The sequence below is a fragment of the Candidatus Harpocratesius sp. genome (assembly GCF_054039255.1).
In genome coordinates this window covers 57,672-115,342 of sequence record NZ_JBPLBG010000007.1, presented here as the reverse complement: position 1 = coordinate 115,342, position 57,671 = coordinate 57,672, and the positions used below count along the sequence as shown (strand labels likewise).

The following is a 57,671-nucleotide window of genomic DNA, read 5'->3' as shown; positions in this document are numbered from 1 at the left end:
ACTACCGTTGCTAAAGAACAAATTCGAGCAGGTGTGGCTAGAGCCGCCCGCTTGGAAATCGTACCTGAAAAAATTGTTCCTGTGAGCGATGCAGTTCTTGTCATTGGTGGTGGTGTTGCTGGATTACAATCTGCTCTTGATTTAGCCAATCAAGGACATAGAGTGTATCTGGTTGAACAAAATCCGACAATTGGTGGCAAAATGAGCATGCTGGATCGTACTTTCCCCACAGATGATTGTAGTATTTGAATATTGGGGCCCGTTATGCTTGAAACGCAACGAAATCCGAATATTGAATTATTTACCCTTTCTGAAGTCGTAGATGTGCAAGGCTATGTTGGAAATTTCGAAATCGAGATTCTTCAACATGCTCGGTATACTAATAACGATTGTAATGGGTGTGGTTCATGTTTCGAAGTTTGTCCTGCGAGTAATCCTTGTGGTTTTGATCAAGGAATGAAGCCTCAGCAGGCGATCTATCTTGCTTTCTCACAAGCGGTGCCCATGCGAGCTCAAATCGATATGGATGCGTGTATTAAGTGTGGTAATTGTCAAAACGTGTGTGAATTGCATGCTGTAAACTTTGACCAAAAAGATACACGATTTAAGGTAAAAGTCGGAGGGATTATCATGGCAACTGGTTGGGATGAATACGAGCCCGAGTATGGCTATTTAGGTTATGGTAAATTTGAAAATGTCATAACCCAGCTCTCATTAGAAAGGATGCTTGCTCCAAATGGACCCGTGGTTGGTCATCTTCATCGACCATCTGATGGGAAGCCTCCTGAAAGTGTGTTATTTGTTCAGTGCGTCGGTTCACGTGATATAAACCGAAATGTTTACTGTTCAAGTGGAGTATGCTGTATGGTGAGCATTAAAAATGCCAAACTCGTGAAAAGTCATGATCCATCAATTGACGTGGTGGTGGCCTACATCGATATACGAGCAGCTGGTAAGGGTTATGAAGAATATTATGCAGCAGCTCGAAAAGAGGGTGTGAAATTTATCCGATCGAAAGTAGGTCGTATTCGGGAAGATTCTCGAACAGGGAATCTTAAGGTAGTTTTAGAAGATACTCTTAGTCCGGATAAAACCATTCGTGAATATGAATTTGATATGGTTGTGTTGTCGGCAGCAATGATGCCTTCACGCACCTTTGATAAGTTAAATGAGGTCATGAATCTTTCAAAGCATCCCAGTGGTTTCTTAAAGGAGTTCCATCAACGTCTTAATACGGTAGATACCGATGTACCAGGAATTGTTCTTGCTGGAGCATGTCATGGACCAAAAGCTATTTCAGAATCCATTATGCAGGCAAAAGGGGCATCATCATCTATAGGAAAATTGCTCTCTAATGGCGAATATCGAATAAGTCTCATTCGTGCGATATCGGATGAAACTAAGTGCGCTCGATGTGGGATGTGCGCTGATGCGTGTACCTACCATGCAATAACGATTAGCCAAGAAAAAGGAGCAATTGTAGATAATATTCTATGTCGAGGTTGTGGTTTATGTGTCTCGGTTTGTCCCAGCGAAGCAATTACAGTTCGGTATTATCGTGGTGAGCAATACGAAAGCCAAATTGATGCAATTTTAATGGATGCCTTAAAAGAAGGAGGCAGTTCATAAGATGTCCGAATTTAATCCCCGTATAGTGGCGTTTTTGTGCTGGAAATGAGGATACGGTGCAGCAGATATGGCTGGTACAATTCGTGCCCAATATCCTGCCAGTATTCGACCAGTTCGGGTATTATGCACAGCTCGCGTTAGTGCGGATATGGTTATGCGCGCCTTCAATAAGGGTGCCGACGGAATCATTATTGGTGGATGACATATCCATGAATGCGATTTTAACAAAGGTAATGAATATGCTCAGAAATTGGTTGCATATTTGCAAGATATATTAGAAACCATTGGATTAGAGCGTGAACGCATTCGAATGATATTCGTCAGTGCTGCTGAGGGGGAGAGGTTCAGACAATTTGCAGTAGAGATGGATAACACAATACGAAAATTGGGACCCTCCAAATTGCATCAATTTCAAATCGAGGCTACCGCTAAAGCCGCCGCAAAAGCACGGAAAAAAGCCAGTAAAACAAAATAAACGCTATTGATTACATATCGCTCTGTCTCGATGGTGCAGATGAATGTTTGCCGTAAACTTTGTGGCAAACAGGATGGATCCTGCAAGGATGACAACCCATCGAGTTCGACCAGAAAAAAGTTAAAATTCATGAATTATCCGCGATATACTTTGTAAACATATCGCAATATTATTTTTTCTTTCTATTCGTATAATTTTAATGTTTCAAATCAAATCAATTCTATTTTTGTTGCTTATTTTTATTGCTTATTTTATTGCATAATATTTGATTTTTCAATTTATCTTATATAATTAGAATATTGATTAAAATTACTTCTAAAATGTTTTTTTGAGCGAGTTTTTTTACCATAACGTCTATTCTGCTTTCCTTTGAAAATATTGCGTTCATCTATATCATTATTTACGAGATGAATGTGATTTCTATGATTTCTATGATTTTTGTGATTTTTCTGATTTTTCTGATTTTTGTAATTTTTGTGATTTTTCTGATTTTTATGGATTTTATTGATTGGTTTTTTTGAATTTTGGTTTACTTCACTTTTTTTCAACAGCGCAATTTTTCTGGATTTTTGAACACGGTCAAATTCTTCGAGTACACATACAGGAATTATTAGTTGAATTTTCTCATTTAGAAAGATTTCTTTGATAAATTGAGCATATTTTTTGTTATTATCTAGAATGTGGAACAAAACATTTGTATCTATGATAAAAGTGCCCGATAAATGAAGTCGATTAATCTCAAAAGCATGATCAACTTCGATACTAAGTTCATTTTGAAGGCTCAAAAGTAAATCATTATCGTAAGAAATGACTTTCCAACCATAAATTTTTGCATATAATCCTATTAAGCAATCCACTCTTGATGCTTGTTTTTTGTGGTTTTTTTCGAATTTTTTGATCATTTTGATTAATGGATATAAATCTTTGTTTAGTTCAGAAGGGGCTTTAAAAATTGCAAATTTATTATAATATCTAAAAGGGATATTAAATTTTCCTGCAAATCTGAAAAATGCATTATAATTTGTTGCAGGTTTTAAACACTTATAGGCGGGATATTCAGAGCAATAATTTTTAATGTGCTTTAACACTTTTTCTCCATTTTCAATTGCATCAAAAATATTACCAAAAAAGGTTAAATCATCAAAGTGGAAGAAGGGAAGGTGCGACATTTTCTACATAAATTAACCGACAAAAAAAAAATGAATCTATATATGTTAGCATTTTTATAGAACTATTGAATTATAAGTTAAAAATAAAATACCATCAAATTTTTGCTCATTAATCAGTATACTAAATAAAAAATTATGATTTTGGTATGTGAAAAGAGGATATCACTCTAAAATTAAATGCTTTCAAAGGAACTCAATTATTTTTTTTATATAAAAAATATGAATCTATTTATAATAATTAATAGTATAAAATTTTATAGTGGGAGTTCTCCTCTTTATTCTTTAGTGATGAAAATCTTATGAGTGCTATAAAACATGATATCTTTGTAAAAAAGTTATCAATTGCAAAAAAATTCAGTGAAGATCATGATCATATTCTTGAGACTTTATTAAAATACATAAATAACAATTCTTCTCGAGAAGAAAATCCCCGATTTCTAAAAGAATTCATCTGGATGGTTGAGCGGCATTTTTACTTAGAAGAAAAAGCAATTTTACACTTTTTTCAAATAGATGCAGATATTGAAAAGCAATTTTTGATTCGTTTATATCATGAACATTCATCAATTTTAAAAATTTTAAATCGAATTCGTAAGAATATTTCATATGATCCATATTTAACAATTGAGGCTGCAATGTCTGAATTAAAAGTACTTGTGGCAAATCATAAGAAATTTGAGATGGAAAACTTTTATATACAAATGGATAAACGTTTAGCAGAACATCAACGGGCCTATCTTTTGAAAATTTTGGATCATTCTGTGCATTCTGGTTTTTTTCCTCTTTCAAAACTGCGTGAAGAAGCATTAAGTTTTTTTCAAGATTTTCCTGAAATTGTGGATGAATTAAATAATTCATAAATTTGTGTGTAAATTAGTGCGATTAAGTTTATAGACTGCGAATAAGTTTGGGATTAAAAATTCATCATTAACAGTGCGAATAAGTTCTTTATGATAATCTTTTTAAGTCATTCTAAGTGCGAATAAGTCTAGAATTAGTGAAGAAGAATTTATAAAATGAAAGTTTTTTATTAATAAATTAACTTTCTCAAACAGTGGAGAAGAATATGAGTAATTTAGCAAAAATCTCTAAAAAAAATGATGAAAGCACTCTAACAATTGTTGAAAATATTAAAATAATTCAAGAAAAGCATCAACAAGTCGCAGAAATTATGAAGGAAGAGAATATAGAGTGTTGGATGATTGTTGTTCGTGAAACAGCTTCGAATCATGATCCCATTCAGAATTTGGTAATCAGTGGTGAATTAGTTTGGATTTCTGCCTTTATTTTTTCTAATAAAGATGATAAATTCAGAAAAACTGCTATTGTTGGTAATTTTGATGCTCCTGCTCAGCAAAAAAAAAATATTTGGGATGAAGTAATTGGATATAAAGAAGGAATTTCAGTAATATTACGGTCTTTTTTAAATCAACTAAATCCAAAATCTATTGCCTTAAATTATTCTGAGACTGATGTTGTAGCTGATGGATTATCTCATGGCCTTTTTGAAGTTTTAAGGAAAATGCTGCCTGAATTTGTCGATCGCTTTCAATCTGCAGAAAGAATTATCCAAAAATTGCGAGGAAGAAAAACATCTACTGAAATCGCTTTTATAAATGAAGCATGTCAAATTACAGATAAAATCAATCATTCCATTTCGTCTCAAATCTCAATTGGAATGACAGAAACTGAAATTTACGATTTGTTTCAGCAAGAGATGCAAAAATATGGTGTATCTCATGCATGGCTGGCAGAGCATTGTCCCATGATTGATGCAGGGCCAGATAAAGTTGTCGGTCATACAGGACCTCTTTCAACACAAGTAACAAAACTTCATAATATACTTCATAATGATTTTGGAGTGAAATATCATGGATACTGTTCTGATATTCAACGAATGTGGTTTTTTGGAACTAAAGATGAAATTCCTGAAGAATTAATTCATGCTTTTGAAACTGTCAAAACTGCAATCAAAAAAGCGGCAGAATTTATCCATCCTGGATTGCGAGGGTATGAAGTTGATGAAATTGCCAGAAAATATGTAATTTCCCAAGGTTACGAAGAATTTGATCATGCTTTAGGTCATCAAGTTGGTACTGCTGCTCATGATGGTGGTACACTTTTAGGACCTCTTTGGGAACGCTATGGAGATACACCAAACGGAATTATTGAAAAGGATAATGTATTTACTTTAGAATTAGAAGTAAAAACTGCACATTACGGTGTTGTCTCTTTGGAAGAAATGGTTCGAATTACTCAGAATGGATGCAAATTTTTTCTTGCACCACAGCAAGAATGGTGGTATATCGCTTAAAATTAAAGGAGAAAATATCATCGCTAATTACATGTGCGAATAAGTTTTAGATTTTAAGAAGAATAATGATTTCACTTTCCAAAAAGTTACCTTCTTCAAAAAAGGATAACTTTTTACTTTTTTATTAAAAACTTTCTAATAAATCACTCTTTTTTAGCGATTCTTACTCTATTTAGTTATTGATGTCCCTTGAAAATATCAAAAAAGAATTAGTATCCATATTAAAAAAAATATCAGAAAATGAGCAAATTTTATTCTGGCTTGATATTTTCCGTGTGCTAGAAGGAGAAAACTTATTCGTCCTTCCATTTTTAGCCCAATTGTTTCAAGATAAAGAGATTTTCTCTTCAAATCAAGAACGTTTTCAAAAAATTGTTGAGTTTTTTCCTTTACCAATAGTAATTTCAGATAATCAAAAGAGACTTATATATGTAAATACTGCTTTTACTTCAATATTTGGATATGATCTGATAGATTTACCGAATAATAAAACATGGTTCAATAAAGCTTATCCAGATATTGAGTATCGGAAAAAAATTTTGCAAACTGCTAAATTACATGGATATGATCCATTAGCACCTAGAGAACGGAAAATTGTGTGTAAAAATGGTGAGATTAAAGAAGTAATTATGCAAGATATTAAAATTCAAGAAGAAAACTTGACTTTTTTTAGGGATATTACAGCTCAAAGAGAAAGTGAGCGTGATGTTCTTGAAAAGGAACAAGAATATAGGGAAATTGTTGAAAATTTGCGAGATATGATTTTTCTTCTTGATAGTAATTTAATAATTAAAAAAATCAATCCTGCAGTTTCAGAAATCATGGGATATTCAAAGCAGGAAATGATTGATTATTCTGCTCTTGATTTTATACCAAACGAATTTCATACTTTAATCCAAAAAATGGTATTTTTGAAGAAAATGCAAAAAACAGATAAAACTCTTTATGAAATTGCATTGAAATTAAAAAATGGAGAAATTATTCCTGTTGAAATCATTTCTCGCATTATTTTCAGAGAAAATAAATATGTTAGTATTTTAGTAATAGCTCGAGATATTACACAAAGAAAGAAGCAAACTGAAGAAAAATACCGTGAACAGAATATTAAATCAATTGGACTACTGGCTGGGGGAATAGCTCATGATTTCAACAATATTTTAGTCTCTATCTTAGGAAATATTGATTTACTTAAATTAGATACTTCAAATTTTTCAGAAGAACAAAATGACATATTGAACGATCTAGAAGCAGCTTCATTTCAGGCAAGAGATTTGGCTAAACAACTTTTAACTTTTTCAAAAGGGGGTTTACCTATTCGAAAAGTAACGAATATAAACAGTTTAATTCGAGAGAGCGCCCGATTTGTCTTAAGAGGTTCTAATTGTAAACCCAAATTTCGAATTCAACCTGCCTTACCCCACGTCAAAATCGATTCTAGCCAAATTAGTCAAGTTCTAAATAATGTCATAATTAATGCGAGACAATCGATGCCAAAAGGAGGTATAATCACAATATATGCTTCTTCTATTTCTCTTCATGATGATTCGCTAATTCCTTTAAATAACGGACGTTACATCAAAATTGCAATTCAAGATACAGGGATGGGAATCCCCAAAAAAAATTGGTCTAAAATCTTTGATCCTTATTTTTCCACTAAAATTGGGGGGAATGGCTTAGGGTTAACTATGGCTTATTCGATAGTCAGAAACCACGGAGGACATATAACATTTACTTCAGAAATTAACAAAGGTACTCGATTTGAAATTTATCTTCCTATTTCAGAGAATCAAGATGTTTCTCCTTTAGAAAAAAAAGGAATCTCTATACTTCAAAAAGAAGGAAAAATTTTAGTGATGGATGATGATCAGAAAATCCATTCTTTCTTGCAAAAGATATTTCATAAATGGGGTTATCATATGGATTCGTGTTTTGATGGAAATGAAATTTTACAGCATCTTCAAAAAAGTATACTTCAAAATGATCCATACAATCTGATTTTTATGGATCTTACCATTCCAGGAGGAATGGGAGGAAAAGATGCAATAAAAATTGTGAAAAACTCGTATCCTAAGCAAAACGTGATTGTATTTAGTGGATATTCTGATGATCCAGTTCTTGCAAATCACAAGGATTTTGGATTTTGTGATTATTTAATCAAGCCTTTTACAATCGAGGAATTAAAAAAAGTTTGCGAGAAATGGATTTGATGTGTTAAAGCTTTCATCTTTAAAGATAATCTTTAATGATGATTGTTGAATTTCTTTTCTCCTGCTTCAATTGGAATATCCAGCCAATTTTCTATCGGTACAAAGGGACAAACGTAATTATTGCTGTAAGCACAAAAAGGATTATAAGCGCGATTAAAATCGACAATCCATCTTCCATCTTCTGTTTGATCCCTTCCTTCCTCTAAGTCCAGATAACGACCCGCGCCATAACTTGTATCCCCATTTGTTTTGTCGCGAAATGGCAGAAAAAGATTTGGATCAGATGGTTGACTTTTATATACTTGAAGTGTAGCAGGATTTCCTTCTATAGTAAAATCAAATTTGCCCCAACGTAAATAATGGCGCAAGTTATTACCTGTATCTTGAATTTCTATTGTTTCTTTCTCTGAATATTCATGTAAATTCAATATTAAGCAATAGGAGAAGTTCAGAGGAAAATAATTCAATCCATTAAAATGGGTTCTATCTTTTATAGAAAGAGGCGATTGAGGGTGCGATTTAAAGAAATCATCCTTAGCTGAGCGGGAATGGTGCATGAATTCCTTCCATTCAGATTCTTTTATCATATTAAAAAAAAATAATTATTCATGCCTAAAAAGGATGTCTTTTTAAATTTATATCAACTTGATTATAAAGTGTTAATAAATCCATAATAAATTGGTTGATTTTTTTTGATTTTGAAATTATAAGAAACATTTTAGATATAGTCCGCATTCATTTTTCTTAATATGGTTAATGAAGATAAACTGCGAAAGAAGGCAAAAGTTGCGCTGAATAAAGCAGAAATTTTGTTAGATAACAAAGAATACAAGAAGTCTGCTTCTCAATTTAAAAAGGCTGGTGAAATTTTCGCTTTACTTCAAGAATGGAAGGTAGCAGAACAATGTTTCTTCTATGCTTCTAAAAATTTAACTCGATTAGGGAAATATTATCAAGCAGCTTTAGCTGAAAGGGAAGCTGCCAATAATGCTCTTCGGCTGTTGGATTATCAAAAAGCACGAGATTATTTCAGCGTAGCTGCAAAATCTGTTCTAAAAGCAGCAAAATCAAAGTTGGAAGAATTTGCAGCAGAAAATATTGGATTTGCATTTCTCTGTTATTTCGTTCAAGGTAAATATCAAGAGGGAATTACTTACGTTAAACGATTTAAGGCACAAATAGGTCCAGATTTATTTAATTCCAATTTAGTGTTAAAAATTGTTCATCACGTAACAAATGCCGTAATCAATAAAAATGAAAAACATATTGATGATTTGCTTGATAATTATTCCCTATTCCAATATAGTGAAATGGAAAATTTACTAATTAAAGAGTCTTTAGTGGTTGCCCTTGCATCATTAATGGTACATCTTGAAATTCCATTGGACGAGACTGAATATGAGCGCGAGTCTTTGATAGAAATCAATGCAATAGTGGATACCTCCAGATTATGCGAATTTGCAAATTATAGGGTTGTTCCGCATGAATTCACTCTTTTAAATATATCTGATTTGCATATTAGTATTGGAGACAATCTAAGCATTAAAGAACGTCCTGAGTTACCCATAAAGTTAAACTTTAAGGAGTTTGGGAAAGAAAAACTCAGATATATCCTTCGTTCAAACATTCCAGGCACCTCTTTTATTGGACCGATTAAATTAATTATGGATGTTGATGGGAAATTTAATTTTTCTTTAGAATCTGAAAGAAAAAATATAAAAATTACTTCTCCAGATGCAGTATTGGGTATTACTTTGACACCTCAGAAAACTCCTGTAATAAATCAATCTTTTCCTGTTGAAGTCCATATATCAAATAACAGTGATGGCAATGCTATGGAAATTGAGATTGAATTTGAATTTCCAGAAGATTTAAAGATGATGCGTGGGACACTTAAGAAGAACATCTATTCGCTAAGTCCTAATGAAGATATGCATTGGCAGATTTTAGTAAAAGCATTTGATGTCGGAGAAATTCCAATTCGAACTGTTGTTAGTTTTAAAGATGAAGATGGAAACAGAAAGGGACCATTTTCAGCAGATATCCCCATTACAATTAATCTTTAACCTTTTTCCTTTTTTTTGCTCTTTATACAACATGCACAACTTATATAAAAGTAATTATTCAAGCTAATTATATGGAAAACAAGTTGCATTCTCAAAACAAAATGATTTCATCAGATCAAATCCAGAAAATCTCGCAACGTTCCCTTGCAATTGATGTCTTTCGAGGAATTTCAATTGCGACAATGATGTTCGTAAATACAGGTGCTCTTTTTGATCAAACTCCATCATGGAGCAAGCATCCAACTGATTATGGATTTACTTATGTCGATTTGGTCGCTCCTTTTTTCATTATTGCTATTTCGTTAACATATCATATCTCTTTTACCAAGAGAAAAGAAAAATATGGATTACTGCAATCATATTTACAATTCATACGGCGTTATGGTGCATTTTTAGGATTTGGTTTCCTAGGTTCACCAGCGATTTCAACAAATGGAATTTTTTTTACATGGGGGGTCTTGCAAGCAATTGGATTTGCAGGCTTAGTTACCCTTTTTTTTATAAATATTAAAAAATGGCTAAGATTAGATATTGCATGCTTATTTCTTGTCATATATTATTTTATAGGAAATTTTTCGTTACTTATTGATGGAAGTAGTGTTCTAATTTCCGATTTAATTTTTATAGATTCTCATGGTGGAATAATTGGTGGAATTGGTTGGGCGATAATGATGATTATTGCAACAGTTATTGGCGAATTATTTAAAGAGAAGAGAATTTTAAGTATTGGCATATTTGGTGCTTCCTTTTCAATTATTGGCATTATTTCTTCAATTTTTTTAGGAATAAGTAAACATAGGGTTAATTTTTCATATATATCTCTTTCAATTGGAATAGGTGCTTTATTTTTAATTTTGTTATGGTATATTCTCGAATATAAAGAATTGAGCTGCTGTAATAATTCGATTTTTCGCCCACAAGGAAAAAATTCCTTTGTTCTCTATATAATTCATGTTATTATTCTTGCGATAACTGTAATAATTATACCTGAAACAATTTCATGGGGAATTATAATTGTAATTAGCTTGGCAAATGTAGTATTATTATGGTTTTGTGCATACATTTTAGATAAGAAGAAGATATATCTAACTATTTAAGTAATGAAGTAAAATGGTAATTAATTGAAAATGCGATTTGAAACTAAATTCTTTGGCTTATCCACTGGAGGCGTTAAAATAGTTGTAATGCATCCTGATGACGCCTTCAATCTAGGCGTTAAGCAAGGTGATCGTGTTAGAGTATTTCCCATTAGTGAAGTGGGTAGAATTAAAGAGCCAGGAATAATTGCAATAGTTGATTTTGCCACTAATGAAGAATTACTCTCAAAGGGTTGTGTTGGGCTTTATGATGAAATTGGAGAAAAGATCAAGACTGATCATCCACATTCTGGCGTAGAAATAATTAAAGCAAATCGACCTAAATCATTTAGTGCCATTAAAAGAAAGATAGAAGGAAAAACTCTTTCTACACAGGATATTGTGGAGATTGTCAAAGATTGTGCTGAAGAAAAATTGTTAAATGTAGAATTAGCTGCTTTTATTATAGGAGTTCATATAAATGGTTTGATCGATGATGAAATTGTGGATTTAGTTTACAATCTGGCAAATTCTGGAGATATTCTCGATTTTGGGGAAAATTGTTATGATAAGCATTCTACAGGTGGAGTACCTGGGAATAAAATTTCTCTGATAATCGTACCTATAATTTCTGCTTCAGGTTTATTTATCCCAAAGACAAGCACAAGAGCGATTACAAGTCCATCAGGAACTGCAGATAGTATGGAAGTTTTGACTAATGTGGCATATTCAAAGGAAGAAATGCTTCAAATTCTTGAAAAGGAGCATGCGGGTATATTTTGGGCTGGTTCTATGAATTCAAGCCCTGCAACTGATGTATTATTGAACATTCAAAAAATTTTAAGTATCGATCCGCTTGATCTAATGATATCTTCTATTCTTTCTAAAAAAATGGCTATGGGTGTAAAAAAGCTTGTTTTAGATATTCCTGTCGGTCATGAAACTAAATTTCCAACAATTGGTAAGGGAAAGAAATTTGCCATAAGATTTAAAGAGATTGCCAGACGAATCGGAATTGAAACAACTTGCGTATTAACTTCAGCAGAACAACCAATAGGACATGCTGTAGGTCCTGCTTTAGAAGCTAGAGAAGCATTACGACTGTTACACAACCCTCAATTAGGTCCTTCAAGTTTATTAAATAAATCAACTGATTTAGCTGGAATCCTTCTTGAAATGGCAGGTAAGGCACCAGAAGGCCATGGAAAGGAACTGGCAATGGAAATTCTATTATCAGGAAAAGCACTTCAAAAAATGAGGGCTATTATTCAAGCTCAAGGGGGTAATCCCAATATCAGACCTGAAGATATTTCTGTAGGTTCGTATTTAACTGAAATACAATCACAAATTGATGGAATTGTCGCTTCGATAGATAATCATTCAATAAATCAAATTGCGAAATTAGCGGGTTGTCCAGGTAATAAGAAGGCAGGCATTGAGTTAGAAAAAAAAATTGGCACAAAAATTAAGTGTGGAGACATTGTATTTCGCATATATGCTGAAAGCCAGGCGGAATTAGATGCAGCTTTTGAGTATTATAATTCTCATCCTCCAATTAAGATGGGAAGTATGACAATCGAAAAAATATAGAATAAAATTTCTCAAAAGATTTTGTTGATTAGTGCTAATAATTAAAAATATCAAATTTCCTTACAGTTGCACCAACTTTTTTCAGAGCTTGAATAACATCTTCGGTGTGTGATGGGCATAAAGCAATCATACTCCCTCCTCCACCAGCACCAATTTGTTTGGCTCCTAAAGCTCCTGCTTTTAGTGCTGTTTCACACATTTTATCTAATTTCGATGTCGTAGTTTTCATCAATTGCTCTTGTTCTTGCTGTAAATTCATCAATTTGCCAATTTTTTCAAAATCACCTTTTATTAAAGCAGTACGGCACTCCTTTACTCCTAAATGAATTTTTTGAAAACAGTTTAATACTAATGGATCTTCTTGCTTCAATTGTGTTTTTATTCGCTGTAGAACTACTTGAGCTTGTCGTGAATCGCCAGAGTCTGCTAAAATAATCGGCAATGTTGAAATTGGAATTTTTTCGACTGAAGGAACATCACCTGTATTGATAAATGATACACCTCCAAATGCAATTGAGTATTGATCTAATCTTCCACACATTATACCCAGATCATCATGTTCTGCGCGGTATGCAAGTTCAGCAATTTCCAAGGTTGACATTTTTAAATGAAATAGTGAATTTAGTGCTTGAATTAATCCAACTGAAATTGCTGCTGAGGAAGATACACCTCCTCCAACAGGAATATCTGAAGTTAAGATGGCTTCAAATCCATCAATTTTATTCCATAATCGATAGATGATTGCGCACCAGTATTTTAATGGGTGTTTCCAATCACCTTTCTCACCTAAATTATATTCCAAACCTCTCTGAAATGTTTTAGAAAAAATTCGTACAACCGGTTGAGATAACCTTCTTATTTTTATTGTTGCTAAGCAATCAATAGCACATCCAATTACAGGAAGGTTGGCTAAATCTATTTTATCCCCCAATAAACAAATTCGCCCTGGAACATTGATTTTTAAATATTGATGAGATGATTCTGCTGGTATACTCGATATCTCATTCATTTTATCATCAAGTAAAATAAGATCACGAAAAAATGTTCTGTTTTAGTTTTTTTAAATTATCCCATAAAGCATTTAAGATCGAGCATCTGATCCAAACTTGGTATAATAAAATGAAATTCAAAATTAAAAAACTGGGAATATCTTCTGGAAATGTTTCTATTGTTGTTATGGACGATGATGATGCTTTCATTATGGGAGCAAAACTGGGAGATCGGGTAAAAATTTATCCAATTAGTAATAAGGATAAACGAACTAAACCAATAATAGCAGTAGTTGATCATGCGACTGGAGAAGGATTGATCCACAGAGGAGAAATTGGTTTATATGATGAAGTTCATCAAAAGCTTCAAGATCTTTTACCCCAAAGTGAGATCCAAGATGTAGATATTCAGTTATCTTCTAAACCAAAATCATTTGAAGCAATTAAAGCCAAAATAAAGGGGAAGACACTATCTTCAGAAGAAATTACTGAAATTGTGAATGATGCTACACGTGGTAATCTTCTTCCCATTGAAATTGCTGCATTTATTACAGGATTGGAAGTACGTGGATTAAGCGATGAAGAAGTGGTTGATTTAACACTAGCTATGGCTCATTCTGGGGAAATCCTCGATTTTGGACCTGATGTTTATGATAAACACTCTACTGGAGGAGTTCCTGGAAATAAAGTAACTTTAATTATCGTTCCAATAGTAGCTTCAGCTGGTTTATTCATTCCAAAGACATCTACTCGAGCCATTACATCTCCTTCTGGTACAGCAGATAGTATGGAAGTATTAGCGCCCGTTTCGTTCACAAAAGAACGTGTTTTAGAGATTCTACAGACAGAACGAGCCGGAATTCTATGGGGGGGTGCTTTGGATTCTGCTCCAGCAGATAACACTTTTATTAGAATCGAAAAACCCCTTTCAATGGATCCTTTTCCAATTATGATTGCTTCAATTCTATGCAAAAAAATGAGTATGGGAGTCAAAAAGCTTGTTTTAGATATTCCTTGTGGCAAGGGAACGAAATTTCCTACTCCTGAACATGGGCGAAAATATGCCGAAAGATTTAAACTAGTTGCAAAAAAGGTGGGGATTGAGACAGTATGCTTACTAACATCCGCAAATCAACCAATTGGTCATGCGGTAGGACCTGCTTTAGAAGCTCAAGAAGCACTTAGATTATTGCGCGATTATAATGCAGGACCTGCTAGTTTGAGGAATAAATCGTGTGAATTAGCAGGAATATTGCTAGAAATGGCAGGAAAAGCCGAGTTGGGAAAAGGTAAAAAGCTAGCTAAAGAAATTTTGAAATCTGGAAAAGCATATGAGGCAATGAAGCAAATTATTAAAGCTCAAGGTGGAAATCCTGAAATAACTCCAGAAGATATTAAAATTGGCCCGCATCATGCTGAGATGTATTCTGAAGAAGAAGGATATGTAACTGAAATTGAAAATGCATATATTAACCGTATTGCAAAAATTGCTGGATGCCCTGGATCAAAGCAAGCTGGAGTAGTTATTGATAAGAAAATTGGTGCTCAAGTTTCAAAAGGAGATTTGATTTTTCAAATTTATTCTGACAGTGAGGAAAAACTTGCAGAAGCTGTTGAGTATTACAAAAATCACAAGCCTCAAATTTTAGGAGGTATGACAATCGAGCGAATATAGAGCTTTTTTCCCATTTTCTTTTTCTTAATTTCATTTTCTTATTTTATTTTCTTATTTTCACTTTCTTATTTAATTTTCTTATTATTTCTTTATAATTTCTTTATATTTTCTTGATCTCATTTTTTATTTTTCAATTCCACTTGTTATCTCATTGGGTTTGATATAATTGCACGATTTCTTGTGTAGTGGTAATATCAAATGGTGATTTATCTTCTCGAAGGCGCTGAAATACAGGAAATCGAAGACCGTATCCATTTGGATCAGTAGGAGTCGCGCCTGCATCAGCTTTATTACTTATGGTTAGTTCGTCGCCCATAATTTCTATAACTACTTCTGGCTTGAACCAAACATCTGGTTTGTCAGAGCAAATTACATCGGATGGTTGCTTCTTCAATTCAAGTGTTTTAAATCGTTCTGTAAGAGTGTTCAACATTTCATCTGAGAAACCTGAACCAATTCTGGTTAAAAATTCAAATTTACCTGTGTCTTTGTTAAAAACTGCTCCAAAAAATGGGCTTAAAAATCCCTTCCGCCTTCCTTTGCCCCATGATGCCCCGATTATTACCACATCGATGGTATCTTTCATTTTTGCTCCTTCAAGTCCTTTAAGTTTTATCCAAAGAAATCCACGATTTCCTGCACGATAGATTGCATCATTACCCATTTTTTTATTCATTATTCCTTCTGCACCCATAGAACGCGCTTCTTTAAAAAATTCAACCATTTCTTCTGTTGAATGAAGAATTTTACCTATAGATAATCGAATATGATCAGAAGGAATTATTATTTTCTGTAATATTTCTCGTCGTTCTTCAAATGGTAAAAACATAACATTTCCAAAAGATTTTTCTGATTCTTTGGCTGGATGAAGAAATAATATATCAAAGCAAAATAAACAAACTGGAACATCTTGAATTGATTTTGTAATATCATACTTTCGACGACGTGTACTTAATACTTGAAATGGAAGCATTTTTTCTAAAAATTTATCCATAGCAACGATTTCACCTTCAAAAATTGCCTTTTCTGCCTTTACTTGTTTTTTAACTGTTTCAACGACATCAGGATATTGTTCTGAAATAACCTTTAATTTTCGGGAAAAAAGTACAACAGAGTCGCCATTTTTATGAACTTGAACACGTTCTCCATCATATTTATATTCTCCAAAGAATTCTTTACCACCTAGTTTTTGTTGAATTTGATAATATTGAATCCGAGAAGCAAGCATCATCCGGATAGGAATTCCAACTTGAACTTTTATCTTCTCCATTTCAGTTATTCCTTTGGTTGCAAGAATATATGCAATTTCTCCTAAATCTGGATGAATATTGTATGCATATAGGATTTTATCTCTATTTTCTTTATTACTGGTAAATGCAATCGCTAAGGCATCTAATATCGTCATTTCAGCTAGTCCAATTCTTAAATTGGCTAAAATTATATTAATTATATATTTTGCACTAACAGGTCGCGATAAGCGAAATAATCCCATAATAATGTTGATTTTTGTATCTTGAGAACCTTCACCTGTTGTTAGAGAAAGTTTTTCAAGTTCTCGATATAAATGTTCGATTTCAAGTATATTTGTTTTTTTTATTCCTGATTTTGGTGTAGTGAATGCATCTAATGAAAAGCCTACTTTCTTCTTTTCCCTAAGTTCTAATATAGTTTGAACCGCTTCCCCAACATCGCCCTTTTTATTTATCAAATCCTTAATTGTGTTTTCAGATCGGCCAGTGAATTTAATTAATGCTTGGATGATCATTTTCTCAGCCACACCAAACTTCGGCCAATCTTCTATTTCAGATCCTAATCTTCCTTGTGTTAAATAAATTATTTTAGGTAAATCTGAAAGATTTTCAAGAGATTTGCATTTCTCAAATAATTCTGCCAAAATAGATGTAATTTGTAATCGTTTTGGAGTAGAAGCGATTCGTTCATAAAAGGTGACCAAGTAATTAAAATCCATTGCTGTACCTATTCATAAATGTGGAATTTTATAAAGTTATTTCCCACCTTTGTGCTTTTTAAGTGAAAAAAAAATATCGTTTTTATGTCGTTCTATTTCTTTTTTGGAACCTTTGTAATTAAAATCCGATTATCATTAAAAAGAATCCAACGAATTTTATCCCCATCCTTTAAATCCAACGCATCAACAATTTGCTTAGGAATTGTTGTTCGACGACGACTTTCTCTTATTGTCAGTGAAGTTTCACTAATAAAAGCAACTTCATCTATATTTATTGTGGTCATTATAATTAGAAAAGAAAGAATCTAATTTAACTTTGGTGCTGTACTAAAGTATTTTGTAGTGACGTTATTATTATTTCAGACTAAAAGTAAATATATACAAGGCATTTGGATGTAAATTTATTTTGTTTCTCTCCTTTTTTAGAATATTTTAAATTGGATTAAGACCAATATAATCCAATATATGTTGGTTTTACTTTTTTTTATAAAATAATCAAAATAGAATTTCATCACATAAAGAATACAAAGATAAATTATCAAAAATTGGTAAAAATTATGGAAGAATTGGCATTTATTTTACTTTTGGTAAATATTGGTTTTATTGTGGGAACCATTGCCACTATTGGAGGAATTGGAGGTGGACCATTGGTTATGCCTATTTTTCTTCTTATTTTCGAAATTGAACCTGAGATTGCAAAAGGTACATCAATCTTCATGATTTTTTTATCATCGGGCATTGGAGCTTATACTCATTATAAAGCAGGAAAAATTAATATAATCTCACTTTTACTTATGGCAGTAATTGGAACTGCTGGAAGCTTTACATATTTCTTAGTTTATCCTTTTCTAAACATAAACATTAAAATATTTTATTGGATTTTTGGATGTTTTGAGTTATTTATTGCATTTCGCTATGGATGGAAAGCCATTCAAATTTTCAACGAAAAATCTAAGAAAAATTTTCAACATAAAAGCAATTCTAACGTTTTAACAAAAATAAAGTATAAAAAAAAAGAAAATACCAAAAATAAGGGACAAGATCAGTCAAATATTTCTCCAGATCTTTGCATTGATCAAAATTCAATACAAGAAAATCTAAATTCAAAAAAAGAATTAAATATTTTAACTTCATCTTTATACCGACATCGATTAAAATGGGCAATTCCTTTTTTCTTTTTAGCTGGATTCGTTTCATCTTTCTTAGGAATAGGTGGTGGCCCCATAAATGTTCCTGTTCTTTATGATATTCTTAGATTTCCAATATACAATGCAACTGCTGGTTCTACTACAATAATATTTTTTAATTCGATAATTAATGTTATTCTATACGGAATTCGAGGTGAAATTAATTGGAAAATTGCTCTTAGTATGGGTTTTGGAATGATGAATGGCTCATTTTTCGGGGCAAAATTTGCTCATAAAATCCCACGCTCTTGGACTCTTTTGATTTTAACTATAATAATGGTTATTGCAGGTGGAAAAATGCTTTTTTCATAAGAAGAAGGTATTTTATAAATTACAAATTATGAATAAATAAGAATAAAAAATCTTTTGAGGCAAAAAAAGTAAATTCAATCTTCTAAAAAAGAAGAACTAAATAATTATTTAAGATAATCTTCAATTTTCTTTTCAATTGCACTTTTTTTATCTGGTGGAACTTCTGCAAAACTATCATTCAGATATGAAATTTCTCCGTTTTGAACTTTAAAGGTACAAATCTTTCCATCCATATGTTCTAAAGCTAGCGAATTGTCTGGCTTTACTGAAATCCAAAGATCTTTATATTGAGTAGTTACAGCCATAATCACTGCACCTTGTATAAGAATGTCTGATAATTGGGCTTTTTTAGAAACAGTAGGGTTTTTTTCTACGGGCTTCAAAACAGGTCTTTCTTCTATTCTCTTTACTCCATGAGGAGGTGTTGGTTTTTGGGGGGTAGAATTATTAGAAGAACTATTTGTCAATGATTTTGTTTCAACTGGCTTTTCAGAAACAGCTAAAGGTTTGGAAGAACTGCTTGAGGATGAAGTTTTATGAGAACCTTTATCTTTTTTTACATAAATTAAATTACCAATAGGTTCATATGATGCTTCTAAAATAGGTTCAAATTTCTTGAAAAGTTCAGTTGTTTCAGGTTCTCTACCAACTTTACGAGAATCAATTTCAACGATCTTATGTAAATCGCGGCCAATAATGGCATTTCCTGCTTGATATCCATGCCCTTTCAAAGATTCTGCTTGCCTTAAGGCAGTTCTACGTGCCACTAATCCCCGTTTTTGGCCATGCCATAGCCAAACTGTTTGATTTTCTTCATCCATTACAATTATGCTTTTTTCGGGGACTAGTTTATTTTTATCAAATTCGATAGGTTCAACTATCCCACCTTCAACAACATCAAACATCATTAGAAAGTTTTTTCCTTGGATTGTACTCAACTCTTTATCTTTAGTTATATCAGTTAGTTAATTATTACTTAATTAATGTATAACTATTTCTTCAAATCTATAAAAAAGATTTCTATTGAAATTATTATCTTCAAACCTTAAAATAATACGGCTTACAATTTTCAATTTGGGTTAAAGAATCAATTTGAGAATTCGATAGCATTCTCATTAATGCACCAACTGACTCGCGATGGGTTACAATCATTATAGATTCATCTGATGAATGTGAATTTTTAATGAAATCAAGAAAATCTATGAGTTTTTCAAGCATTAACCGTGTAGGTTCTCCATTTGGTGGACAAAATGATGGAACACCAGTTCTCCAAAGGATAAATTCTTGAGGGTATTTTTTTTGTATTGATTCTAAAGTTTTTCCTGAAAAAAGACCTAAATTTCGGGATCTTAATCTATTGTCAATTTTTATTGGAACTTGACTTTTACCTTGAATCAATTCTGCAGTTTCCAGCGCTCGTTTCATTGGAGAAGAATAGATAACTGAATACTGTGATAGTTCTGATGCGATTCTTTCATGAAGCTTTTGTGCCTGTTCTCTGCCTTCCTTTGATAATGGCGGATCAGCTTGTCCTTGAACCTTCTTCAATTTATTCCAGGTTGTTTGGGCATGACGAATGAGAGCAATTTTCAATTTTAAGTTACCTTTGTAAAGAAAAGTATTCTAAAAGAAAAAAAAATTTCTATTTTTCAAGTAAATGCCTATTTATCTAATATTCTAAAAAGAAGAAATATCTCGCTAATTGGGATATTTAATCCTTCCCATTAATGATATATAAGAAATTATAAGAAGAAATCGATGGATAATCGAAATATTTTTTAGAAATTTTTTTTATATCGAAATTTTAAATTCATTAATGAATATTAAGAAAATATTTATGTGTGCGAATAAGTTTAATTATTCTTGTGCGAATAAGTTTATAGAATTTAAAAAAATAGCGAAAAAAATATAAATAGTTCTGAAGTGTGTGGCTTCAGAACCAGAGAGAGGATGTGTGTGAAAAAATCAGGAGTGTGTGTGTTAATATACAAACATTCTAATTCTATTTAATATGATTCACCCAAGTGATTTTCTAATTTTTTAATAATCAAGTGAAATAACTGAATATATAAAAGGAATTTGAATTATTCATTTATCTTCTCCACAATCTTAGCGTTTTCTTAGAAGTTGTTTTATTGCTTTATCAAGACCTTCAATAGATAGTTGGAACATAGGAAAAACTGCTGAAATCATTTTACGAGATTGTGAAATCCATGGCCCTGGTACTTCTGGATTAAGCCAAACTGAATGGGGAAAATGTTTTTTAAATTTTTTCAACCAAACAATTCCTGGAGTTTCATTTTGTTGATAATAATCAATGGCTCCATATCGCATGGTTAACTCATAAGGGGCCATAGCTGCATCTCCCACAATAAAAACTCTATATTCTGAATCGAATTTCTTAAACAATAAATCTAGCGCAACTTTTTTGCCATCCCATAATTCAGCATCCTTATATACACATTCATATAAACAATTGTGAAAATAAAAATATTTGAAATTTTTGAAATGATTGGCTTTATTTGCTGCAGAAAATAGTTGATCAACAAGTTCTGTGAACGGTGTCATACTTCCACCAACATCCATTAATAGCATAAGTTTCAAATTATTCTTTTTTCGCTTTTCCCAAACAAATTCAATTTCTCCTGCATTTTTACATGTGCGTCGAATAGTTTCTTCTAGATTAAGTTCATCTGGGGCTCCAATCTTACTTAATTTACGCAATTTCATTAGTGCAATTTGAATTTGGCGAATATCTAAAATTCTGTCTGATCGATAATTTCGGTAGAAGCGTTGCTGAGCAACTTGAATTGCTGATTTTCCTCCTCTTGTTCCTTCGATTCTTATTCCTCCAGGGCGATTTCCGCCCCATCCAAAGGGTGATGAACCTCTTGTTCCAATCCAGAAGTTCCCTCCATTATGTTCTTTATTTTGCTGCATCATTCTTTGGGCAAATCTATTCTGAATTTCCTGCCAATCTTCAATTGAAATTTGTTCTAAATCCTTACGTAAAAAAGGATATGTTGAAATAAATTGATCTAATGGAAGTTTTAGCCAATCTTCCATTTCTTTTTTAATTTTAATAGGAATTTCAATTTCTTTAAAATATTTTATTACAGCAGTATCAAAAGCATCAAAAAGGCTTTCATCTTTAACCAGCAGCGAACGCCCAATAAAATAGAATTCACGGGTTGTTTTAATATAACCTTCTGAAAGGACTTTCATAAAGGTTAAAAATTCCGTTATTGAAACTGGGATGTTTAGGTCTCTTAGAAGATAATAAAAATCAATGAACATATTGAATCCCGTTTATTTAAATTTTATCCGATTGTTTTAATCAATTTTTTATCACTTTGTTGTGATTATTTTTTTTTATAATTGTGCTATCAAATTTTTTTAATCCTTTTTTTTATCTGATTAATTCTTTCTTATATTTTTGTATATATAACAGATCTGCGTCTTTTTTTATCAAGGTTCCTAAGAAAGGAATTTTTGATTGAAGAGTCTCAATTGAAAGGCCTGCTTTTAGAAGGACACCGATCCAATCAATCAATTCTGAAGTACTCGGTTTTTTTCGGAGTTGAGTAATTTTTCGGAGTGAGTAAAAATGTTTTAAGCATGTATCAATAATATTTTCTTCAATATTTGGGTAATGAACATGTACAATCTCCCGCATTAAATCTGGTGTAGGAAATTGAATAAAATGAAAGACACACCTCCGTAAAAATGTTGCGGGTAATTCTTTTTCATTATTAGATGTGATGATAACGATAGGACGATGCTTAGCTTTAATTGTTTTATCTAATTCAGGTATATAGAATTCCATAATATCTAATTCTTGAAGTAAATCGTTAGGAAATTCAAGATCTGCTTTATCTATTTCATCTATAAGTAAAACTACTTTTTCATTTGAAGTAAATGCTTTCCCTAACTTTCCCAGTCGAATGTAATCTTCTATTTTTTCCACGTTTCTTGTTTTTGAGCCGAATCTTGAATCGTTTAAGCGTTGAACAGTATCATATTGATATAAACCATCAACAGCTTTTGTTGTTGATTTAATATTCCAAGTGATCAATGGTTTATGAAGTGCACGCGCAATGGCATGTGCCAGTAATGTTTTTCCTGTTCCAGGTTCACCTTTCACCAAGAGGGGACGCTGTAAAGCGATGGTTACATTTACAATATCTTGAAGTTCTGGGCTAACGATATAGTTATCTGCACCTGAAAATTGATTAAAATTCATTCTGTATTATAAAAACGCAAGCAAAAAAAAACCATGTTAATTTTATTTCCATAATAATGATAATTATTTTATGTGAAAATTATTTAGATTTTAATTTTAAATAATCTTGTGGAGAAGGCATTTTAGATCCTGCGGTAAATGGAAGATTTTTGGTTAAATTGAGTTTTTCTGGAGAAATTCTATAGTTCAGATTTGCTTTGTTATATGGTTTGTAATATGGAAACAATTGATGAAAGTATTCTGGTACTTTTTGCAATATTGCATAAAAATTTTGAAAATGCTTAACTTCTCCTTGGAAATTTCTAAGTTGTTCGCGATATGTTTCATAGAAATCCCTAACAACAACTTTTAATACATGATGTTCTTTTTTAGCGGAAATTATCTTCCTAGAAAGACCAACGCAGAGAATCTGATTATGAGGGGGCCCATAACGTTCATAAACAATTCGCATTCCTTGAAAATTAATTTCTTGAACTGTTTCAAATTGATTAGAATAAGCCATGTTGTTAATAAATAGTTCTAATGCTTTGAACATACCAGATATTGCATTAATATCCAGATCAACTCGTGAAGGTATAAAAGAATGACTTATCAACTCAACTCCCGAATTACTATCTAGCATATATATTGCAAAAAATGGAGATTCTGCTTTTTCTGATTTTTCTAGTACTGTCTGGGTTCTCAACATTATACTAAATATTTAGAATTCTGGGTGAATTCATCAAATTCCTTATTATTTACACCAGATGTTGATGATATTTAGATAATATTAGAAATAAAAAAATGCTTGTTTTAACTTAACAGAATGTTTTTAAGAGTGATGAACTAAGTACTAACTAATTAACAGCGAGGGAATTAAAGATGGCTACTGAGGAAAAAATTGAAGAGAAAAAGCAAATTTCTTTCGGGAAATTAATCGATCAAGCCGCATATAAGAATTCCAGTTCAATTCCAGAAAGAGTTAAAGAGAAAATTGCAGAAACCCCTTTCTATCTCTTTATTTATATTCCGAGTGATGAAATCTTAAAAATTTCGGTTTTTCCGATTAAATCATCAAAAATTAAAAAAATATTAATCCGTTTAAACGAATTTTCACCCGAATTAGTTAAAGGCATTTCTGATATCATGAAGAAATTTAATTTAGGAAGTGGAACGATTCATACAACTGGTTTGTGTTTTGAAAGCATAAATTGCTATTATGAAACATATGTATCAGTAGAAGATCTTCCTATCTCCTTAGAAAATTTAAAAAATGAGTTTTTACGTGTTCCTCGCGTAGAAGAAGTTAAAATTATCGAAATTCCTCTAAGTCCCAATTTATAATTAACATTACTGTATGAAGTTTTTATTTTAACCAATTTTTATCATCTGTGGATGTTAAATTTCAAAATTCGGACTATTTTTTTTCAAATAAATCCTTAACAAAAAAGAAATAGGCATTTCATTACTTAAAATCATAGAACAAACAGAAATAAGTAATAATTTTGTCATATCTTATAGAAAAGTAAGAAAATCGTTCCCAATTAAACAAAAATTAAATTTAAAAAGAGGTATTCTTATGGCTACGAAGTTAATGGAGATCTGGATAATAGATAAATCAGGACTATCACTAGTTCATACTCGAAGTCCACAAATTATGGATAAACCTGCAATTAGTCCAGTTCTTTTTTCTGGATTTTTAACCGCTGTAGAAAGTGTGGCCGCTGAGTCAATAGATGCAATCAAAATGAAAGATTCAAAGATCATGATTTTACCTGTTCAAAAACCATCAAAGTTTTTTGTTGTTGGAAGAGCTAAAATCCGAGAAAAAGATAGTAACATTCGAAAAGTATTATTAAAAATTTCTGAATTATTTATTGATGAATTTGGAGTATTAATTTCATCATGGAATGGTGATTACCAAATTTTCGCATTTTTTAAAGATATCCTTCAGAAGTTTTTAATTTAATTTTATTCAAGTTTGCTTCAATTTTATGAAGATTTTCATAGTTGTGGTTAATTTTTTGTAGAATTAGCTTTTTTAACAGAATCTTGGTATTTTTCTTTAACACTTTTCAATTTTGCAGCTAAATCTTGATCTTCAGGATGATTCTGTTGAGCTTTCAAAAAGAAGCTATACGCTTGTCGATACAATTTTGCACCTTTTTCAAATTCTCCATCACGTACATGGTGATCTGCGGTTTCAAGCGATAGTTGTGCTCGCTTAATAAAAAATTCAATTGCTTGATCTTCTGCACTTTTACCCATTTTAATTTCTCCTTTAAAATAAACTTATTCGCACTGTTAATTTTAAAATTACAAAAACATTAATGATAAGTTATATGTTCTTATAAGAAAATCAGATTGAAATATTTTCTTGCTTTAACTGTTAATTTTTATTTTTTCTTTTGTATTTGTTTTGGTTGTGAATGTGGGTTTACCCATCAAATGATCCATGTTTTTCACAAACCACTCCATTCCAAACAAATAATCTATTTTTTTCCATAACCAAATAAAAATTATCCACGAAAGGCAATAAAATATTAAATATATCAATTGTATCCAAAAATGTTCCATTAATACATCATGTTCTGCAGGAACTGAGCTAAATATTCGAATAAACAAAATTCGCATTGAAGCACTCCAAATATTTTCCCAACAATATAATGAAAGTGTAATTACACCAATATCTCGAACAAATTTACTCTTTTTAAGAATAGGTGAATTAAACTTTTCTGAGCTTTTTTCATTCAGAGATAATTGGTTGTTAAAGTCAAATTTACCTATTAACCATTGAATCGTTAAGATCATCAAACCTAAATTGGGAATGTATAAATCTGGTGGAATCACAATAAACGAAAAGAAATAATTAAGAGATATATTAGGAACTGTCAACAGATGAAAAAGTACTAATAAGGTTCCTGTTCCTATCAAGCCCCAAGCAAATCTTTTTGATGTTCGTTTTAATTGATTGATACTAATATTTATTGCTAATGCATTACCAAATAGTATTCCAACAATTGTATATGCTCCGTATGGTAAAATTCCATGGCCGTGAGGTGCAATTAATGATAACAATAACGCAAATCCATAAAAAACTCCTCCATGTGTCAAAGATGGTAAAAAAAGATGATAATACATGAAATTCCACAATGAAGAACTTATTGCTAACCATACAGCTGTAGTTTCTATTAAAATTCTCATAGTTCTTTTAATATTTGTAATGTTTTCTTTCTGTCTCCAAATTAATCCAATTACTAAACAAGCAAAATAACCACTCATTGCAATGCTACTTAATGCGTCAGATCTAAAAATAACAAGTAAATTCAAAGGTTGAGGGCTATTTTGTAAAATTGAACCAGTTCCGATTGACAACCATGGTTCATCTCCAATTATTGCTTTAGTTCCTCGAGTAAAGAAAATTTGAAAAATAAAATGAGTTATTAAGATGCTTGTACTATGGATTAAGGGGCTTTTTAAGGCTTTTTTTAATGGAATTCCTTGTTCTAGTCGATAAACTAAATTGTAACTAATTCCAATGCCGTTTATTATTGAAAATAATCCTGCCCAAGTAGCAAAAATCATAAAAGGAGCAAATACCACTAATGGAGATTTAGGTAAATAGGTTAAAGCATTTTCATTATTCAACATTATACCATAAACGATAGCATGATTAACAACAACTCCAATAATCGCCAATCCTCTTAAAAAATCAAGAAAGTACAACCGTTTTGCCATAATATTATATCCCACTCTATAAAATATTTATACTTTATTTCTCTAGATAACTATCTATACTAAATCTAGTAAAAAACTTATTCGCACATAAGTCTAAATATAAAAATATACCTATTTTAGTAAAATAGCGGGTTATATTCTTCATATAGGGAATATATAGAGAAATAATAGGTTAACTCAATCACTAAATTTATCCGTGACAATTTTTTTTTAAGATTAGTTTTATCTACAGAAAATTAACACATGAACTATTTTATTTTCTAAACATTATAATTAAAATTAAGTGAAAAACAAAAAAAAAACCTATTCGCACGTATTCTTCTTAGATTTGCTTCTTTTTCGAAAAGATAATTATTCCTAATATCGTTGAGATCACACCGAAAGCGAATACAATCAATAGATCTTCCCAAATATGCGACCATCTTGCACCATATATTAACACCAATCTAATTGCTCGAATTGCATAATATGTCGGAACAAATTTTTGAATGATTCCATCCATTGGGAAAAATGCACCACCTAAAAATTGCAAAGGTAATATAATTATCCAGGCTAAACCTCCAGCGGCATTTGTTGATTTAGCAAAACTAGCTAAGATTAAGCCTAATCCGATGCATGTCAAACTTAAATCCATTATTATTAAAAATGCAAGAAACCAATTAGCTCCAGGTGAAGTATTCACTCCAAATAAAGGCAAACATGCTAAAAGAATTGAGATTTGAATAGCAGAAAATATAAGTTGAGCAGATCCCCCACTTAATAATATAGTGGATCTAGAAACAGGGGTTGTATCAAGACGTTTAAGCATACCAGTGGATCGTTCAAAAGCAAACATTGTTCCCACACTGGAGATTCCAACTAATACTGCTACAGCAATAATGCCAGGTGCCGACATGTCAAACCATGTAAGATTTCTATCATCCGGACCGATTGTCTGCTCAATTTTTAGTGTTGTTATGTTATTATATAAAAGAACAATGTTGTTTACAATACTTTCAAAAATATTTGTTATTACTACTCCAGTTACTGTATCTGCTACAGTATGAACTTGAAGTTGTGGTTCTCCTGCAGTATAATTCGTATTATTTACAGCAATGGCAAATTGAGCGAAATGATCATCTATGTTAGGAGGGATCATTCCATTTTTTATCAATGGGTACCACCATGTACTTCCAATAATTGATTCTGAAAAATTCTTAGGAATAATAATAACCCCATCTATTTTTTCTGAATTAACCAGTTCCAAAGCCCCAGATTCTGTCAATTCTGTTCCATTTTGATATGTTTTCTGATAATGAAAAGTTTCACTAAGTGATGTGTTTTCTTCAAAGAGTTCTATTAAATATAAAGATGCATTTCCTCCTAAATCATGTAGAGGATCATCTAATCCTTCAATGTCATGATTAATAATTGCGATTGTATATGTAGATCGGGAATTTGTGTTATTAAATGCAACAGAAAATAAGATCATAAATAGGAGTGGATAACCAAATATCCAAAACCAATTCTCTTTTTCGCGCAAGGTGATTTTAAGATATTTTGATATTAAAGCACTTGATTGTTGAAAGAAAAATAAAATACTTTTGTTCTTCTTTTTATTCTTAACTGATTTTTTCATATTTTTATTAACTAAATTCTTCATTTTTTTTATTCTCCTTTTTCAATTATGTTTTTCTTTTTTTTAATCTCGTAAATTTCGACCTGTTAGGTCTATAAATACATCTTCTAATGTATTTTGTCGAATAACTAAATCTTGCATTTTTATTTTGAACTGCTTGTCCAATATATCATAAAAATGAGAAATATTCCTTAAGCCATCATAAGCATTAAATACGATTCTTTCTTTTCCCAAGCATTTTGCCCAGAGGATCTCCGAATTCTCATTTAAGAAAGAAACAATCTTCTCTCTTTCTTCCAAACTGTTATTAAACACACGAAATTCAATTATATCTCCCTTTCCATGTTCTCCCTTTAATTGTTGTGGTGAACCTTCAGCAATAATTTTACCATGATCAATAATTGCAATGTTATCTGATAGATCATCAGCCTCTTCCATATTATGAGTCGTTAGAATTACAGTTTTGTTTTCTTTTTCAAAATCTTTAATAAAATCCCAAACTACTCGTCTACTTTGAGGATCCAATCCAGCTGTAGGTTCATCAAAAAAAATTATTTCTGGATTATGGATAACTGCCATTAAAACATTAATTCTTCGTTTCATTCCACCAGAAAAACCTTTTATAAGACTATTTGCTCTATCTAATAGTTTCATTCTGCCTAATAGCTCATCTATATGCTCTTTATATTCCGATTTTGGAATTTTATGGAGTCGTGCGATTAGTTCAATGTTTTCACGCGCTGTTAAATAATCATACATTACAATTTCCTGCGGGCAAACACCAATTAAGGACTTAATTTTTTGAGAATCATGAATTAAATCGTAACCTAGTATATTTGCAGTTCCTGAGGTAGGTTTAAGTACAGTTGAAAGCATGTTAATTGTAGTGCTTTTTCCTGCCCCATTTGGTCCTAAAAAGCCAAATAAATGACCTTTGCGGATTTTCAAATTTATATTATCAACAGCGGTTAAATCAGAAAACATTTTTGTTAAATTAATCAATTCAATTCCATTTGACATGATTTCTACCTACACTATTATTAAATTGATGTTATTTTTCTTCATTTTCTATTATTCAAAAGATTTTAGGAGTACAATTCTTAGCATTTTATAATTTTCATTTAAATTGATTTATTCAAGCTTTATCATCATATGGACTTATTGTTTTGATAACTCCATTTGTTATTCAACGCTATCTGTTGTATTGAATTTTTAGTACTAAGAATTCTTTTATAAATTATGTGAAAAAACATTTAAGACACAATGCCCTATTTTTATTAGTAAATGTTCGGTTAAGCCAAAACCCCCCGAACAAATTTGTGATGAATATGCCTTCACGACGTTCTGATAATACTCTTGTATTTAAGTTAGTATTCTGGGGCCCATCAATGGGTGGTAAGACATGTGCGTTAGCATGGATATATGAAAAAGAAGGGTTAGCTAGCGGGAAGCTCCAAAGCATTACAGACCCAACTGGACGCACATTATTCTTCGACCGAGTTGTGGCTCGGGTAAGTAATGTAGTCTTCCAAACCTATACCGTAGCAGGGCAGCGTCGCCATAAATATCAAAGGAAAACTGTTTTGAAAGGTGCAGATGCAATTATTTTTGTGTGGGATTCTTCTAGCGATCAGTGGGAAGAGAATTTGTATAGTTTGAAAGAGTTGCTTAAATTTTATGGGACTAAAGTGATGCCAGGAGCAGATGGTACAGCTGAAGTTCCTTTGGTTCTTATGGCGAATAAGCGCGATTTACCAAATCCAACTCCAATTGATAAAATTCGGGAGGTTTTAAATGCTGCTCGCTTATCAAATGTTTTAATTTATGAGACAATTGCGATTACAGGAGTAAATGTGAAACGGGCATTTGTATTTGCTGCCCGTGAAGCTGTGTTGCGTCATTATATGAGATTGCAGCAAGGAAATGTAGAATTGCCTCAAACAGAAGAATAATTAGATAATGTTAATTATTACTGATAGTTGCTAAGTAATCAAGATTTTTTATTAGTTTTCAATAACTTCTTTCTTATTTTTAAAATAAAAGTAGAAATTGATCGGATAGATCCCAAGATTACAATGAATAAATATTATTGACATTTAGACTTTTTGTTGATTTTTACTCAGAATAATCAAGATCAAATAAATAAAGTGAATGTTTTGATATGTGCGAATAAGTTTTCTTTTTTATTTTTTACATTTTACTAACAAAACATTAACATACTTCTAAATTGTAAATTGAATAGTGAAAAATGAATAATTATCGCAACACATTTAGAATTTTGCCTGATAAAAATCTTTCTCGTGAGCCTAAGATAATTGATCCTAAATTAGTTAGTGGAAAAATTGAAGATTTAATTAAATTTGTGTATCACAGATTAAATCGAGATGGGGCAATAATAGGTGTAAGTGGTGGATTGGATTCAGCGGTTACTGCTTCTTTGACTGTGCGAGCTTTAGGAAAAGAAACTGTATTGGGAATAAATTTGCCAGAATTTGATAGTAAACCTATTCATCAAAAGCATGCAAAAAGGTTTGCACAAATTTTAGGCATTCAATTTAAACGAATAAATATTACTCGAATGGTCCGTGCTGCAGGTACATATAGAATATTACCATTAAGATTTTTACCTACAAGATATTTGCGTAATCGTGCAGTGGATTATGGAAAACGTCATTTTTTGAACAATCATGGGGATCATTTACTCCAAAATAGACTAGAATCTCCAAAAAATAAATGGATTGCTAAGGGTAATGCTTATGCTATAAGTAAACATCGGTTACGAATGGTGAAATTGTATCAACTCGCAGAATTGGGTAACTTAATGGTGGTTGGAGCAGCAAATCGCACAGAGTGGCTTACTGGAACATTTTCAAAATGGGGTGTTGATCATTGTGCTGATGTAATGCCCATTATGCATTTATATCGAACGCAAGTGGAACAACTGGCAGAATATTTAGAGATTCCGGATTGGATTCGTAACAAATATGCTGATCCTGATGTAATTCCTTCAATTTTAGATAAAGAATCACTTTTAGGAGGATTTCAGAAAGTGGATGAAATATTGATGACAGTTGAGGATTATTTTACGATGAAAGATCAGAATAATCAGAGTGATCAAAACATTCGAAAAATACTAAATGAAATAAAAAGTGAGCAAAAAAACGATACCAAAAACAGAAAAAAATTGTCACATTATCAATTTAATTTCCATCCTTCATTTATTGAATTTAAAAAAGGCCTTTATGAAAAGTTCAACAGAGATTTGGTTGACAGTACTCTTGCATTGGTTGAAAAATCTGCCCACATGCGTGTTTCTCCCTTCCATTTATAAAATTATAACGGTGAAATCCAATTTGCCAAAAAAAAATCAAAGAAAAAAGAAGAAGATTACTATAAAAAATATCGCTATTGGGGGTTGGTCAAATCCATTTTTAGAAAAAATGCGAATTCATCCACTAACAGAGCAAAAGTGTTCTGAATATAGTACTTCTGATGGATTACCCCTATTTTACAGAAAATGGATTCCAATAATGAAACTCAATCAGCGAGATGATAATCTCAAAATTTCTAAGATCGTTGTATGTTTGCATGGTTTACATTCTCATGGTCAAAAATTTGTGCTTTTAGCAGATCATCTGGCTCAATTTACCGATTCGAAAAGTTGGCGTGTTGTTGCTCCCGATCTTCGAGGACATGGTCTTAGTTGGAATGAATCGAATCCTCGTGGTGATATTCTTGATTTTTCTTTATGGCTTGCTGATATTGTCGAATTTATTTCTTTTTTGCGTAAGCAATATCCGAAATCTTCAATATTTATTGTAGCAGAGAGTATGGGCGCTGCAGTATCAATTTTAACAACCATAAAAATACAAAAAATGATTAATGGTTTGATTTTGCTATCACCTGCTCTAAAACCTTTTGCTCTTGCTGAAATTACATTAATCCAAAAATCATTTACATATGGGCTAATTGGTGGGATTGAGCGCCCTAATATCAAGGATCGAGGTCAAGGCCGCTATTCAACAAATTCTCAAGCTTATATTCAATATCAAATGAACGATCCGCTGAGACTTGATAAAATTACGCCCAGATATTATTATCAAGTGATAAAAATGGTTCATCAACTTAAACCGCTTGATTTTTCAAATTTTGTTCCTTCGTGCCTATTTTATGGCGATAAAGATGTTGTGGTTGATTTACAAGGTATGAAAGAATATATAAGACGTTTAGGTGGAACTGATAAAGCTTTACATTTGATTCCAAATGCTTTTCATGAGTTGTTAACAGATGTTCAAGCCCAAAAATATCATATTCTTAATAAAATCAAGCAGTGGATTGATAGTCACTGAAAATCTTTTTATTCAAACAGTTCTTTGAGTAAATTATGAATGCGATCTGGATCGCAATAAGTGAATTTATTATTGCAGGCGGGTTGATTCTTTTCTGGATTTATTTTTTTAAAGTTGAAAATCAAAATCCTAATAAATCTTCTGAATATCTTGCATTTGAGCGCTCCTTTCCTATTCCAGATCTGGTTTGGTTAACTCCTGCTTTAATCATTTCAGGGATAACTTTGTTACAGAATTCTAAAGTGGGTATAATTCTCACAATTGGATCAGGTGGGTCTTTACTTTTTCTTGGTTTGCTTGATACTTCTTTTAACATTCAAAACGAAGGATATACAAAATCATTAACAGATATGGTTATAAATCTAAGCATTAATATAACTTGTATTGGTATGGGAATAGTATTTTTAATTGTGGGTGGTTCTTGGATAACCTTTTAAAATATAATTAAATTATAATGGAAATTTAAAATCAAAATAATAATGCAAATGAATAAAATAAAGAGGAGAAATCATGAAAATAAAACAGCTAATTCAAAAACAACCATTTAGTGGAAAAATAGTAATTATTTGTGGTGCTTCAAAAGGTATAGGTTTCGCTACTGCAAAGTATGTTGCGCAATTTGGTGGAAACCTTTGTCTTGTAGCTCGAAATCAAGAAACTCTGCAACAGGCACAAGAAGAATGCCAAAAGCTTTGTTCAAATTCCAACCAATTTGTGGAAATGTTTGCTTGTGATACTACCGATGAAATAAAATTCCGCCAATTGTTTGATGAATTTGTTGCCAAACGGGGTGTTCCTGATTATATGATTAATGTTGTTGGTTATGCCCATCCTAGTTATCTTCAAAATTTAAAGATTGAAGATTTTCGTAATAATATGAATGTTAACTATTATGGACAGCTTGTTCCTATGATGTGCATTCTTCCATATTATTTGAAACAAAAGCGTGGATATTATGCTAATGTTGCTTCTCTTTCAAGTATAGTTGGAATAATTGGATATGCAACCTATACTCCCACAAAATTTGCAATTTACGGTTTGATAGAATCTATGCGGCACGAGTTAAAACCTTATAATATTAAATTTTCAATTATTTTTCCGCCAGATACTCAAACACCTGGTTTTAATGAAGAAAATAAGATTAAACCTTATGAATGCGTCGAGATTTCCAAATCGGGGAGTTTAATGTCTGCAGATGCAGTTGCTTTGAAATTTGTGAAAGGTATTTTAAAAGAAAATTATACAATTTATCCAGGAGATTCAAGTTGGGTGCAATTTATTCAACGTCACTGGCCAAAATTGGGTCATTTCATTATTGATACGCAGTTAAAATTGATTCAAAAGAAAATGAAGAAAAAGAAAATGAAATAAGAGATAATGAAGAAGAAATAATAATCATTATGACAATCAATTGACAATTTGCATCAATTACGTATTTTTTTTATCTAAATTAATTCAATCCTTTCGATCTGTGCTTTTTTCCAATTTTCTTTTTAAAAAATCAATAATTTTACTTACTTTCACTTAATTATAGTATATTTCAACTACATTTGTATAAAGATCGATAAATTTAGAGATGGAGGTGATAATTTTTGATTGTCTTAAGAGTGATGGAAATTTTTATTTTTTTTTTTGAGCTCTTTATGCATTTCTTTCGAACTAAGAAGTAGACTAATGGCGGCTACCATTAAAATTAAGCTAAAAGAAGTGAACCACTGCAAAGGTAAAAATGTTATCAATGCTCCACCAATAAGGGGTCCAATTATTTGAGCGAAAGTATCAATGGATGATGCGATTCCTTGAACTTTTCCCCGTTCCCAAGGGTTTGCTAAGTTTGAGATAAACGATGAAATCGATCCCCGAGTGGCACTTGTAGCTAAACTGTGAAATACGAGCATAATGATAAATTGATAAATTTGAGAAATAAAAATAAAAACGGTAAATTCGATTATATATAGAAGAAATCCAACAATTGCAAGACGATATTCGCCCCATTTCTTCAATGCTGGCATATAAATTGAGAATCTAGTTGTCAATTGAATTATAGCAGTTATCATAAGCAAAATTCCGATTTCAGATGTATCTAATCCAAATTTTTTATATCCAAAATTGGCTAAATTAGAGATAATTGTCATAAATCCAAATGATGAGAGAGCTAAAATCAGTAAAGCGCGTATCAGTGAAGTATGTTTGTACCATAATAGTCGAGGTGATTGCAAAGGGGAAATTGTTGAATATGAAGTTGATGTACTTGATGATGTCGCTAATACTTTTTCCCTTGATATTTTTCCAATTGGTATTTTTTCAATTGGTATTTTTCCCATCGATGCTGTTTTGGGTGATGGTGTTCTCGTCGATGATGTCATTGTTGATAATATGGGTGATTGATTTATTGATTGTTCAAATTTTTCTGATTTGTGTTCTATTTCAATATGCATAATTGGTTTATTATCAGTCTCTCCATTCATTCTACCTTCATCAGATTGATGATTTATAATATGAAGTGTTTTCCCCGTTTTAATGGGTGCGGTTTCTGGTAATCGCAAAAGCGTAATTGTAAATGTGAAAATAGATGTAAAAGCAGCAGCTAGACCAGGACCCGCAAGTCCAAATTGCGAATACAAGAATCCTCCAAGTGCTGGGGCAAAAAGATTGGCAAAATTATGTGCAATTCCTATATTGGTCATTTCCATTGCCATATCTTGTGGTTCGACGACATCGTTAATAACTGCTTTGGATATTGGAAAATTACCACCGAAAATTCCATCTACAATCCGAGAAATCAAAATCATATAATAAGAATTGGCAAAAGCTAAAAGAATAAATCCGAAAATGGTTCCTATTTGTGATAATTGAAGCAATGGCTTGCGCCCGTATTTATCTGATAATTTTCCCCAAATTGGGGCTGATAAAAATGAAAATAAACCATTTAGGGATGCAATGATACTTACTTGGAAGAAAGAAATATTAAATAGTCGAGTGAAATCTGGAAATACAGCAGTGAGTAACGAAAATCCAATTATATCAGAAAAAACAGCGAACCATAAAGGTCGAATGCTTTTATATTTTAGATTTCGTTTTTGTTTTTTAATAGATTGTAAAGCAGATCCATTTTGTTGTATTTGATCTACTTGTGATCGTTGCATTCTATGCCAAAAAGTTCCTGATTGCATTTGAATTGATGTATTATCCTATATAACTAAAAAAAATCATAGCTTTTTCATAATCGGTTAATAATATAATGCCCAATTTTTAAAAAGATCAAAAATCTAGAATCTTTAAGAGGGTTATATCTGAAATTTTTGAAGTGTTTGCAATGTTTAAACAAATTCTTTTGGTGCAGAAAAAAAGTAACCATGTTTTTAAACATAGAAGAATGATTTTAAGTGCACAAATTGGAACTTTTGTTTTAATTATTTTAATTTCCTTGTCTATTTTATCAACACCTAATGTAATTGCATGGAAAAACGGTTCCTATGCCTACAATTCATCAGATTATGATTATTCTACTGATTATGGCACACATGATTGGATTGCGGATGCCGCACTTGATTATCTTCTGGAGATTAATTCTTCTCATTGGAATTGGCTTAATGATCGTCGTGAAATCTTTTATGTCGGAACTGAAGCACCCGATAATTCAGGAGTATCCATGCAATTAGATGGAAAAAATATAACAGGTTTTGGTGATACTGTTTTACATCATATTTATTTTTATGAAAATGGCTCAATTTTAGCCAATGAAGATGATTCTGCAATACGCGCCAAGTGGTGCGGTGATTGGGCGGATGTATCTATGTCTGAAGGAAAATGGGATTCTGCTGCTTTTTATTTAGGTGCAATGACTCATTATTTGGCGGATATGAGCATGTATGCCCATGTCGCTCCAAATAATGTGGCACCTTTCTATCTAAATTTTGATGAGCATCATTCCACAGTTGAGGGTTATGTGAATACACGAACAAATGAAGTTGATGACATTGAAGAATTCTTTCAATTAAATATCAATATTACACAACTTTTACCTGAATCGCCTTATAACGCAGCAGTTGAATTAGCTTGGGATACTTACGCAGATCCAAATCCAACTTTGGCCTTTCATAGAGGTTCTGTATGGCTTCATGAAAATTTCTTTTCAGGATGGGCTCTAACAGTAGAACAACGCGAAGAAGAATCTAATTCCACAAAAATTGCATATTATGATAGAATTGAAGAAAATTTGAATAACGCTATTACCGCCTGTATTAAAAGCATTCTTGCTGTTGGTGAAAATTATACTTATTTTGATCAAAATACTAGCACAAGCATAACTTCAAGTACAACAAATACAGACTCTACTTCGAGTACAACAAATACAGAGTCCACTTCCAGTACAACTAACACTGATTCTACTTCTAATCCAACTAATTCTGACGATAGTGATACAGAATCAGGAAATAAAGGATTGCTTAATTTTATTTCTCTTCCTGATGGAATTTTCATCGGTTTGATGTTTTGGGGTGGTATTATTATAATTTTTTTGAAAAAAAGATTATATTGATGGAAGATAAATATGAAAAATAGTACCTGCATTAATTTGAGATTCAAAGGTTATATAACCATTATGTTTTTTTACAATTGCATAACAAGTGGCGAGACCTAAGCCATTTCCTTCTTTTTTTGTAGTGAAGTAGGGATCAAAAATATGTTTTTTAATAGAATCTGGAATTCCGATTCCTTCATCTTTAATTGAAATATGGATATAATTTCCAGATTTAAATGAAAATGAAGAATCATGAATTGTTGAAAATGATCGAGCTTCAGTAGTAATTGTTATAGTTCCTCCAGAGGGCATTGCTTGTTTTGCATTTATAAACAAGTTGTTAAAAAGTTGGCTCAATTGTCCAATTTCTCCTTTAATATGAGGCAAATTTGGAGAAAAAATTGTTTTATATAAGCAATTCGAGCCTCGCATTATTAAAGAAAGAGAATCATGGATAATTTGATGTAGATCGATTTCTTTAAATTGTTCAACTTGTTCTGAAGTTCTTGCGAAGTTTAAAAGTTGATCTGTTAAATCTCTTGCTCGTAAAGTTGCTTTCTCTAAATCTTGCAGTAATTCTTTATTTTCTTGTGATAATGAATTGTCTACTTGGAGAAGATTAACGATACCTAAAATAGAAACTAAAATATTGTTAAAATCATGTGCGATTCCACCAGCCATAAGGGAAATAGATTCCATTTTTTCTTCTCTCAACTGAGCTTGAAGAAATGATTCTTCCATTTTTGTTCTTTCTGTAATATCTTCAATTAATGCTAATATTGTATCATTTGAAGATAAAATTAATCTTGATTGAAAAAATCGTTGCCTTTTTTCTATATTTAAATGATAAGTAAAAGAAGTAGACTTTTTTTTTTCAATCAATAATTTAATATTTTTCTGTATCTTTTGATTTATATCTTGTGAGAAATATTCATAAATTGAACGATTGAGTATTTCTTTTTTTGGAGCGAGTAATAAGGATTCATTTCCAAAAACATCTAGGATTAATCCATTTGATTTTATATAAAAAATTAAATCAGGCAATTGTTGCAGCAAGTTTTCTATATCTGTTGAAAAATCTACTGGATAATAATTCTGAATTACAAATTTTTTATCAATATGAACAATGTATGAATGTGGACATGTAATATAACGTCTAATAAATATTGAAGTTGTTTTATGTTCTGTAATTTGGCATTGTATTATTATTTCTGGAGAAAGAAGAAAATAAGTAGATCTATGACAAATTGGACATGTAATGAAAATTGTTTCATATTTATTTTGTTTATCAAAAGATCTTTCTCCATTTGATTGTAAAATATTCCGATTTCGAAAGTTTGAAGCATTGCTCTTTAATACTAATGAATGAGAATGAATATCTTGAAGGTAATAAAAAAGAAAGTTGTTTGATTTATAGAAGATTGGAATCGCAACTATAATAGAAAGAAAAATTAAATAATAAAAAGGTCCGAATGATATAGATGTAAAAAAATCCCAAAGAGTATTTGCTAAGTTAAAAATCCAAATAAAATTATAAATTAGGGAATAGTAAAATAAATACAATAAAATTTGATTGCTTGAATCATGAATTTCCTTATATTTACGGTATGTTTTAATTAAAGCGGGAAAATATCCCCAAATTGTGTTAATCAATAATCCAATCGACAGCCAAAAATCTTCAATGTATTTACAGAAATAGCCACTTAAAATTATAAATCCAAAAATACCAATCAAAAAATCTTTGAATCTCAATTTTTGTGAGAATAGTCTTAAACAAAGGATTTTAAATGTAATATTTGAACAAATAAGAAATAAAGCTATTAAAAAGCCACGATCATAGATGAAAAGCCAAATTGAATTATTGAAATTACCAAGATAGTATCTCCAAATAAATTTTAAAGATGCTGATGCCCCAACACTTAATGTAAGAAAACAAAAATAAATCAAATTAATTTTAAATACAGAATTTTTTTGACTTTTCCATTTAAAATACATAAATATTTCAGAAATCAACAAGATCAGAAATATAATTGATTCGAGAATTGCGTAAAATAGAAAATCATCAACAAATAAAGCATCAAGGAAGATCATTAAACATACATCAAAGTTGATATTTTTGTAATTGAAAAAAAATTAGTTCCACGATCGTATATATCTTCCTAAATCTGTTGAATTCTTAAATAGTGAATAATAAAAACTTTTAAAAGTATTACAAACTGCTTTAGTTGATTTTTAATGTATGAATATAATCTTGACAAAGTGGCAAAACTTGCCATTAATTATGCAATTGGGGTAAAATCTGGTGATAAAGTACTCATTCAAGCCCCAATTGTTGCCCAAGAATTAATTCGTGCTTTAGTTTATGAAACTCTTCAAGCTGGAGGGCATCCAGAAGTTCGAGCTATTGTGCCAGGATTGCAAGAAATGACATTAATGTACGGCTCAGATGAACAATTACAATTTGTAAGTCCGATGTTTAAAACTGCAGTTGAAACATACGATGCTCTGATTAATGTTTTTGCTGATTATAATACACACAAACTTGAACAAATACCAGCCGAAAGATTACAAAAAGCACAAATGAGTAAAGATTTACAAGAATTAATGAAAACTTTTGAGAAACGCGAAAGTGCAGGTGAATTAAAATGGACAATTGTCCCTTTTCCATGTGATGCAATGGCTCAAGAAGCGGGAATGGATTTATTTACCTATGAAAAATTTGTTGCAGCCGCTTTAAAACTTAACGTGGATAATCCAGCTGAAGAATGGCGCAAGATTGAGCAGCAGCAAACATCTATTGTGGAACAATTAAACAAGGTCAAAACCATTCGAGTTGTAGGAGAAGATACTGATTTAACTGTAGATGTTTCTGGGCGAACTTGGGTGAATTCATGTGGGCATAAAAATCTTCCTGACGGTGAAATTTTCACTTCACCAGTAGAAGATAACATTAACGGGAAGATTCGCTTTACATACCCTGGCATTTTTCAAGGGAAAGAGATTGAAAATATTTATTTAGAAATTGAAAATGGGAAAGTTATCAAAGCCACAGCAGATAAAGGTCAAGAATTATTAGACAGTGTTCTGCAGATCCCAGGTGCAGATCATTTCGGAGAATTTGCCATTGGTACCAATTATGGGATAACCAAATTTACTAAAAACATGCTTTTCGATGAAAAAATTGGTGGAACTTTACATATGGCATTAGGTCGGGGTTTTCCTGAAACTGGCGGAAAAAATCAATCTACTATCCATTGGGATATTTTAAAAGATATGCACAGCGAAGAATCAATTATCTATGCTGATGATAAAATTATATATCAAGCTGGAAAATGGAAAATTGACTAATCATCTTTTTTATAATTTTATATTTTTTATATTTTTTAGACTTTTTAGACTTATTAGACTTCTTAGACTTTTTAGATTGTTCGCTTTTTTATCATTTCTGTTGATAAATTTCATTATTAATGTGAATACTTAGAATTTTATTATTCTAAAGATTAATTTAAGAAGGAAAAGTTTGTATCGTTAAAAAAAGGCATTGAAGAAAAATAAATTGACTTTTATCTAAAAAATAATAAAATATTTCGAATGAAAAATAAATTATTCATCCGAATCATCTGCATCGCAGAGTGCTACTGAAGAAACACTGTCATCTTCATCAAGTCTCATAACAATGACTCCTTGAGTCGCTCTTCCCGTTTCACGAATATCTTCTGTTCGAATTCGAATAATTATCCCCTTTGTACTTGCCAAAAGTAAATTTTTATTGCTGGGAATGGCTTTAACAGCCACAACCTCATCAGTATCATTGCGTAGTTTCACATTAATTACTCCCTTCCCACCACGATGAGTTAATCTATACAAATCTAATCTGCTATGCTTTCCATACCCCTCCTTGGTAATTGAAACTACAGTTGAATCTTGATCAGCAATTATGAAATCAATTACTTCATCATCTGGTCGTAATTTTATTCCTCTAACTCCACGAGCTGTTCTTCCCATAGATCGAATTTCATTCTCAATAAATCGAATTGCAAATCCTTTTTTTGTTGCCATAAGAATATTCTTACCAGGTGGACAATATTTCGCGCATACTAACGAATCACCCTCTAATATTGACATGCATCTAATTCCAGTCTTACGGATTTTTTCAAACGCTTTAAGATCTGTTTTTTTCACTAAACCTTTTGATGTTGAGAAAACTAAGAATGAATTTTCATCAAATTTCTGAATATTGGCGATATCTATTATTTTTTCATCTGATTGAAGTTGAATATAATTCACAATTGCTTTACCTTGAGAATTACGCGAAGATTTCGGAATACTAAATGCTGGAATCGAGTATACTCTTCCTTTTTGAGTAAAAAGGAGTACTGTATCATGTGAAGACCCGATAAACATTTCTTTTACAATATCTTCTTCTCGAATCTTCATTCCGCGTTTACCTTTTCCCCCTCTTCCTTGTGATTGATAATTCTCAAGAGTCATACGCTTTATTTTTTGATTTTGGGTGATTATTATTACACAATCTTCTTCTGGTTCTGTTTGAATTTGATCAATCGAAATCTCAGTTATGTCCATTCGAATTTCTGATTTTCGAGGATCACCATAATCTTTCATTAAAGCCAATGTTTCGTCTTTAATAATACCATGAAGTTTTGTTCGATCAGAAAGAATTTCCTCATAATATCGGATTTTCTTTAAGAGATCTTCTTTTTCATCAATTAATTTTTGAGTCTGTAGATTTGTCAAACGACTTAATGGCATTTTCAAAATTTCTTGCACTTGAAGTTCGCTAAATTGAAATTTTTCTTGGAGTTTTTTAGAAGCTTCTTGAGTGTTTGAACTTTGTTTGATGATTGCGATAACTGCATCTATATTATCAATGGCTTTAAGTAAACCTTCAATAATATGCATACGTTTTTTAGCTTTTGCCAATTCGAATTTAGTTCTTCTTGTAATAACGCGTTCGCGATGTTGGATAAATTCTTGAATGATTTCTACATAATTAAGTACTTTTGGTTGCTTTCCCTCATTTACCAGCATTAAATTAATAATACCAAAAGTAGTTTGTAATTGTGTACGCACATAAAGACGATTCAAACATGCATTTGCGTCAGAATTCTGCTTTAATTCAATAACAATACGCATTCCTGTTCGATCTGATTCATCTCTAATATCTGATATTTCTGGAACTGCTCCTTTGTTGACTAATCCTGCAATTGCTTCTATTAATCGTGCTTTATTTACCATATAAGGTATTTCTGTAATTATTACTGCATCTTTATTGCGACCTGCTCCGTCTTTTTCAATCTCACATTTTGCCCTTGTAATAATTTGCCCTCTTCCTGTTTCAACTGCATTAATAAATCCTTTATTCCCCATAATTAAACCTCCAGTTGGGAAATCAGGACCTTTAAGATATTTTAGAACATCTTGACTTGTAAGATTTTCAGGATCATTATCAATAGCATGGCAAATAAGCTGACCGATTTCATTGAGATTATGAGGTGCTATATTCGTTGACATACCAACTGCAATGCCTGAAGCTCCATTTAGCAAAATCAATGGTAATTTTGAAGGAAGAAAAACAGGTTCTTGAAGAGATCCATCGAAATTATCTTGAAAATCTACAGTATCTTTCTCAATATCTTGCAAAATCTCATTAGATATCTTAGCAAGCCTCGCTTCTGTATATCGCATCGCTGCGGCCGAATCACCATCAACAGAACCAAAGTTACCTTGACCATCGATTAATTGATACCTAACGGAAAAATCTTGAGCCATCCTAACCATTGCTTGATAAACACTTTGGTCTCCATGTGGGTGATATTTACCAAGACAATCTCCAACAATACGAGCGCTTTTAAAGTGTGGTCGATTGTAAAAGAAATTATTCTGAGCCATAGAAAACAAAATGCGCCGTTGCACAGGTTTAAGACCATCACGCACATCAGGTATTGCTCTTCCAATAATTACACTCATAGCATAATCTATGTATGATTTGCTTAATTCTTGTTTCAAGTCTCGATCTATGATTTGTGGAGATGAGATTGATTGATATTCGTTTGGAAGTGTTGGAGAAGTAGGATTTGGTGAATCTGGCATAATTTATACTCTCTTAATGATTATTATTCTTGATCAAAGGTAATTTAAAATTCATTTAAATATCTATATCCATAGCTTGGTGATAATGCTCCATTATATATTCTCGTCGAGGCTCAACTTCATCACCCATCAAAACAGCAAAAAGATTATCTGTTGTAGCAAAATCTGTATATTTTACTCGATGAAGTCGCCGCTTTTCCGGATTCATTGTCGTTTCCCACAACTCTTCCGGGTTCATTTCCCCAAGACCTTTGTATCGTTGAATTTTGATTTTATCCGGATCTGGAATATTATATTTTTTCATGAATTTCGATAATTCTTCATTTAGTTTCTTTGGATCATCTTCAATATAAAGATAGTCAAAGTGTTTCTTATATGAAATCTTATAAATTGGAGGGACTGCCAAATAGACATGTTTTGCTTCAATTAATGGGCGCATATAGCGAAAAAAGAAAGTAAGCAGTAATGTTTCAATATGGTGGCCATCTACATCAGCATCGGCCATTATTATGATTTTATGATAGCGTAAATTAGATAAATCGAATGAAATCTCTCCATTTTCACTGTGATCGGCATTTCCTTCACCTTCTCCATTTTCATCTTCAGGTTCTGGAATAAGAGAAGGATCATGAATTCCTATACCAATTGCTTTTATCATGGCAGCGATTTCTTTATTGGCAAGAATTTTTGCTAGTCTGGATTTTTCCACATTGAGAATTTTTCCCCTAAGAGGTAAAATAGCCTGAGTGGCGCGATTTCTTCCTTGTTTTGCTGAACCACCAGCAGAATCTCCTTCAACAATAAAGATTTCGCATTCTTCAGGATTTTTTGAAGAACAATCGGCTAATTTACCTGGTAATCGTAGACTATCAAGAGCTGATTTTCTTCGTGTTAATTCTCTTGCTTTTTGACTAGCAATACGCGCCTTTTGTGCTAAAACTGATTTTTGCAAAATATGTCGGGCTTCACCTGGATGTGTGTCAAAATGATGCATAATTTCTGAAAAGACAAGTTCAGAAACAATTCCTTTAACTTCTGGATTACCTAATTTTGTTTTTGTTTGACCTTCAAATTGTGGCTCTGGGACCCGAACAGCTAAGACCGCAACTAAACCTTCTCGAACATCAGAACCTTTCAAACCTTTTTCTCCGATATCTTTAAACTCACGTGGATGTTCTTTAATATAATTATTAAAAACTCGGGTAATTGCAGTTTTGAACCCAGTTAAATGAGTTCCTCCTTCAATTGTGTTAATATTATTAACAAAACTATAAATTAGTTCATTATAACTTTCATTATATTGGAATGCGATTTCTGCAACTACTCCATTTTTCGATTTGGATAAATGAATGGGAGTTGGGTGTAAAGTTTTCTTATTTTTATTAAGATACATTACAAAATCAGAGACGCCATTTTCATATTTGAATACTTCTCGATTAGGAGAATTTGGTCGAGCATCAATAATTTCAATTTCAATAGGATTAAGAAAAGCCAGATCTCGCAGTCGAGATGAAAGATATTCATAATCGAATTGAAATTCATCAGGAGGGATGCTTGTAAATATCTCTTTATCTGGATAAAATGTAATTTCGGTTCCATTTTCTATTTCGGAATCTGGTTCTTCAAATTCCTGAGTTGGTTGAATGATTTTTCCTTTTCCGACTTTTAATTCATAACGTTTATTTTTACGCCAGACTTTGATTTGGACCCATTCTGAGCAAGCATTTACTACTGCTAAACCTACCCCGTGTAAACCGCCCGAAACAGCATAAGATTTTTTATCAAATTTTCCTCCTGAATGAAGTGAAGAAAAGATAACTTCTAAAGTGGGTATCTTTTTTATCGGATGAATTTCTGTAGGAATTCCACGCCCATTATCTCGAACAGTGCATGAATTATCAGGATTTAAAATAAGAGTAATTTTTGAACAATAGCCACCAATTGCTTCATCAATACTATTATCAATAACTTCAAATGCTAAATGGTGAAATCCTTTTTTTCCAGTACTTCCAATATACATTGCTGGTCGTTTACGGACACCATCTAAACCTTCCAACACCACAATGTTATTAGCGTCATACTTATTTTGTACGGATGGCTGTAGTTGTTCTATGTTTTTATTTTCTTGAGTAAAGTTGGTATTATTGTCTTTATTGTTATTAGAAATTTCCTTTTGAACATTGGTATTTTCCTTTTGAACATTAGTATTTTCTTGAGATACATTAGTCACGGAAAGTTTCACCTATTGATTCGACAAAAAGCAATGTTTGGTGTCAAAACTAGAAACAGTTTTTGCTTCTGTAAATAAAAGAAAGGTTTGGCAACTAAAAAGAGTTATGTTCTTTAAAATCTTCTCTATCAAAATATAGGCAAGAAAAATGCAAAATTTTTCAAGATCATTATTAATTAACCTAGGCTTAAATTTCAGTATTTATCATTCAACTAAATCCAAAAATAATGTGTTATATTATTATAATATATGGGAATAATACAATCATATCTTTCAAATAGAGTTTTTGTTGGTGATCTATATCCAGTTCACTTAATGGGAATAATCAATCTGAGCCCTGAAAGTTTCTTTAAAGAATCATTTATACCAAAAGATGCTATACTGCCTCAAATTATGGATGATTTGGCAAATGGTGCGACTTTCCTTGATTTTGGAGCAAGATCAACAGCTCCATGGTCAGATCCCATTACAATCAATGAAGAGTATGCTCGAGTGGAGCAAGCATTAAAAATCGCCCTTCCACACATTCCAAAGAGCGTAGTTCTTTCAATTGATACTCAGTATTCTGAAATTGTTGAATTAGCTATAAAATTGGCTGCCCCATATGATATTCCTCTTTTGATTAATGATATTTCTTCATTTCACACTGATCCAAAAATAAAAGATATGGTTGTTTCTCACAATCTTCCTGTTTGTTTGATGGCAACTCAAGAGAAACCAGGAGATGCAAAAAGTATAAGTGAAATTTTGCATGCTCTATTTTCAACAATTGAATCATTATCTAGCGACAATTATGATCTTTCTCAAGTAATTATCGATCCAGGAGTAGGAAAATGGATAGCAGAAAAGACATTTGAATATGATTTAGAAATGCTTCATTCTCTGGAAGATTTTCGAGCACTTCAAGCTCCAATTTTAGTTGGCTTGTCTAGAAAATCTTTCATTGGTTCAGTTTTGGAGAAAAAAAATCCAATAGAAAGATTAGATGGGAGCCTTGCTGCTACTTCAGTTGCTGTTTTTAATGGTGCTCATATAATTCGTGCCCATCAAATTACTAAAAAATTGCGCGAGACAGTTCAGATGGCATCAGCAATTCGAAAGAATGTTATTCAAACGCAAATAAAAGATCAGAAAGCAGTATTACTCCCAAATTTTCATACAAAAGAAGCAGCAGAAATCTTTCTTCGTAGATCAGGTGTATCTAAAGGTGGAGCAGCAATTATGAGGCAGAAAATGATTCATCGCCTAATTCAAATTGATAATTTAACTGCACCGCAAGCTTTGATATTAAAACAAGAAATGCTGGCTCGAAATGGAGAAGTGGCAATTCATAAAGATGTAATCACCACAGAGAATCAAAAATACGAAAAAAAATTCACTGTTGTATTAATGGGAACACAGTTGGAGTTCCAGAAATTAATCAGTAAATTAAAAAATCAAGATTTGGAATTAAATCAGATAGGAATGATGATTGAACGACTCATTCAGCAAGCAGAAACCCCAAAAACTAATTTTTCAAAGATATTAAAGATTATAAAAAATAAAACTAATCCGTAGCCACGACAGATGAAAAAATAATTTAATCATTTAAAAAATATTACAGAGAATTGAAAATGCTAACAGCAATCGGACTTAAAACCACACACATCATTAAACAAGGCGAAGATTTATTTACTGTATTATGTGATACTTTTGAAGCAAATACTCAATTTCCTAAAGAAAAATCTATACTTGTAATTGCAGAAACTGTTGTAGGAACTTGTCAAAACCGAATAGTTCGGTTATCTGATGTGGAAAATTGTTCTTTAGAAGCTGAAGAGCTAAGTGAGAAATATAATGTAGATCCCAAATTTGCTGAATTAATAATTCGAGAAGCTGATGAAATTGTTGGTGGTATTCCAGGTATGATTTTTACGCTTAAAGATGGGATTCTCATCGCAAATGCAGGTATTGATAAATCAAATGCAGGAGATGAAGATCAATATTCTTTATGGCCTTCTAATCCTTTTAATGTTGCTGCTGAATTATGTCAAGAAATTAAAAGTAAATATAGACTGAAAGATTTCGGTGTCATTATATCTGATTCGAGAGTTCAACCACTACGAAGAGGAATCGTAGGTGTAGCAATCGGAGTCGCTGGATTTAAGCCTATTATTGATTGTCGTGGTCGATGTGATCTTTATGGGCATAAAATGGAATGGACAACTCGTGCTATGGCTGATCAAATTTCAGATGTAGCGCACATTTTAATGGGTGAATGTGACGAGCAAACACCATTCATTTTAGTAAACAATGTGCCTGTGAATTTTACTAATGAGCTCATCGACCCACAATCCATGATTATGCCAAAAAAGGAAGATCTTTTCAGCCGAATCTTTAATTTTTAATCTTAATTTTTTATTGTTAATTTAGGTGACAATTTTTAGAAAATTTTAATCTTATAATCTTATAATCTCATGATCTCATGATCTCTTGAATATATTCATGGATGAAAACTATGGAATCTCAATCCAAACACCGAAGAAAATTCGGTCAGCATTATACATCTTCTGGAATTTTTCGAGAATTTATCCTACCTACCATTCAATCTGAGTTATATAACTATATTTGGGTCGATTTATATGCTGGGTCCGGTAATCTAATTCTTCCAATTTTAGAAAACATTTCTGAATCAAAACGAATTAATTTTTTCAAAAATCATATATTTTTATTTGATATTCAAGAGAAAAGCATTGAAGAAGCAATTTCTAATGCAAAACTATATGGAATTCCTAAACCCATCGCTGAAAAAAATATTATGCTATGGGATTCTTTGAAATCATTCCCTGATTTACTGAAAAACCTACCTAAATCATATCCAATTTTTCATATAACTAATCCTCCCTATCTATATTTGGGGTATATTTCAAAACATCGTGAAACACAAAGTCATTTACAGTATTTTGCAGGTGTAAATGAAGGATATCAAGATCTTTATCAAATTGCATTGATGAATGATCTCCGTCAAGCTATTTCTCGCATGATTTACATTATTCCAACTAATTTTTTATTCGGAAATTCAGTTTCAAATCAATTCAGGGATAGTTTTTTGCCACACTATAAAATTCAACAAGCATTCATATTTGAAAAGCCGATTTTTGAATTTACAGGGATGAATGTTGGTATCTTTTTCTTTATCAAAAAAATCCAAAAAAAGAAAGAAGTAGTTGAATTTTCTGCAATAAAAATTAACACTAAGAAGATTTCTAAAAAATATATACTGCATCCGAGTTATCATTATAGAGCTGGAACAACATTTGAAGAATTTACTCAAAACTACAGATGTAGAACACCAATAAAACTACACTATTATTTAAAAGTTCAAGAAGTTTTAGAACATCCTGGTGATAAAGTTATTTCTGTAATTGATGCCAATAAATACTTCAAAAATAAGTATCAACGACAAAAAATATATATTAATTCAGAATTAGCAGAAAAAATCTACAAAAATATTCTATGGGTTAGAACTGTTGATACAGGAAAATGGGAAGGAAGAGCAGGATTATATGAAATTTATGCTAGTTTTGGAGTATCTGGAATTTTAGTAACAAAAAACACATACAGAACTAATCCTATTCAAATTTTCTTTGATTCACCATTAACTATTTCTGATCAGCGCCTTTTGCAACAATATGTTAATATTATTCTTGAATATTTACGTACTAAATCTGATAGCGAGTTCCTTACTTCTTATAAGTATTCTTCAGGTGATTATATCCGGAAATATTTCGGACTTTCCCAAGCTCGAAAAATAATTGAAACCTGTCCTTTGCTTTTGATGAAACCTCAAGAAAAGGAAGATTTTCGTAAAAATCTAGAACAAAAAGATATCCAAAAGATTCTTAAATTTTGTAAAAAATATTCACAAAAGGGTGAAAATAATGTCAGCTGAAAGCCCAAATGATGAAAATTTCACAATTCAACAATTTAGAACAATTCTCAAGCAATTTGTTGCTGATCGAGATTGGGAAAAATATCACACTCCACGAGCGCTTTCTGAAGCAATATCAATTGAAGCGGGAGAATTGCTAGAAAACTTCCTTTTTAAACCAGATGACTATTTTCACGGAGATTTAACACCTATAACTGATGAAATTGCTGATGTTTTTATATATTTATTGAATTTGGTTAACAGTTTAAAACTTCCTAATTTTACTGAAATCGTTCTTCGTAAAATTGAAAAAAATAGTAAAAAGTATCCTATTGAACAATTCAGTGGAGATAATTATTCAAAGCAATAGATTCGTGAATTTCATTGTTAATTTTTATATTTGGGCAAAATTATTCAGATTTAGTAGATAGTAATAGAGCCTTAATATTTAATGCCCGATGATTTTTTAAATATTAAACCATGAGCTAATATATGCTAGATGAATCGCTTATAAGAGATCAACTGCATAATACAGTGCATGAGATAAAATTACCTCAATTAGGGAAACACTATAGAGGAAAAGTACGTGAAAATTTTATTGATGAAGAAAATCATCAACGAATAATTATTTCTACAGATCGTCTCAGTGCTTTTGACAAAGTTATTACAACAATTCCATTTAAAGGTCAACTGTTAAACCAAATGTCTACATTTTGGTTTGAAAAAACTAAACATATTGCACCAAACCATATAATCGATATTCCAGATCCAAATGTCGTACGCGTGCATGAATGCCAGAGTTTACCAGTTGAAATGATTGTCCGCGCATACATTACTGGAAGTGCATGGCGTGCATATCAAAAAGGGGAATCTGTTTCAGGAATTACTTTTCCCGAAGGATTAAAGAATTATCAAAAATTACCTGAACCAGTAATTACTCCTACAACTAAAGCTGAGGTAGGAGAGCATGATTTGCCTATTTCAAGAGAAGAGATTATTTCAAAAGGTTTAGTTGAAGAAGAAGTTTATGTTACCATTGAAAAGAAAACAATGGAACTGTTTAAATTTGCATCTGATTATTGTGCACAAAATAATCTCATCTTGGTAGATTGTAAATTTGAATTTGGAAAAACTCATGATGGTGAAATTGTAGTTATTGATGAAATTTTTACTCCAGATGCTTCACGATTTTGGATTAAAGATAGTTATCAAGAGCGATTTGAAAAAGGAGAAAAGCCAGAGATTCTAGATAAAGAGTTTTTCAGACAGTGGTTAATAAAAGAGAAAAATTTTATGGGAGATGGGCCTATTCCTGAGATACCAGATGATATCAAAGTTGAATTTGTAAATCGGTATGTTCAATCATATGAGATGATTACTGGGCAAGATTTTGTTCCTGTAATTGAAGGAAATGTAATTGAACGAATAAAAAAGAACCTAAAAATATAGAATTTCATATTATTCTCTTTTTCTTGAATTATTTTTTGGTTTTTATTTATTTTTTTATTAACTCTATTTGTGCGGATAAGTTCTAGAAATCAGCTCTAAGTTACTAATAATATTAACTTACCATTAAAGATTTCAACGTGCTATTTTAAAGCGTAAAAACATTGGTGTAAATATATCCAAGTGAATATTTTTCTAATGAAATTGGAGATTTAATAGAATGGAAAATGTGCACCGTATCGAGGTTGGAATTTCAGTAGATTCCAACGTTCTTGCAGCCATCAAGCATGATCTCGACATAACCATTGTTTCTAAAGTAGAAATAATTAAAGTATACACTATTGAAGGTGGAAATTTAACCTTTGATCAACTTTCAAAATTAGGAAAAGAAGTTTTCTCAGATCCAATTACAGAGCAATTTAGAGTAGATTCACCATTAGCAAGGAATTTTGATGGAACAATATTAGAAATTGGGTTTAAACCAGGAGTAACAGATAATGTTGGTACGACTGCAGTTCAAGCCATAAGTGATGCCATCAATGTCAATGTCAATGGAGTATATACATCCGAGCAATTTCTCCTTCACAATTGTGATACTGCCACTGCAGAAAATATTGCAAAGAACTTACTTGCTAATAATTTAATTCAACGCTGGGAAATTAAATCCGGTAAAATGATTCACGAATTCAACCCTACAGTTCCAAAAGTAATATTGAATCAGAAACCTGAGGTAAAAGAAATCAATTTAGATGTTTCGGATGAAGAATTACTCAGAATTAGTCAAGAAAATGTTTTAGCTCTAAATTTAGAAGAAATGAAAGCGATACGGAATTATTTCCATCAAGAAAAAGAAGAAAGGTTGAAATTGGGATTGCCTCCTAATCCGACCGATGTTGAATTAGAATGTTTAGCACAAACATGGTCAGAACACTGTAAACATAAAATCTTTAATGCAAAAATCGAATATTATGAAGAAGGAGAAAAAAAAGAAACTATTGATTCGTTATTTAAAACATATATTAGAGCAGCAACAGAGCAAATTAATTCTCCTTATTTAGTCTCTGTCTTCAAAGATAATGCTGGTGTCATTAAATTTAATGATGATTTTACAGTTGCAATGAAGGTGGAAACACATAATTCACCTACTGCGTTAGATCCATATGGAGGCGCGTTAACTGGTATTGTGGGATGTAATCGAGATCCTGCAGGAACAGGTAAAGGATTTAAATTAATATTTAATACTGATGTATTTTGTTTTGCCAGTCCATTTTATAAAGGTAAAATTCCCCCTCGTCTTTTCCATCCCCGGCGTGTTCTTAAAGGCGTTCATAAAGGAGTTATTGATGGTGGAAATCAATCAGGAATTCCAACAGTAAATGGAAGTCTTTATTTTGATTCCAGATATTTAGGAAAACCATTAGTCTTTGTTGGAACTGGAGGGATTGCTCCTGCAAAAATTAACAATAAGTTTACTCATGAAAAAAGTCCGAAACCAGGGGACTTTGTTGTGATGTGCGGAGGAAAAATTGGTGCTGATGGAATTCATGGTGCTACTTTTTCGTCTTTGGAAATTAATGAGAATTCTCCTGCGACTGCAGTTCAAATTGGTGCTCCAATTGTTCAAAAAAATATGTTGGATTTTCTTCTAAAAGCTCGAGACTTAGATTTATTTAATGCAATAACAGATAATGGTGCAGGTGGTTTATCTTCAAGTGTTGGAGAGATGGGGCAAGAAATTGGGGCAAGGTTGGATTTAGAAAAACCTCCGTTGAAGTATCCTGGACTTATGCCTTGGGAAATTTTAGTAAGCGAAGCGCAAGAACGTATGACTGTAGCAGTCCCACCAGAAAAAATTGAGCAATTTATGGAATTATCTGAAAAATTTGAGGTAGAATCCACGATTGTAGGCGAATTTGATAATTCTAAACATTTCCAGTTATATTATCAAAATGAAATTGTTGGAAATATCTCAATGGATTTTTTACATGAAGGAACCCCTCAAAAGAAAATGATAGGAAAGTGGACTCCTCTAAAAGGATCAGATCCGGAATTTCCCGCGCCTAAATCTATGGCATCAATGCTAAAACGAATGTTAGGACGTTTGAATATCTGTTCAAAAGAAGAAGCTATTGTTCGTCGATATGATCATGAAGTTCAAGGAGGTAGTATTATAAAGCCTTTTATGGGAAAACACAATGATGGTCCTAGTGATGCTGCCGTAATACGTCCTATTCTTAATTCTTGGGAAGGATTGGTCGTTTCACATGGGATTTGTCCCCGATATTCTGATATTGATACATATTGGATGGTTGCAAATGCGATTGATGAAGCTGTTCGTAATGCAGTATGCGTAGGTGCCAATCCAAATTATTTAGCAGGACTTGATAATTTCTGCTGGGCAATGGGATTTTCTCAAGAAGATGAAGAAAAATACACTGGAATGTTGGTACGAGCAAATAAGGCGTTATTTGATATTACAACTTCATTTAAAGTACCTTGCATTTCTGGTAAAGATTCAATGAAAAATGATTATAGAATTGAAGATACAAAAGTAAGTGTTCCTCCTACTTTATTATTCTCTGTTATTGGAAAAATTCATGATATTCGTAAAAGTGTTTCTTTAGATGTAAAACATGAAGGTGATTTGATTTATCTTCTCGGAATAACAAAACAAGAATTGGGAGCATCTGAATATATAGATGAGCTAAAATTATCAGGCTTTAATTCGATACCAAGAGTGAATCCTTCTGATGCAATTATACGATATCGAAAACTTTTCAAAGCAATAAATGAAGGAATTATTTGTTCTTCCCATGATTGTTCTGATGGAGGATTAGGTGTTGCATTGGCTGAATCTGCATTTGCTGGAGATTTTGGAATAGAAATTCATTTGAATGCTGTTCCAACTGAAGGAATTTTACGTGATGATATCCTCCTATTTTCAGAATCACCTAGCCGTATAATTGTAACAATTAGCCCAAAAGATCAAGAGAAATTTGAAAATATTATGAAAGATACAATCACTGCTTGCATAGGTAAAGTAATTGGGCGCAAATTTATAGTATATTCGAATTCAAAGGATGAGAGAATTATTCTCAATGAACCCATTGAAGAACTGAAAAAAGCTTGGCAATCCACTTTATCTGTTCTTGTTGAAGGAGGGGAATAAAATGGTAGATGTATGTATAATGACAGGATTTGGGATAAATTCAGACTATGAATCTCGATATGCCTTTGAATTGGCTGGTGCAGATAATGTTCAACGGGTTCATGTTAACGATTTTATTCATAAACGTGATTCACTAGAAAATTATCAAATATTGATGTTTCCTGGAGGATTTAGTTTTGGTGATTATTTAGGTGCAGGAACTGTTTTAGCAAATAAATTTAAATATACTTTACGCAAGGACCTTGAACAATTTATTAATAATGGTAAATTAATTTTCGGAGTTTGTAATGGATTTCAAGTTTTAGTGAAAATGGGAATTTTGCCAGGATTTCAAGGTGAATTATTTAAACAAACTGTCTCACTGATTGGAAATAAATCAGGTTTCTTTGAAGATCGTTGGGTTAGACTTAAGACCTTAAAATCTCGATGTATCTGGACAAAAGGTTATGCGTCCTTGTTAGAAATACCTGTACGGCATGGAGAAGGACGCTTTGTTGCTAAATCTCCCTCGATTATTGATCAGTTATGGGAAAAAGAAATGATTCCTTTTGTTTATGATCCAAATGAATATCCTAATAATCCAAATGGATCTACGGATGGAATTGCAGGAATTTGTGATGAGACTGGACAAGTATTTGGAATGATGCCTCATCCAGAGTGTCATTTAACTAAGTTTAATCATCCTCAATGGACTCGTGGAGATGCACCTGAAGAAAATGGATTAAAGATTTTTCAAAATGCTGTAAAATATGCACAAAATCATTTATAATTAGTGAATAGATAGGTATTCAAAATGAAAAGTGAATTTTTATTAAAAAGAGCTGATGATGATGTTCCTCATGAAGAATGTGGAATTATTGGAGTTGTAGCAAAAGATCCATCCGTTCATGTATCACAGACAATCTTTCAAGGTTTAATGGCTCTTCAACATCGGGGACAGGAAGCTGCTGGGATAAGCATTGTTGATGCTAATAAAAGCATTCATACGTATAAGCAGGAAGGTTTAGTCTTTGAAGCTTTAACTCAAGAAGTATTATCAAAACTCTGGGGAAATGTTGGTATTGGACATGTACGATATGGAACAGCTGGTAGTGGGGATATTCTCAATGCTCAACCCTTCCATTATGAGACTACACAAGCGCCTCCTTTTTCTATTGCATTTAATGGAAATATTACTAATTATCCAATTTTGAAAGAACAACTTAAATCAAAGGGACGAATTTTCCTCACTAATGGTGATACTGAGGTAATCGCTAATTTACTCGCTTCAAACCATTTGGTTACTGAAAATTGGGTTGAGAATCTGACATTTACAACTCGTTTGCTAGATGGTGCGTTTTCATTAATTCTTTTAACTAATGAGGGTGATATTTACATTTATAGGAGTGGAAATAAGCCGCTTTGCATTGGAATTGTAAAATCTATGAACACAGAATTATATATTGTAGCTTCTGAATCTTGCGCAATTAGTTCTCTTGGAGGTACTTTAATCAGGGATGTTGAACCAGGTGAAATAGTACATGTTCATCAAGATCACTTTTTTCATCAAGAAATTCGGATTCCTGTTCAACCTCATCATTGTATTTTTGAATATGTTTATTTTGCACGTGGAGATTCGATTATTGATAAACGATCTGTTCATCGAACTCGTGAACAATTAGGGAGAATCCTCGCTCGTGAAGAAAAAAGTCAATTTTCAAATGCAATTGTTGTTCCTGTGCCTGATTCAGGTAGGTCTGCGGCCTTGGGATATGCTTCTGAATCAAATATCCCATATGATGAAGGATTGATGAAGAATCGATATGTTTTTCGGAGTTTTATCGCACCAAGTCAAGCTGAACGAATGAATTTAGTCCGTATGAAGTTAAATGCTGTTGCTACAATTATAAAGGATAAGGAAGTGATTTTATTCGATGATTCTATCGTAAGAGGAACCACAATGACTCGAATTGTTCGTCTTCTTCGCGAGGCTGGTGCAACAAAGGTACATGTCCGATCTTCAAGTCCTCCGATTGCTGATCCATGTTTCTACGGTGTTGATTTTCCCAGCCACCAAGAACTTATTTTTGGGCGGAAAATTCTATTGTCACACAATTATGAAGAAGCAATCGAATTGATTCGAAAAGAAATTGGCGCGGATTCATTGCAGTATCTTTCCATTAAAGGTTTGATTAAAGCGATTGATTTGCCTGAAAAAGATCTCTGTTTAGCTTGTTTAAATGGGAAATATTGGTTTAATCACGAAAAAACTAAGCAATTTTTGACTGATGGTCGAATTTAATATATTTTTAGTCGATTAAAGATACATATTTTCCCTTAATTCTTGTTCACGTTCCCATTTTTTTCTTAAGTACAGTCTATATAATTTATCTGCTTCACTTTCTTTTTCTTCGATTTTTTCTTTCTGGGTTTTGGCAAGTTGTGGAGAAAATCTTTCAATACCTGTTGTATAAAGAATATTTTTTTCTGATGGAGTCATTAATCCAAAAATTTGCAGGAGATCTTGCTTATTTTTTATTTGTTTTGGTTGTTTTTTAGATCCATAAATTTTTTCATTGATTTCTTCATCTATATTATGCAATTCTCTTCCAAATGCCATATGAGAGTGAGCTGTAACTGTACGCATCTTCAACCAATAACTATTTGGAGCTTGATTTATAAACATTTCACGATTGCCATCTTTATCTATATTTCCAATTACTGACCATCCTTCTGGATCTTTTTCCCATTTTGATTTGATTTTGCGCATTATTTTTCCAATTGGTTCTGGTTCTGTCATCTTTATCAACTTTTTTAACAATGTATAGTGATGAAATCAAATTTGATAGGAATCACTGCTTATATTTAGTACAAATTATAGATGAATATATAGAGATATTTAAAAAAGAGTAATTATTTATAACTTTTCCTTTAAAGTAGCTAATTGTTCGGGTGATTTAATAATAGGAATATCTTTTCCATATGTATCAGAATTTTTAACTAATTCTTCAATTAATTTTGGTAATTTTTCTGACTCATCACCTGAAAGACTTGCTTTAAAATCACGCCATTTGTTCAAATAAAAGAGTTCCAGTTCTTCTGCTAAAGCTTTTTCTACTTCTTCACAAAAATTATTATATGCCTTAATTGGATCTAAAGTTCTATTTTCCATAATTTCATGGTCTTCAAAATCATATGAAATTTCAAGGTATTGGCTGCCCTTAGGAATCAAAGCGTAGGTATAAAATTCAGTATAATCAATAAAGGGGATACCCTCGGCAAATGCTTGTTCTAATGCGGTGATAAATTCAGTTTTTGACATAGTGATTCCTTCCTCTATCAAATTAATAATTTAATAATTAAAAAAAACCTTTTGGAAATTAATTTATACAACAATTGTTAGAAATTTAAGATGAAAAAAGAGCTTTTTCAATTTTTTTTATTTTGGTTTCTAATTCTGTTAGTAATTGTTTATTTTGTTTTATATAAAGTTGAGATCGTGCTTCAGATATATTTCCTGATTGAGCATTTTTAGTAATTTTTTGCTGCTTTAATTGAAGATAAAAAACTTTTGCTCTAAACCGAATTAATTCTTGATATAAAATTTCAGGATCTTGTTCGCTGTTGGTCTTTTTGTCTATAATTACTGGATTTCTTGGTTCAAATTCATCTTTAATGATTATATCTGGATGAGGGAACGAATCAATTTTCCTTACGAA

The 57,671-nt window shown here is 31.9% G+C and carries 49 protein-coding genes and 2 pseudogenes (2 of these 51 cut by a window edge); 29 read left to right on the top strand and 22 right to left on the bottom strand.

What is annotated here, in order from left to right:
• Positions 1-249, top strand: the 3' portion of a protein-coding gene (locus tag ACXLDF_RS01880) for an FAD-dependent oxidoreductase (RefSeq protein ID WP_457556791.1). The gene continues 147 nt to the left of window position 1, outside the view; only the last 249 of its 396 coding nucleotides appear in the window; its start codon lies off the left edge, out of view; its stop codon occupies positions 247-249.
• 15 nt (positions 250-264) lie between these two features.
• A pseudogene (locus tag ACXLDF_RS01875) lies at positions 265-567 on the top strand (4Fe-4S dicluster domain-containing protein); the annotation flags it as partial.
• 130 nt (positions 568-697) lie between these two features.
• Here ACXLDF_RS01875 and ACXLDF_RS01870 read toward each other — a convergent pair.
• A complete protein-coding gene (locus ACXLDF_RS01870) occupies positions 698-820 on the bottom strand; it encodes a hypothetical protein (protein ID WP_457556797.1) in 123 nt (40 codons plus the stop codon).
• A 104-nt stretch (positions 821-924) separates the two neighbouring features.
• Between ACXLDF_RS01870 and ACXLDF_RS01865 the strand changes: the two genes are divergently transcribed.
• A complete protein-coding gene (locus ACXLDF_RS01865) occupies positions 925-1,629 on the top strand; it encodes a 4Fe-4S dicluster domain-containing protein (RefSeq protein ID WP_457556796.1) in 705 nt (234 codons plus the stop codon).
• A gap of 64 nt (positions 1,630-1,693) precedes the next feature.
• Positions 1,694-2,104, top strand: a pseudogene (locus ACXLDF_RS01860) (hydrogenase iron-sulfur subunit); the annotation flags it as partial.
• A 278-nt stretch (positions 2,105-2,382) separates the two neighbouring features.
• Here ACXLDF_RS01860 and ACXLDF_RS01855 read toward each other — a convergent pair.
• On the bottom strand, positions 2,383-3,273 hold the full coding sequence (locus ACXLDF_RS01855) for a PIN domain-containing protein (RefSeq protein ID WP_457556790.1): 891 nt from the start codon (positions 3,271-3,273) through the stop codon (positions 2,383-2,385).
• 299 nt (positions 3,274-3,572) lie between these two features.
• Between ACXLDF_RS01855 and ACXLDF_RS01850 the strand changes: the two genes are divergently transcribed.
• From ACXLDF_RS01850 to ACXLDF_RS01840, 3 genes are all read left to right on the top strand, one after another.
• The gene (locus ACXLDF_RS01850; RefSeq protein WP_457556789.1) at positions 3,573-4,133 is read left to right on the top strand and encodes a hemerythrin domain-containing protein; all 561 of its coding nucleotides are present in this window, start codon (positions 3,573-3,575) and stop codon (positions 4,131-4,133) included.
• A gap of 206 nt (positions 4,134-4,339) precedes the next feature.
• Positions 4,340-5,587, top strand: coding sequence for a M24 family metallopeptidase (locus tag ACXLDF_RS01845; protein ID WP_457556788.1), 1,248 nt, complete (start codon positions 4,340-4,342; stop codon positions 5,585-5,587).
• 182 nt (positions 5,588-5,769) lie between these two features.
• Positions 5,770-7,794 carry a PAS domain-containing hybrid sensor histidine kinase/response regulator gene (locus ACXLDF_RS01840; RefSeq protein WP_457556787.1) on the top strand — a complete coding sequence of 675 codons (2,025 nt, stop codon included), beginning with the start codon at positions 5,770-5,772 and terminating at the stop codon, positions 7,792-7,794.
• A 32-nt stretch (positions 7,795-7,826) separates the two neighbouring features.
• Here ACXLDF_RS01840 and ACXLDF_RS01835 read toward each other — a convergent pair whose 3' ends face one another.
• The gene (locus ACXLDF_RS01835; RefSeq protein ID WP_457556786.1) at positions 7,827-8,381 is read right to left on the bottom strand and encodes a DUF1684 domain-containing protein; all 555 of its coding nucleotides are present in this window, start codon (positions 8,379-8,381) and stop codon (positions 7,827-7,829) included.
• A gap of 162 nt (positions 8,382-8,543) precedes the next feature.
• On the opposite strand from ACXLDF_RS01835, the gene ACXLDF_RS01830 reads away from it, so the two are divergent.
• The 3 genes from ACXLDF_RS01830 (at position 8,544) to ACXLDF_RS01820 (ending at position 12,526) form a co-directional block, all read left to right on the top strand.
• Complete coding sequence (locus tag ACXLDF_RS01830) at positions 8,544-9,860, top strand: soluble NSF attachment family protein (protein ID WP_457556785.1); 1,317 nt, start codon at positions 8,544-8,546, stop codon at positions 9,858-9,860.
• 71 nt (positions 9,861-9,931) lie between these two features.
• Positions 9,932-10,957, top strand: coding sequence for a heparan-alpha-glucosaminide N-acetyltransferase domain-containing protein (locus ACXLDF_RS01825; protein ID WP_457556784.1), 1,026 nt, complete (start codon positions 9,932-9,934; stop codon positions 10,955-10,957).
• A gap of 30 nt (positions 10,958-10,987) precedes the next feature.
• The gene (locus ACXLDF_RS01820; protein WP_457556783.1) at positions 10,988-12,526 is read left to right on the top strand and encodes an AMP phosphorylase; all 1,539 of its coding nucleotides are present in this window, start codon (positions 10,988-10,990) and stop codon (positions 12,524-12,526) included.
• 34 nt (positions 12,527-12,560) lie between these two features.
• Here the strand turns inward: ACXLDF_RS01820 and ACXLDF_RS01815 are convergent, their stop codons facing one another.
• Positions 12,561-13,535: a GHMP family kinase ATP-binding protein gene (locus ACXLDF_RS01815; protein WP_457556782.1), complete on the bottom strand. Its 975-nt coding sequence runs from the start codon at positions 13,533-13,535 to the stop codon at positions 12,561-12,563.
• 110 nt (positions 13,536-13,645) lie between these two features.
• Between ACXLDF_RS01815 and ACXLDF_RS01810 the strand changes: the two genes are divergently transcribed.
• On the top strand, positions 13,646-15,190 hold the full coding sequence (locus ACXLDF_RS01810; RefSeq protein WP_457556781.1) for an AMP phosphorylase: 1,545 nt from the start codon (positions 13,646-13,648) through the stop codon (positions 15,188-15,190).
• Positions 15,191-15,338: 148 nt separating this feature from the next.
• Here ACXLDF_RS01810 and ACXLDF_RS01805 read toward each other — a convergent pair whose 3' ends face one another.
• Together ACXLDF_RS01805 and ACXLDF_RS01800 are read right to left on the bottom strand one after the other, a co-directional pair.
• On the bottom strand, positions 15,339-17,159 hold the full coding sequence (locus ACXLDF_RS01805; RefSeq protein ID WP_457556780.1) for an ATP-dependent DNA ligase: 1,821 nt from the start codon (positions 17,157-17,159) through the stop codon (positions 15,339-15,341).
• 92 nt (positions 17,160-17,251) lie between these two features.
• Positions 17,252-17,443 carry an AbrB/MazE/SpoVT family DNA-binding domain-containing protein gene (locus ACXLDF_RS01800; protein WP_457556779.1) on the bottom strand — a complete coding sequence of 64 codons (192 nt, stop codon included), beginning with the start codon at positions 17,441-17,443 and terminating at the stop codon, positions 17,252-17,254.
• 273 nt (positions 17,444-17,716) lie between these two features.
• On the opposite strand from ACXLDF_RS01800, the gene ACXLDF_RS01795 reads away from it, so the two are divergent.
• Positions 17,717-18,658 (top strand): sulfite exporter TauE/SafE family protein, encoded by a 942-nt coding sequence (locus ACXLDF_RS01795; protein ID WP_457556778.1) that lies wholly within the window; start codon positions 17,717-17,719, stop codon positions 18,656-18,658.
• Positions 18,659-18,762: 104 nt separating this feature from the next.
• Here ACXLDF_RS01795 and ACXLDF_RS01790 read toward each other — a convergent pair whose 3' ends face one another.
• The 5 genes from ACXLDF_RS01790 to ACXLDF_RS01770 form a co-directional block, all read right to left on the bottom strand.
• Positions 18,763-19,596, bottom strand: coding sequence for a hypothetical protein (locus ACXLDF_RS01790; protein WP_457556777.1), 834 nt, complete (start codon positions 19,594-19,596; stop codon positions 18,763-18,765).
• A gap of 100 nt (positions 19,597-19,696) precedes the next feature.
• Positions 19,697-20,251 carry a histidine phosphatase family protein gene (locus tag ACXLDF_RS01785; protein WP_457556776.1) on the bottom strand — a complete coding sequence of 185 codons (555 nt, stop codon included), beginning with the start codon at positions 20,249-20,251 and terminating at the stop codon, positions 19,697-19,699.
• A gap of 516 nt (positions 20,252-20,767) precedes the next feature.
• Positions 20,768-21,955: a vWA domain-containing protein gene (locus ACXLDF_RS01780; RefSeq protein ID WP_457556775.1), complete on the bottom strand. Its 1,188-nt coding sequence runs from the start codon at positions 21,953-21,955 to the stop codon at positions 20,768-20,770.
• Positions 21,956-22,067: 112 nt separating this feature from the next.
• Positions 22,068-22,901 (bottom strand): AAA family ATPase, encoded by an 834-nt coding sequence (locus ACXLDF_RS01775; RefSeq protein ID WP_457556774.1) that lies wholly within the window; start codon positions 22,899-22,901, stop codon positions 22,068-22,070.
• 79 nt (positions 22,902-22,980) lie between these two features.
• Positions 22,981-23,589, bottom strand: coding sequence for a hypothetical protein (locus ACXLDF_RS01770; protein ID WP_457556773.1), 609 nt, complete (start codon positions 23,587-23,589; stop codon positions 22,981-22,983).
• 173 nt (positions 23,590-23,762) lie between these two features.
• Here ACXLDF_RS01770 and ACXLDF_RS01765 point away from each other — a divergent pair, with 173 nt between their 5' ends.
• Positions 23,763-24,224 carry a hypothetical protein gene (locus ACXLDF_RS01765; protein WP_457556772.1) on the top strand — a complete coding sequence of 154 codons (462 nt, stop codon included), beginning with the start codon at positions 23,763-23,765 and terminating at the stop codon, positions 24,222-24,224.
• Between the two features lie 235 nt (positions 24,225-24,459).
• On the top strand, positions 24,460-24,849 hold the full coding sequence (locus tag ACXLDF_RS01760; protein ID WP_457556771.1) for a hypothetical protein: 390 nt from the start codon (positions 24,460-24,462) through the stop codon (positions 24,847-24,849).
• Positions 24,850-24,896: 47 nt separating this feature from the next.
• On the opposite strand, the gene ACXLDF_RS01755 is transcribed toward ACXLDF_RS01760, so the two are convergent.
• The 4 genes from ACXLDF_RS01755 to ACXLDF_RS01740 all read right to left on the bottom strand — a co-directional run bounded on the left by ACXLDF_RS01755 (position 24,897) and on the right by ACXLDF_RS01740 (position 29,256).
• Positions 24,897-25,148, bottom strand: a complete 252-nt coding sequence (locus ACXLDF_RS01755; protein ID WP_457556770.1) for a hypothetical protein — start codon at positions 25,146-25,148, stop codon at positions 24,897-24,899.
• A gap of 114 nt (positions 25,149-25,262) precedes the next feature.
• Positions 25,263-26,618, bottom strand: coding sequence for a hypothetical protein (locus ACXLDF_RS01750; protein WP_457556769.1), 1,356 nt, complete (start codon positions 26,616-26,618; stop codon positions 25,263-25,265).
• A 322-nt stretch (positions 26,619-26,940) separates the two neighbouring features.
• Complete coding sequence (locus tag ACXLDF_RS01745; RefSeq protein ID WP_457556768.1) at positions 26,941-28,260, bottom strand: ABC transporter permease; 1,320 nt, start codon at positions 28,258-28,260, stop codon at positions 26,941-26,943.
• A 39-nt stretch (positions 28,261-28,299) separates the two neighbouring features.
• Positions 28,300-29,256 carry an ABC transporter ATP-binding protein gene (locus ACXLDF_RS01740; protein WP_457556767.1) on the bottom strand — a complete coding sequence of 319 codons (957 nt, stop codon included), beginning with the start codon at positions 29,254-29,256 and terminating at the stop codon, positions 28,300-28,302.
• A gap of 308 nt (positions 29,257-29,564) precedes the next feature.
• Here ACXLDF_RS01740 and ACXLDF_RS01735 point away from each other — a divergent pair, with 308 nt between their 5' ends.
• The 5 genes from ACXLDF_RS01735 (at position 29,565) to ACXLDF_RS01715 (ending at position 33,956) form a co-directional block, all read left to right on the top strand.
• On the top strand, positions 29,565-30,188 hold the full coding sequence (locus ACXLDF_RS01735) for an ADP-ribosylation factor-like protein (RefSeq protein WP_457556766.1): 624 nt from the start codon (positions 29,565-29,567) through the stop codon (positions 30,186-30,188).
• 296 nt (positions 30,189-30,484) lie between these two features.
• The gene (nadE, locus tag ACXLDF_RS01730) at positions 30,485-31,567 is read left to right on the top strand and encodes an NAD(+) synthase (RefSeq protein WP_457556765.1); all 1,083 of its coding nucleotides are present in this window, start codon (positions 30,485-30,487) and stop codon (positions 31,565-31,567) included.
• Between the two features lie 22 nt (positions 31,568-31,589).
• Entirely contained in the window at positions 31,590-32,585 is a 996-nt protein-coding gene (locus ACXLDF_RS01725; protein WP_457556764.1) for an alpha/beta fold hydrolase, read from the top strand.
• 35 nt (positions 32,586-32,620) lie between these two features.
• Positions 32,621-33,022 (top strand): hypothetical protein, encoded by a 402-nt coding sequence (locus tag ACXLDF_RS01720; protein WP_457556763.1) that lies wholly within the window; start codon positions 32,621-32,623, stop codon positions 33,020-33,022.
• A gap of 73 nt (positions 33,023-33,095) precedes the next feature.
• Positions 33,096-33,956, top strand: a complete 861-nt coding sequence (locus tag ACXLDF_RS01715) for an SDR family oxidoreductase (RefSeq protein ID WP_457556762.1) — start codon at positions 33,096-33,098, stop codon at positions 33,954-33,956.
• Between the two features lie 230 nt (positions 33,957-34,186).
• On the opposite strand, the gene ACXLDF_RS01710 is transcribed toward ACXLDF_RS01715, so the two are convergent.
• Positions 34,187-35,758, bottom strand: a complete 1,572-nt coding sequence (locus ACXLDF_RS01710; protein WP_457556761.1) for an MFS transporter — start codon at positions 35,756-35,758, stop codon at positions 34,187-34,189.
• Between the two features lie 143 nt (positions 35,759-35,901).
• On the opposite strand from ACXLDF_RS01710, the gene ACXLDF_RS01705 reads away from it, so the two are divergent.
• A complete protein-coding gene (locus tag ACXLDF_RS01705) occupies positions 35,902-37,125 on the top strand; it encodes a zinc dependent phospholipase C family protein (RefSeq protein WP_457556760.1) in 1,224 nt (407 codons plus the stop codon).
• Here the strand turns inward: ACXLDF_RS01705 and ACXLDF_RS01700 are convergent.
• Positions 37,117-39,198: a two-component system sensor histidine kinase NtrB gene (locus ACXLDF_RS01700; protein WP_457556759.1), complete on the bottom strand. Its 2,082-nt coding sequence runs from the start codon at positions 39,196-39,198 to the stop codon at positions 37,117-37,119. The two genes, ACXLDF_RS01705 and ACXLDF_RS01700, sit on opposite strands and share 9 nt — an antisense overlap.
• Before the next feature lie 144 nt (positions 39,199-39,342).
• Here ACXLDF_RS01700 and ACXLDF_RS01695 point away from each other — a divergent pair, with 144 nt between their 5' ends.
• A complete protein-coding gene (locus ACXLDF_RS01695; protein WP_457556758.1) occupies positions 39,343-40,455 on the top strand; it encodes an aminopeptidase in 1,113 nt (370 codons plus the stop codon).
• A 255-nt stretch (positions 40,456-40,710) separates the two neighbouring features.
• Here the strand turns inward: ACXLDF_RS01695 and gyrA are convergent, their stop codons facing one another.
• Both gyrA and ACXLDF_RS01685 read right to left on the bottom strand, forming a co-directional pair.
• Positions 40,711-43,218, bottom strand: coding sequence for a DNA gyrase subunit A (gene gyrA, locus ACXLDF_RS01690; RefSeq protein WP_457556757.1), 2,508 nt, complete (start codon positions 43,216-43,218; stop codon positions 40,711-40,713).
• A 55-nt stretch (positions 43,219-43,273) separates the two neighbouring features.
• The gene (locus ACXLDF_RS01685; RefSeq protein ID WP_457556795.1) at positions 43,274-45,331 is read right to left on the bottom strand and encodes a DNA gyrase/topoisomerase IV subunit B; all 2,058 of its coding nucleotides are present in this window, start codon (positions 45,329-45,331) and stop codon (positions 43,274-43,276) included.
• Between the two features lie 366 nt (positions 45,332-45,697).
• Here ACXLDF_RS01685 and folP point away from each other — a divergent pair, with 366 nt between their 5' ends.
• The 8 genes from folP to purF all read left to right on the top strand — a co-directional run bounded on the left by folP (position 45,698) and on the right by purF (position 56,254).
• Positions 45,698-47,005, top strand: a complete 1,308-nt coding sequence (gene folP / locus ACXLDF_RS01680; protein ID WP_457556756.1) for a dihydropteroate synthase — start codon at positions 45,698-45,700, stop codon at positions 47,003-47,005.
• 56 nt (positions 47,006-47,061) lie between these two features.
• Positions 47,062-47,835 (top strand): coenzyme F420-0:L-glutamate ligase, encoded by a 774-nt coding sequence (locus ACXLDF_RS01675; protein ID WP_457556755.1) that lies wholly within the window; start codon positions 47,062-47,064, stop codon positions 47,833-47,835.
• 110 nt (positions 47,836-47,945) lie between these two features.
• On the top strand, positions 47,946-49,379 hold the full coding sequence (locus ACXLDF_RS01670) for an N-6 DNA methylase (RefSeq protein WP_457556754.1): 1,434 nt from the start codon (positions 47,946-47,948) through the stop codon (positions 49,377-49,379).
• Complete coding sequence (locus ACXLDF_RS01665; RefSeq protein ID WP_457556753.1) at positions 49,369-49,728, top strand: nucleotide pyrophosphohydrolase; 360 nt, start codon at positions 49,369-49,371, stop codon at positions 49,726-49,728. The genes ACXLDF_RS01670 and ACXLDF_RS01665 overlap by 11 nt, the downstream gene beginning before the upstream one ends.
• Positions 49,729-49,850: 122 nt before the next feature.
• Positions 49,851-50,807 carry a phosphoribosylaminoimidazolesuccinocarboxamide synthase gene (locus ACXLDF_RS01660; RefSeq protein ID WP_457556752.1) on the top strand — a complete coding sequence of 319 codons (957 nt, stop codon included), beginning with the start codon at positions 49,851-49,853 and terminating at the stop codon, positions 50,805-50,807.
• 217 nt (positions 50,808-51,024) lie between these two features.
• On the top strand, positions 51,025-53,973 hold the full coding sequence (locus tag ACXLDF_RS01655) for an AIR synthase-related protein (RefSeq protein WP_457556751.1): 2,949 nt from the start codon (positions 51,025-51,027) through the stop codon (positions 53,971-53,973).
• A gap of 1 nt (position 53,974) precedes the next feature.
• Positions 53,975-54,742: a phosphoribosylformylglycinamidine synthase I gene (gene purQ, locus ACXLDF_RS01650; RefSeq protein ID WP_457556750.1), complete on the top strand. Its 768-nt coding sequence runs from the start codon at positions 53,975-53,977 to the stop codon at positions 54,740-54,742.
• A 24-nt stretch (positions 54,743-54,766) separates the two neighbouring features.
• A complete protein-coding gene (gene purF, locus ACXLDF_RS01645; RefSeq protein WP_457556749.1) occupies positions 54,767-56,254 on the top strand; it encodes an amidophosphoribosyltransferase in 1,488 nt (495 codons plus the stop codon).
• 15 nt (positions 56,255-56,269) lie between these two features.
• On the opposite strand, the gene ACXLDF_RS01640 is transcribed toward purF, so the two are convergent.
• From ACXLDF_RS01640 to ACXLDF_RS01630, 3 genes are all read right to left on the bottom strand, one after another.
• Positions 56,270-56,752, bottom strand: a complete 483-nt coding sequence (locus tag ACXLDF_RS01640; protein ID WP_457556748.1) for a hypothetical protein — start codon at positions 56,750-56,752, stop codon at positions 56,270-56,272.
• Positions 56,753-56,869: 117 nt separating this feature from the next.
• Complete coding sequence (locus ACXLDF_RS01635; RefSeq protein WP_457556747.1) at positions 56,870-57,274, bottom strand: hypothetical protein; 405 nt, start codon at positions 57,272-57,274, stop codon at positions 56,870-56,872.
• A gap of 85 nt (positions 57,275-57,359) precedes the next feature.
• Positions 57,360-57,671 carry the 3' portion of a hypothetical protein gene (locus ACXLDF_RS01630; protein WP_457556746.1) on the bottom strand. It continues 951 nt past the right edge of the window, so only the last 312 of its 1,263 coding nucleotides appear in the window; the start codon falls outside the window, past its right edge; it ends in the stop codon at positions 57,360-57,362.

Coding starts and splice junctions, on each gene's coding strand:
- ACXLDF_RS01660 (WP_457556752.1), top strand. CDS start 49,851: ATGCTAGATGAATCGCTTATAAGAGATCAACTGCATAATACAGTGCAT.
- ACXLDF_RS01675 (WP_457556755.1), top strand. CDS start 47,062: ATGCTAACAGCAATCGGACTTAAAACCACACACATCATTAAACAAGGC.
- nadE (WP_457556765.1), top strand. CDS start 30,485: ATGAATAATTATCGCAACACATTTAGAATTTTGCCTGATAAAAATCTT.
- ACXLDF_RS01700 (WP_457556759.1), bottom strand. CDS start 39,198: ATGATCTTCCTTGATGCTTTATTTGTTGATGATTTTCTATTTTACGCA.
- ACXLDF_RS01710 (WP_457556761.1), bottom strand. CDS start 35,758: ATGCAATCAGGAACTTTTTGGCATAGAATGCAACGATCACAAGTAGAT.
- purF (WP_457556749.1), top strand. CDS start 54,767: ATGAAAAGTGAATTTTTATTAAAAAGAGCTGATGATGATGTTCCTCAT.
- ACXLDF_RS01820 (WP_457556783.1), top strand. CDS start 10,988: ATGCGATTTGAAACTAAATTCTTTGGCTTATCCACTGGAGGCGTTAAA.
- ACXLDF_RS01815 (WP_457556782.1), bottom strand. CDS start 13,535: ATGAATGAGATATCGAGTATACCAGCAGAATCATCTCATCAATATTTA.
- ACXLDF_RS01855 (WP_457556790.1), bottom strand. CDS start 3,273: ATGTCGCACCTTCCCTTCTTCCACTTTGATGATTTAACCTTTTTTGGT.
- ACXLDF_RS01780 (WP_457556775.1), bottom strand. CDS start 21,955: ATGTTCATTGATTTTTATTATCTTCTAAGAGACCTAAACATCCCAGTT.
- ACXLDF_RS01795 (WP_457556778.1), top strand. CDS start 17,717: ATGGAAGAATTGGCATTTATTTTACTTTTGGTAAATATTGGTTTTATT.
- ACXLDF_RS01830 (WP_457556785.1), top strand. CDS start 8,544: ATGGTTAATGAAGATAAACTGCGAAAGAAGGCAAAAGTTGCGCTGAAT.
- gyrA (WP_457556757.1), bottom strand. CDS start 43,218: ATGCCAGATTCACCAAATCCTACTTCTCCAACACTTCCAAACGAATAT.
- ACXLDF_RS01850 (WP_457556789.1), top strand. CDS start 3,573: ATGAGTGCTATAAAACATGATATCTTTGTAAAAAAGTTATCAATTGCA.
- ACXLDF_RS01715 (WP_457556762.1), top strand. CDS start 33,096: ATGAAAATAAAACAGCTAATTCAAAAACAACCATTTAGTGGAAAAATA.
- ACXLDF_RS01735 (WP_457556766.1), top strand. CDS start 29,565: ATGCCTTCACGACGTTCTGATAATACTCTTGTATTTAAGTTAGTATTC.
- ACXLDF_RS01670 (WP_457556754.1), top strand. CDS start 47,946: ATGGAATCTCAATCCAAACACCGAAGAAAATTCGGTCAGCATTATACA.
- ACXLDF_RS01745 (WP_457556768.1), bottom strand. CDS start 28,260: ATGAAGAATTTAGTTAATAAAAATATGAAAAAATCAGTTAAGAATAAA.
- ACXLDF_RS01720 (WP_457556763.1), top strand. CDS start 32,621: ATGAATGCGATCTGGATCGCAATAAGTGAATTTATTATTGCAGGCGGG.
- ACXLDF_RS01640 (WP_457556748.1), bottom strand. CDS start 56,752: ATGACAGAACCAGAACCAATTGGAAAAATAATGCGCAAAATCAAATCA.
- ACXLDF_RS01835 (WP_457556786.1), bottom strand. CDS start 8,381: ATGATAAAAGAATCTGAATGGAAGGAATTCATGCACCATTCCCGCTCA.
- ACXLDF_RS01665 (WP_457556753.1), top strand. CDS start 49,369: ATGTCAGCTGAAAGCCCAAATGATGAAAATTTCACAATTCAACAATTT.
- ACXLDF_RS01705 (WP_457556760.1), top strand. CDS start 35,902: ATGTTTAAACAAATTCTTTTGGTGCAGAAAAAAAGTAACCATGTTTTT.
- ACXLDF_RS01760 (WP_457556771.1), top strand. CDS start 24,460: ATGGCTACGAAGTTAATGGAGATCTGGATAATAGATAAATCAGGACTA.
- ACXLDF_RS01750 (WP_457556769.1), bottom strand. CDS start 26,618: ATGGCAAAACGGTTGTACTTTCTTGATTTTTTAAGAGGATTGGCGATT.
- ACXLDF_RS01755 (WP_457556770.1), bottom strand. CDS start 25,148: ATGGGTAAAAGTGCAGAAGATCAAGCAATTGAATTTTTTATTAAGCGA.
- ACXLDF_RS01635 (WP_457556747.1), bottom strand. CDS start 57,274: ATGTCAAAAACTGAATTTATCACCGCATTAGAACAAGCATTTGCCGAG.
- ACXLDF_RS01695 (WP_457556758.1), top strand. CDS start 39,343: ATGTATGAATATAATCTTGACAAAGTGGCAAAACTTGCCATTAATTAT.
- ACXLDF_RS01810 (WP_457556781.1), top strand. CDS start 13,646: ATGAAATTCAAAATTAAAAAACTGGGAATATCTTCTGGAAATGTTTCT.
- ACXLDF_RS01845 (WP_457556788.1), top strand. CDS start 4,340: ATGAGTAATTTAGCAAAAATCTCTAAAAAAAATGATGAAAGCACTCTA.
- ACXLDF_RS01805 (WP_457556780.1), bottom strand. CDS start 17,159: ATGGATTTTAATTACTTGGTCACCTTTTATGAACGAATCGCTTCTACT.
- ACXLDF_RS01740 (WP_457556767.1), bottom strand. CDS start 29,256: ATGTCAAATGGAATTGAATTGATTAATTTAACAAAAATGTTTTCTGAT.
- ACXLDF_RS01840 (WP_457556787.1), top strand. CDS start 5,770: ATGTCCCTTGAAAATATCAAAAAAGAATTAGTATCCATATTAAAAAAA.
- ACXLDF_RS01825 (WP_457556784.1), top strand. CDS start 9,932: ATGGAAAACAAGTTGCATTCTCAAAACAAAATGATTTCATCAGATCAA.
- purQ (WP_457556750.1), top strand. CDS start 53,975: ATGGTAGATGTATGTATAATGACAGGATTTGGGATAAATTCAGACTAT.
- folP (WP_457556756.1), top strand. CDS start 45,698: ATGGGAATAATACAATCATATCTTTCAAATAGAGTTTTTGTTGGTGAT.
- ACXLDF_RS01655 (WP_457556751.1), top strand. CDS start 51,025: ATGGAAAATGTGCACCGTATCGAGGTTGGAATTTCAGTAGATTCCAAC.
- ACXLDF_RS01775 (WP_457556774.1), bottom strand. CDS start 22,901: ATGAATTTTAATCAATTTTCAGGTGCAGATAACTATATCGTTAGCCCA.
- ACXLDF_RS01770 (WP_457556773.1), bottom strand. CDS start 23,589: ATGTTGAGAACCCAGACAGTACTAGAAAAATCAGAAAAAGCAGAATCT.
- ACXLDF_RS01765 (WP_457556772.1), top strand. CDS start 23,763: ATGGCTACTGAGGAAAAAATTGAAGAGAAAAAGCAAATTTCTTTCGGG.
- ACXLDF_RS01800 (WP_457556779.1), bottom strand. CDS start 17,443: ATGACCACAATAAATATAGATGAAGTTGCTTTTATTAGTGAAACTTCA.